At 64.6% G+C, this 55,342-nt stretch carries 54 protein-coding genes, 1 tRNA gene and 4 pseudogenes (1 of these 59 cut by a window edge); 23 read left to right on the forward strand and 36 right to left on the reverse strand.

Translation table 11 applies throughout. The features are described 5' to 3' along the window. Positions 1 to 310: 310 nt before the first annotated feature. The 4 genes and pseudogenes from HHL08_RS09690 to HHL08_RS09705 all read right to left on the reverse strand — a co-directional run bounded on the left by HHL08_RS09690 (position 311) and on the right by HHL08_RS09705 (position 3,177). On the reverse strand, positions 311 to 556 hold the full coding sequence (locus HHL08_RS09690) for a helix-turn-helix transcriptional regulator (RefSeq protein ID WP_169572680.1): 246 nt from the start codon (positions 554 to 556) through the stop codon (positions 311 to 313). 194 nt (positions 557 to 750) lie between these two features. Next, positions 751 to 1,442 (reverse strand): annotated as a pseudogene (locus tag HHL08_RS09695) (nucleotidyltransferase); the annotation flags it as partial. 352 nt (positions 1,443 to 1,794) lie between these two features. After that, on the reverse strand, positions 1,795 to 2,919 hold the full coding sequence (locus HHL08_RS09700; protein WP_328804632.1) for a tyrosine-type recombinase/integrase: 1,125 nt from the start codon (positions 2,917 to 2,919) through the stop codon (positions 1,795 to 1,797). A 166-nt stretch (positions 2,920 to 3,085) separates the two neighbouring features. Then, a tRNA-Ser gene (locus HHL08_RS09705) sits at positions 3,086 to 3,177 on the reverse strand. Between the two features lie 222 nt (positions 3,178 to 3,399). On the opposite strand from HHL08_RS09705, the gene HHL08_RS09710 reads away from it, so the two are divergent. Beyond that, positions 3,400 to 4,194, forward strand: a complete 795-nt coding sequence (locus HHL08_RS09710; protein WP_169572684.1) for a DUF1134 domain-containing protein — start codon at positions 3,400 to 3,402, stop codon at positions 4,192 to 4,194. Positions 4,195 to 4,245: 51 nt separating this feature from the next. Here HHL08_RS09710 and dinB read toward each other — a convergent pair whose 3' ends face one another. The 3 genes from dinB to HHL08_RS09725 are packed head-to-tail and all read right to left on the reverse strand — an operon-like array spanning position 4,246 to position 6,460. Beyond that, a complete protein-coding gene (gene dinB / locus HHL08_RS09715) occupies positions 4,246 to 5,343 on the reverse strand; it encodes a DNA polymerase IV (protein ID WP_169572686.1) in 1,098 nt (365 codons plus the stop codon). A 47-nt stretch (positions 5,344 to 5,390) separates the two neighbouring features. Next, entirely contained in the window at positions 5,391 to 5,939 is a 549-nt protein-coding gene (locus tag HHL08_RS09720) for a DUF177 domain-containing protein (RefSeq protein WP_169572687.1), read from the reverse strand. Further along, positions 5,936 to 6,460, reverse strand: a complete 525-nt coding sequence (locus HHL08_RS09725) for a ubiquinol-cytochrome C chaperone family protein (protein ID WP_169572689.1) — start codon at positions 6,458 to 6,460, stop codon at positions 5,936 to 5,938. The genes HHL08_RS09720 and HHL08_RS09725 overlap by 4 nt, the downstream gene beginning before the upstream one ends. Before the next feature lie 162 nt (positions 6,461 to 6,622). Here HHL08_RS09725 and HHL08_RS09730 point away from each other — a divergent pair, with 162 nt between their 5' ends. Next, complete coding sequence (locus HHL08_RS09730; protein WP_169572691.1) at positions 6,623 to 7,141, forward strand: outer membrane protein assembly factor BamE; 519 nt, start codon at positions 6,623 to 6,625, stop codon at positions 7,139 to 7,141. A gap of 279 nt (positions 7,142 to 7,420) precedes the next feature. On the opposite strand, the gene HHL08_RS09735 is transcribed toward HHL08_RS09730, so the two are convergent. From HHL08_RS09735 to HHL08_RS09765, 7 genes are all read right to left on the reverse strand, one after another. Then, the gene (locus HHL08_RS09735) at positions 7,421 to 8,809 is read right to left on the reverse strand and encodes an efflux transporter outer membrane subunit (RefSeq protein WP_169572693.1); all 1,389 of its coding nucleotides are present in this window, start codon (positions 8,807 to 8,809) and stop codon (positions 7,421 to 7,423) included. Between the two features lie 97 nt (positions 8,810 to 8,906). Next, positions 8,907 to 9,815, reverse strand: coding sequence for an efflux RND transporter periplasmic adaptor subunit (locus HHL08_RS09740; protein ID WP_169572695.1), 909 nt, complete (start codon positions 9,813 to 9,815; stop codon positions 8,907 to 8,909). Further along, on the reverse strand, positions 9,812 to 10,027 hold the full coding sequence (locus HHL08_RS09745) for a DUF1656 domain-containing protein (protein ID WP_066607122.1): 216 nt from the start codon (positions 10,025 to 10,027) through the stop codon (positions 9,812 to 9,814). Before HHL08_RS09745 ends, HHL08_RS09740 begins: the two co-directional genes overlap by 4 nt. Beyond that, positions 10,024 to 12,090 (reverse strand): FUSC family protein, encoded by a 2,067-nt coding sequence (locus HHL08_RS09750; RefSeq protein WP_169572697.1) that lies wholly within the window; start codon positions 12,088 to 12,090, stop codon positions 10,024 to 10,026. The genes HHL08_RS09745 and HHL08_RS09750 overlap by 4 nt, the downstream gene beginning before the upstream one ends. 10 nt (positions 12,091 to 12,100) lie before the next feature. Continuing rightward, positions 12,101 to 12,550 carry a MarR family winged helix-turn-helix transcriptional regulator gene (locus tag HHL08_RS09755; RefSeq protein ID WP_169572699.1) on the reverse strand — a complete coding sequence of 150 codons (450 nt, stop codon included), beginning with the start codon at positions 12,548 to 12,550 and terminating at the stop codon, positions 12,101 to 12,103. A gap of 180 nt (positions 12,551 to 12,730) precedes the next feature. Continuing rightward, a complete protein-coding gene (locus HHL08_RS09760) occupies positions 12,731 to 13,033 on the reverse strand; it encodes a hypothetical protein (RefSeq protein ID WP_169572701.1) in 303 nt (100 codons plus the stop codon). A 23-nt stretch (positions 13,034 to 13,056) separates the two neighbouring features. Further along, positions 13,057 to 15,915: a M16 family metallopeptidase gene (locus HHL08_RS09765; protein WP_169572703.1), complete on the reverse strand. Its 2,859-nt coding sequence runs from the start codon at positions 15,913 to 15,915 to the stop codon at positions 13,057 to 13,059. A gap of 180 nt (positions 15,916 to 16,095) precedes the next feature. Between HHL08_RS09765 and HHL08_RS09770 the strand changes: the two genes are divergently transcribed. Together HHL08_RS09770 and clpB are read left to right on the forward strand one after the other, a co-directional pair. Beyond that, entirely contained in the window at positions 16,096 to 17,757 is a 1,662-nt protein-coding gene (locus HHL08_RS09770; protein ID WP_169572705.1) for a M28 family metallopeptidase, read from the forward strand. Positions 17,758 to 17,832: 75 nt separating this feature from the next. Beyond that, positions 17,833 to 20,412, forward strand: coding sequence for an ATP-dependent chaperone ClpB (gene clpB / locus HHL08_RS09775; protein WP_169572707.1), 2,580 nt, complete (start codon positions 17,833 to 17,835; stop codon positions 20,410 to 20,412). Between the two features lie 67 nt (positions 20,413 to 20,479). Here the strand turns inward: clpB and HHL08_RS09780 are convergent, their stop codons facing one another. Beyond that, complete coding sequence (locus HHL08_RS09780; protein WP_169573192.1) at positions 20,480 to 20,731, reverse strand: hypothetical protein; 252 nt, start codon at positions 20,729 to 20,731, stop codon at positions 20,480 to 20,482. Positions 20,732 to 20,807: 76 nt separating this feature from the next. Beyond that, a complete protein-coding gene (locus tag HHL08_RS09785) occupies positions 20,808 to 22,115 on the reverse strand; it encodes an aspartyl/asparaginyl beta-hydroxylase domain-containing protein (RefSeq protein ID WP_206377810.1) in 1,308 nt (435 codons plus the stop codon). An 84-nt stretch (positions 22,116 to 22,199) separates the two neighbouring features. On the opposite strand from HHL08_RS09785, the gene HHL08_RS09790 reads away from it, so the two are divergent. Continuing rightward, complete coding sequence (locus HHL08_RS09790; protein ID WP_169572709.1) at positions 22,200 to 23,234, forward strand: hypothetical protein; 1,035 nt, start codon at positions 22,200 to 22,202, stop codon at positions 23,232 to 23,234. A gap of 94 nt (positions 23,235 to 23,328) precedes the next feature. Here the strand turns inward: HHL08_RS09790 and HHL08_RS09795 are convergent, their stop codons facing one another. Next, positions 23,329 to 26,319, reverse strand: coding sequence for a TonB-dependent receptor domain-containing protein (locus tag HHL08_RS09795; RefSeq protein ID WP_169572710.1), 2,991 nt, complete (start codon positions 26,317 to 26,319; stop codon positions 23,329 to 23,331). Positions 26,320 to 26,715: 396 nt separating this feature from the next. On the opposite strand from HHL08_RS09795, the gene HHL08_RS09800 reads away from it, so the two are divergent. After that, positions 26,716 to 27,276, forward strand: coding sequence for a hypothetical protein (locus HHL08_RS09800; RefSeq protein ID WP_169572712.1), 561 nt, complete (start codon positions 26,716 to 26,718; stop codon positions 27,274 to 27,276). A gap of 3 nt (positions 27,277 to 27,279) precedes the next feature. Here the strand turns inward: HHL08_RS09800 and HHL08_RS09805 are convergent, their stop codons facing one another. Genes HHL08_RS09805 through xseA form a run of 3 tightly spaced genes read right to left on the reverse strand, consistent with a single transcriptional unit; the run spans position 27,280 to position 29,857 of the window. Beyond that, positions 27,280 to 28,131 (reverse strand): M23 family metallopeptidase, encoded by an 852-nt coding sequence (locus HHL08_RS09805; RefSeq protein ID WP_169572722.1) that lies wholly within the window; start codon positions 28,129 to 28,131, stop codon positions 27,280 to 27,282. Beyond that, a complete protein-coding gene (locus tag HHL08_RS09810; RefSeq protein ID WP_169572724.1) occupies positions 28,128 to 28,340 on the reverse strand; it encodes a DUF2093 domain-containing protein in 213 nt (70 codons plus the stop codon). Before HHL08_RS09810 ends, HHL08_RS09805 begins: the two co-directional genes overlap by 4 nt. A gap of 23 nt (positions 28,341 to 28,363) precedes the next feature. Beyond that, the gene (gene xseA, locus HHL08_RS09815) at positions 28,364 to 29,857 is read right to left on the reverse strand and encodes an exodeoxyribonuclease VII large subunit (protein ID WP_169573196.1); all 1,494 of its coding nucleotides are present in this window, start codon (positions 29,855 to 29,857) and stop codon (positions 28,364 to 28,366) included. A gap of 7 nt (positions 29,858 to 29,864) precedes the next feature. Between xseA and purD the strand changes: the two genes are divergently transcribed. Continuing rightward, positions 29,865 to 31,142, forward strand: a complete 1,278-nt coding sequence (gene purD / locus HHL08_RS09820) for a phosphoribosylamine--glycine ligase (RefSeq protein WP_169572726.1) — start codon at positions 29,865 to 29,867, stop codon at positions 31,140 to 31,142. 71 nt (positions 31,143 to 31,213) lie between these two features. Then, positions 31,214 to 31,825 carry a hypothetical protein gene (locus HHL08_RS09825; protein ID WP_169572728.1) on the forward strand — a complete coding sequence of 204 codons (612 nt, stop codon included), beginning with the start codon at positions 31,214 to 31,216 and terminating at the stop codon, positions 31,823 to 31,825. 34 nt (positions 31,826 to 31,859) lie between these two features. Here the strand turns inward: HHL08_RS09825 and HHL08_RS09830 are convergent, their stop codons facing one another. Beyond that, the gene (locus HHL08_RS09830; protein ID WP_169572730.1) at positions 31,860 to 32,816 is read right to left on the reverse strand and encodes an acyltransferase family protein; all 957 of its coding nucleotides are present in this window, start codon (positions 32,814 to 32,816) and stop codon (positions 31,860 to 31,862) included. A 188-nt stretch (positions 32,817 to 33,004) separates the two neighbouring features. On the opposite strand from HHL08_RS09830, the gene HHL08_RS09835 reads away from it, so the two are divergent. After that, positions 33,005 to 33,667 carry a GDSL-type esterase/lipase family protein gene (locus HHL08_RS09835; protein ID WP_169572732.1) on the forward strand — a complete coding sequence of 221 codons (663 nt, stop codon included), beginning with the start codon at positions 33,005 to 33,007 and terminating at the stop codon, positions 33,665 to 33,667. Between the two features lie 25 nt (positions 33,668 to 33,692). On the opposite strand, the gene HHL08_RS09840 is transcribed toward HHL08_RS09835, so the two are convergent. From HHL08_RS09840 to HHL08_RS09865, 6 genes are all read right to left on the reverse strand, one after another. After that, positions 33,693 to 33,953 (reverse strand): hypothetical protein, encoded by a 261-nt coding sequence (locus HHL08_RS09840; protein ID WP_169572734.1) that lies wholly within the window; start codon positions 33,951 to 33,953, stop codon positions 33,693 to 33,695. A gap of 281 nt (positions 33,954 to 34,234) precedes the next feature. Further along, positions 34,235 to 34,843: a LutC/YkgG family protein gene (locus HHL08_RS09845; RefSeq protein ID WP_169572736.1), complete on the reverse strand. Its 609-nt coding sequence runs from the start codon at positions 34,841 to 34,843 to the stop codon at positions 34,235 to 34,237. After that, a complete protein-coding gene (locus HHL08_RS09850) occupies positions 34,840 to 36,234 on the reverse strand; it encodes a lactate utilization protein B (protein ID WP_169572738.1) in 1,395 nt (464 codons plus the stop codon). Before HHL08_RS09850 ends, HHL08_RS09845 begins: the two co-directional genes overlap by 4 nt. Then, entirely contained in the window at positions 36,231 to 36,986 is a 756-nt protein-coding gene (locus HHL08_RS09855; RefSeq protein WP_206377812.1) for a (Fe-S)-binding protein, read from the reverse strand. Before HHL08_RS09855 ends, HHL08_RS09850 begins: the two co-directional genes overlap by 4 nt. Then, positions 36,986 to 37,750 carry an SDR family NAD(P)-dependent oxidoreductase gene (locus tag HHL08_RS09860; protein ID WP_169572740.1) on the reverse strand — a complete coding sequence of 255 codons (765 nt, stop codon included), beginning with the start codon at positions 37,748 to 37,750 and terminating at the stop codon, positions 36,986 to 36,988. The genes HHL08_RS09855 and HHL08_RS09860 overlap by 1 nt, the downstream gene beginning before the upstream one ends. Positions 37,751 to 37,772: 22 nt before the next feature. Beyond that, positions 37,773 to 38,612: an IclR family transcriptional regulator gene (locus HHL08_RS09865; protein ID WP_169572742.1), complete on the reverse strand. Its 840-nt coding sequence runs from the start codon at positions 38,610 to 38,612 to the stop codon at positions 37,773 to 37,775. 194 nt (positions 38,613 to 38,806) lie between these two features. Here HHL08_RS09865 and rhmD point away from each other — a divergent pair. From rhmD to HHL08_RS09890, 5 genes and pseudogenes are all read left to right on the forward strand, one after another. Further along, positions 38,807 to 39,985 (forward strand): annotated as a pseudogene (gene rhmD, locus HHL08_RS09870) (L-rhamnonate dehydratase). Between the two features lie 23 nt (positions 39,986 to 40,008). Beyond that, positions 40,009 to 40,866: a fumarylacetoacetate hydrolase family protein gene (locus tag HHL08_RS09875; RefSeq protein WP_169572743.1), complete on the forward strand. Its 858-nt coding sequence runs from the start codon at positions 40,009 to 40,011 to the stop codon at positions 40,864 to 40,866. Further along, positions 40,863 to 41,612: pseudogene (locus HHL08_RS09880) on the forward strand (SDR family NAD(P)-dependent oxidoreductase). The gene HHL08_RS09875 and the pseudogene HHL08_RS09880 overlap by 4 nt, the downstream one beginning before the upstream one ends. A 188-nt stretch (positions 41,613 to 41,800) precedes the next feature. Then, complete coding sequence (locus tag HHL08_RS09885) at positions 41,801 to 42,703, forward strand: amidohydrolase family protein (protein WP_169572744.1); 903 nt, start codon at positions 41,801 to 41,803, stop codon at positions 42,701 to 42,703. Beyond that, positions 42,700 to 43,527, forward strand: a pseudogene (locus HHL08_RS09890) (L-rhamnose/proton symporter RhaT). The gene HHL08_RS09885 and the pseudogene HHL08_RS09890 overlap by 4 nt, the downstream one beginning before the upstream one ends. Positions 43,528 to 43,542: 15 nt before the next feature. On the opposite strand, the gene HHL08_RS09895 reads toward HHL08_RS09890, so the two are convergent. From HHL08_RS09895 to HHL08_RS09925, 7 genes are all read right to left on the reverse strand, one after another. Further along, entirely contained in the window at positions 43,543 to 44,592 is a 1,050-nt protein-coding gene (locus HHL08_RS09895) for a LacI family DNA-binding transcriptional regulator (RefSeq protein WP_169572745.1), read from the reverse strand. Between the two features lie 115 nt (positions 44,593 to 44,707). Next, positions 44,708 to 45,223, reverse strand: coding sequence for a peptidoglycan-associated lipoprotein Pal (gene pal / locus HHL08_RS09900; protein WP_169572746.1), 516 nt, complete (start codon positions 45,221 to 45,223; stop codon positions 44,708 to 44,710). A 119-nt stretch (positions 45,224 to 45,342) separates the two neighbouring features. Beyond that, complete coding sequence (tolB, locus tag HHL08_RS09905; RefSeq protein ID WP_169572747.1) at positions 45,343 to 46,677, reverse strand: Tol-Pal system beta propeller repeat protein TolB; 1,335 nt, start codon at positions 46,675 to 46,677, stop codon at positions 45,343 to 45,345. Then, a complete protein-coding gene (gene tolA / locus HHL08_RS09910; RefSeq protein WP_169572748.1) occupies positions 46,674 to 47,735 on the reverse strand; it encodes a cell envelope integrity protein TolA in 1,062 nt (353 codons plus the stop codon). The genes tolB and tolA overlap by 4 nt, the downstream gene beginning before the upstream one ends. 18 nt (positions 47,736 to 47,753) lie before the next feature. Further along, positions 47,754 to 48,218, reverse strand: coding sequence for an ExbD/TolR family protein (locus HHL08_RS09915; RefSeq protein ID WP_169572750.1), 465 nt, complete (start codon positions 48,216 to 48,218; stop codon positions 47,754 to 47,756). Positions 48,219 to 48,285: 67 nt separating this feature from the next. Next, positions 48,286 to 48,990 (reverse strand): protein TolQ, encoded by a 705-nt coding sequence (tolQ, locus tag HHL08_RS09920; protein WP_169572752.1) that lies wholly within the window; start codon positions 48,988 to 48,990, stop codon positions 48,286 to 48,288. Continuing rightward, positions 48,987 to 49,457, reverse strand: coding sequence for a YbgC/FadM family acyl-CoA thioesterase (locus HHL08_RS09925; protein ID WP_169572754.1), 471 nt, complete (start codon positions 49,455 to 49,457; stop codon positions 48,987 to 48,989). The genes tolQ and HHL08_RS09925 overlap by 4 nt, the downstream gene beginning before the upstream one ends. 176 nt (positions 49,458 to 49,633) lie before the next feature. Between HHL08_RS09925 and HHL08_RS09930 the strand changes: the two genes are divergently transcribed. After that, the gene (locus HHL08_RS09930; protein WP_169572756.1) at positions 49,634 to 50,512 is read left to right on the forward strand and encodes a 3-hydroxybutyryl-CoA dehydrogenase; all 879 of its coding nucleotides are present in this window, start codon (positions 49,634 to 49,636) and stop codon (positions 50,510 to 50,512) included. 159 nt (positions 50,513 to 50,671) lie between these two features. On the opposite strand, the gene pspF is transcribed toward HHL08_RS09930, so the two are convergent. Beyond that, positions 50,672 to 51,694, reverse strand: coding sequence for a phage shock protein operon transcriptional activator (pspF, locus tag HHL08_RS09935; protein ID WP_169572758.1), 1,023 nt, complete (start codon positions 51,692 to 51,694; stop codon positions 50,672 to 50,674). Between the two features lie 184 nt (positions 51,695 to 51,878). Here pspF and HHL08_RS09940 point away from each other — a divergent pair, with 184 nt between their 5' ends. From HHL08_RS09940 to HHL08_RS09975, 8 genes are read left to right on the forward strand one after another with little or no spacing between them, the layout of a single operon-like run. Then, positions 51,879 to 52,052, forward strand: a complete 174-nt coding sequence (locus tag HHL08_RS09940; RefSeq protein ID WP_169572760.1) for a hypothetical protein — start codon at positions 51,879 to 51,881, stop codon at positions 52,050 to 52,052. Between the two features lie 46 nt (positions 52,053 to 52,098). Continuing rightward, a complete protein-coding gene (gene pspA, locus HHL08_RS09945) occupies positions 52,099 to 52,779 on the forward strand; it encodes a phage shock protein PspA (protein WP_169572762.1) in 681 nt (226 codons plus the stop codon). 4 nt (positions 52,780 to 52,783) lie between these two features. After that, a complete protein-coding gene (pspB, locus tag HHL08_RS09950; protein WP_169572764.1) occupies positions 52,784 to 53,050 on the forward strand; it encodes an envelope stress response membrane protein PspB in 267 nt (88 codons plus the stop codon). Between the two features lies 1 nt (position 53,051). After that, on the forward strand, positions 53,052 to 53,432 hold the full coding sequence (gene pspC, locus HHL08_RS09955) for an envelope stress response membrane protein PspC (protein ID WP_169572766.1): 381 nt from the start codon (positions 53,052 to 53,054) through the stop codon (positions 53,430 to 53,432). Between the two features lie 37 nt (positions 53,433 to 53,469). Beyond that, positions 53,470 to 53,760, forward strand: coding sequence for a hypothetical protein (locus HHL08_RS09960; protein ID WP_169572768.1), 291 nt, complete (start codon positions 53,470 to 53,472; stop codon positions 53,758 to 53,760). Between the two features lie 27 nt (positions 53,761 to 53,787). Next, complete coding sequence (locus tag HHL08_RS09965) at positions 53,788 to 54,099, forward strand: hypothetical protein (protein ID WP_169572770.1); 312 nt, start codon at positions 53,788 to 53,790, stop codon at positions 54,097 to 54,099. A 36-nt stretch (positions 54,100 to 54,135) separates the two neighbouring features. Then, positions 54,136 to 54,387 (forward strand): hypothetical protein, encoded by a 252-nt coding sequence (locus HHL08_RS09970; RefSeq protein WP_169572772.1) that lies wholly within the window; start codon positions 54,136 to 54,138, stop codon positions 54,385 to 54,387. A gap of 30 nt (positions 54,388 to 54,417) precedes the next feature. Beyond that, positions 54,418 to 54,651, forward strand: a complete 234-nt coding sequence (locus tag HHL08_RS09975) for a hypothetical protein (RefSeq protein WP_169572774.1) — start codon at positions 54,418 to 54,420, stop codon at positions 54,649 to 54,651. Positions 54,652 to 54,955: 304 nt separating this feature from the next. Here HHL08_RS09975 and pheT read toward each other — a convergent pair whose 3' ends face one another. Then, positions 54,956 to 55,342: the final stretch of a phenylalanine--tRNA ligase subunit beta gene (gene pheT, locus HHL08_RS09980; protein ID WP_169572776.1), read on the reverse strand. It continues 2,031 nt past the right edge of the window; 387 of the gene's 2,418 nt are visible here — the last part of the coding sequence; the start codon falls outside the window, past its right edge — the gene reads right to left on this strand; the stop codon is at positions 54,956 to 54,958.

The raw sequence follows: 55,342 nt of genomic DNA on the forward strand, positions 1-55,342 counted from the left end.
CACGGCAAACATCCCCGGCCACCCCCCTTAAAAGGAGCAACCTATCCGATGGCTGGTTTTTAAACCGCCACGCTCAGCAAATCGCTGGCGTTCCATTGGCCTGGTTTGTCACCGCCCTCTACAGTTGATAGTGCGGCCCTGATCCGGGCTGCTACCGCATCTTCGGCTCTCTGTCGGAGACTGGCATCCGATGACGCCAGGTCCCGCCTTATCCACATGAGAATTCGAGCAACGGTCGAGGCGAGGAGCGTGCAAAGAATCTGGTCCGATTGCGCATGGCGCGCATCTTCGGAAGCACCGTTCGAACGGCTCAATTGATCGCCGCCGCCGACTGCGACCGGCGCGCTTCAATCAACCGGCGCAGGCTCTCGACCAGGACAAGCGTAGAGCTACCCAGCTTTACCACCTCAACCTCTCGATCTGCGATCAGCACATACAACGTGCTGCGACTGACGCCGATGAAACGGCAGGCGTCCGGCACACGTAGGCAGATCGGTTCAACCTTGCTGCCTGGATGCTCTACGTCCAAATTTTGGAAGGCTGTGCGCTGGGCCATGCGATGCTCCTTGGTGCTGGTGGTGACGAACCAGACCGCAGGGGAGAAACGGCCAGCCCGCCACCGTCGTCGATTATCGGTGACGCGAAAGGTGGGCGCTACATGACGTTTCTACGCCAGAGCCTGTCATTCTACGCTCATAGGCCAGCAGATTGGGTTCGCGTGGATTCCATCGGCTTTGCATGAGTGTTGCGCTGTTCCCTCAGGAAGCCGAGATTATGCACATGTGGCGTGTAGAATGTGCAGACCAGCAGCACGCAATGGTAGAGACTTTCGGCGGTTTGATGAAACTCGAAGGCCGCATGTTTGTAGAGGCCCTCTTGTACGGCGAACTTCGCCAACTTCTCCCGACCAACAGCGGCCTGCATCCACTCATCGAAATACTCCTGCGCTATCGCGAGCGCCTGGGCGGGCGTTTTGGGCTTGGGCTTGGGCTTGTGCAGTTCGTTGTCATCGCATTCGTAAAGCGCGATGCCGTCCTTGGCGACGTCCATGAAAAAGTACCGGCCATGGGCGAGGCCGTCATTCACCTCCTGAAGCGTGTGGACGATGAAATTGATCGGCGTCCGGATCGCCTTGGTGATCGTCTGTTCGGCATAGAGGCGTGCTTCCAGCTTCGCCCGATATGTCACCCGATCGGTAAGCCGCTTGTCGTTGACGATGATCAGGAGCTCTCCGACTGGTAGCCCTTTGCCGTATGCGGCTCATCCACCCAGCCACCGCGCGCTTAGGAGCCGTAGAGGATGACCTTCTGGATGCGGCCCTTCTTCTTCCACTCATGCCGTGCCAGCGACAGGCTGTCCTCGAATTCCTCAAAGATGATCTGCACCAGGCGCTCAAGCTCGCGCTGCTTGTTGGCTGGCAAATGATCGAGTTCGGTACGCATGGATAACCACCTAGCAAGTCGGATGCAGCCATGCACCCGCTTTAGAAAGGGCACCGGAATCGCGGGGGGGGGGGGGGCGCTGATCCAAAAAGCCGGATGCCGCCGCGATCCGGCCGCGCCGGTTAGCAAGAATCCGTAGGATTCTACTATTAGCATTGTTAAGGGCCGGATTCATGGTTCAATGTCATGATGTTAAGGCCATTTTCGGTTCCCGATAGGCCGAGTCCGCCCCCTGTCTGTTCTCCGTCTCTTACGGCATGAAAGGACATGAAAATGTGCCGATTGCGGGGCATAGGATTGGGCGGCGCAAATGCCTTCTACCTGCCTGATGGTGTCGCGCATCGCAGCGCCCTCACTTGATCGTGGAGCAGTAGATGGACCAATCGTCCATCCGCTTGCGGCGCTTCTCTAGCAGGCTGCCACGGCGATAGGCCGCTTCCGTCTTGTCCCTGACCATATGCGCCAGTGCCGCCTCGGCGACCTCGCCCTGTACGTCTGTTTCCTCGCTAGCCCAGTCGCGGAAGGCGGATCGGAATCCGTGGGCGGTGTAAGGCTGCTTCATTTCCCGCAGGAGCTTCGTCAGCGTCATGTCGGGCAGGGGTTTGTCCCCTTTCATGCCGGGAAAGATCAGGGGGCAATCGCGGGTCCGAAGTTCACGGCAACGCTCGATGATACGGATTGCCGGTTTCGACAGCGGGACGACATGCTCCCGCTGCGCCTTCATGCGCTCCTTGGGGATGGTCCACAGGGCGTTCTCGACGTCGATCTCGGTCCATGCCGCACCGCGCACCTCGCCGGAGCGTGCAGCGGTCAGGATGGCAAACTGCAAGGCAAGGCGACTGAACGACTCCCGTTCGCGCAGCCTGACCATGAAGCCTGCCACATCGGCATAGGGCATAGCCGCAAAATGCCCGTCCTTCTTGGGCTGGCGTGGAAGTCCCTTGGTGATGGATCGCATCGGTGCTTCGGTTTCACGGTAGCCCGACGCAAACGCCCAATCGAGGACCGCGCCGATGCGTTGGCGGACTCTGCGCGCCGTTTCCGGCTTGGTCAGCCAGATTTCGGCAAGCACGTTGCGGATCATCGGCCCGGTGATCTCGGACACCCGGATATCGCCAACGATAGGGAAGGCGAAGGCTTCCAGCGTTCGCAGCCATTGCCCCTCATGCTTTTCGTTGCGCCAGGTCTTGCGGTTGGCCGCATAGACCTTGGCCGTCGCTTCCCTGAATGTCGGTATTCCGCTGGCCTTGCGCTTCTCGAACACAGGGTCGAGGCCAAGCTCCATCCAGGTCCGCACCTCGCGTGCCCGATCGCGGGCGACAGCCAGCGTGACCTTCGACGCGCTGCGCAATCCGATGTCGCGCCTGCGCCCATGCTTCTGGACGCGGCGCACCCAGCTTTTGGAGCCGGTCGCGCCGACCACCAAAAACAGGCCATCACCGTCACCGAAACGGCCCGGTCGTTTTGCTGCCTTCACACCTGTTACGGAGGCTTTCCCATGCCGATATTCTCCCACGCTTTTTACCACACGCCAAATCGGTCACCGACAGATGCGAGGGGATGAGGTGGGACGCGAATCAACCCGAAAGGCCCAGAAACACTGGGCTTTTTCGGTTCGCTAGGAATGCAAGAAAACAAAGAATTGGCGGAGACGGAGGGATTCGAACCCTCGGTGGCCCCTTAAGGCCACGACGGTTTAGCAAACCGCTGGTTTCAGCCACTCACCCACGTCTCCGCACGAAATTTGCCCACCCAGACAGGAGAGCAATGGCTGGCAGGGGCTATAGCGAGGGCTTTGCAGCATGGCAACGGCCTGTTTGCGGAATTTTTCGCCGTCTCTCCTCTTTCGTTCCGGCGCGGAATCGACTCGGGTCGCCGTTCGTTCATTGTCGTTTCAGCTTGCTGGTCGCAATGCCATGATATGAGATTTAAGCGGGCTTTTCGGGGAGTATCGGGCATGATCGGCATCAATGGGCAGATAGGTGGCCGCATCGCGCGCGCCACGGCGCTGGTTGCGGCGCTCGCGGGCATGGCGCTGACGCCGCTCGCCGCCACAGCGCAGGTCAAGACGATCGATCCCAATACGGCGATCGATTCCGACCTCGCGCCGCCGCCGCCCGCCAACACGACCCCCACCGATCCCGGTGTCGACAGCAGCGTAAGACCCGGCGTCACCCCCTATGAAGCGCCAGCGGACAGCGCGACGGGCAACACCGCCACCGGCGCGCCGGTGACGACCAACTCGCCGCCCGCCGCCCTCCCGCCCGCCGAATCCTATCAGGAAGACGACCTGATCGGCGCGGCCGAAGGGGTGTTCGGCAAGGGCGCCGAAGGCCTCGCCGGTCTGATCGAAAAAGTGCTGAAGGATCAGGGCCGCCCCAACGCCTATATTTCCGGGCGCGAAGCGTCGGGTGCCTTCGTCGTGGGCCTGCGCTACGGGTCGGGCACGCTCAACCATAAGGTTGAGGGCAAGCGCGAAGTTTATTGGACCGGCCCGTCGATCGGCTTCGACGTCGGCGGCAATGCGGCCAACACCTTCGTCCTCGTCTATAATCTCTACGACAGCCAGGAACTCTACCACCGCTTCCCCGCGGCGGAGGGCACCGCCTATCTGGTCGGCGGCTTCACCGCCTCCTATCTGCGCTGGGGCAATGTCGTGCTGATCCCCATTCGCCTCGGCGTCGGTTACCGGCTGGGCATCAACGCGGGCTATATGAAGTTCAGCGAAAAGCGCACCTGGCTGCCTTTCTGATCCTCCCCGGAACGGGGAGGGCGGTGGAGGGGGTGCGCCACTGGCGCACCCCTACAACCCCAGCGCCAACTGCCCGCCCTGCGCCTCGCCGTCTTCCTCTTCCCCCTCCAGATTATGCACCCCCAGCCCCAGCAGCCGCGCGCCCATGCGCAGCGGCAGTTGCGCGACCAGCAATTCTCGCCCCGCCTGCGCCAGTAATTCGGGGGACCGAACCGGCGTCGAAAAACTGCGCGACCGGGTGATGATGCGGAAATCGGCAAATTTCACCTTCAACACCACGGTCCGGCCCCAGGCCTGCGCCTTCTCGATCCGGGTCCATAGCGACGCCGCGATCCGCTCGATCTCGGCCACCAACGCCGCCTCCTCGACCAGATCGTCGAAGAAGGTGTCCTCCACGCTCACCGACTTGCGCCCCTCGCGCTCGCGCACTGGCCGGTCATCCTGCCCCCGCGCCGCGCGATAATAATAGTCGGCGGAGCTTCCGAAATGCGTCTGGAGGAAGCGCATGTCCCGTTCCCGCAAATCCGCGCCTGTCTCGATCCCCAGCGCCTGCATCCGCCGCGCCGTCACCGGTCCCACGCCGTGGATGCGCCGCACCGGCATCGCCGCGATGAAGGCCGGCCCCTCGCTCGGCCGCACCACGCACACGCCGTCGGGCTTGTTCTGGTCCGACGCCAGCTTGGCGATCAGCTTGTTATAGGACACGCCGGCCGACGCGGTCAGGCCGGTTTCAGCCTGGATCATCCGCCTGATCTCTTCTGCGATCTGCGTCGCCGATGCGATCCCCGGCTTGTTCACCGTCACGTCCAGATAGGCTTCGTCGAGAGAGAGCGGCTGGATGATATCAGTGAAGCGGCCGAAAATCTCCCGCACCTGGCCCGACACCGCGCGATAGACGTCGAAACGGGGCGGCACGAAGATCAGGTCGGGGCAAAGCCGCCGCGCCCGCGCGCCCGGCATGGCGGACCGCACGCCGAATGTGCGCGCTTCATAACTGCATGTCGCCACCACGCCGCGCGGACCGGCCCCGCCCACCGCGATCGGCAATCCCCGCAGCGAAGGATCGTCGCGCTGCTCCACCGACGCATAAAAGGCGTCCATGTCGACATGGATGATCTTGCGTACCGCTGAATCCGTGGCCGAGTCCATGGTTCGCTCTATGCCACCGACAGGAACGAAAGAAAAACACCGGCCTCTTAATTCGCGTCCTTCTCCTTCAGGCCCAGCAACACGGCAAAGGGGCTGGCCTGCTCCTCGCTCAGGACGCCGGCCTCCTTCAGATAGGCTTCCGCGTCCGACGCGCGGGGAAAGGGGGTCATCGCCAGCGCCATCGTCTCGGCCACCGCTTCACCCATGTCGATGACATGGCCGTCATAGCCGATCGTGTCGCAATCTTCCGCGTCCAGCTCCAATTCGTCGGCCGCCTGCGCCTCCTCGCTCTCGACCACGAAGCGCAGCACGAAATCGCTGTCGATCATCTCTGGCACCGGCACCCCGGTCGCGACGCACGGTTGCGCCAGTTCCGCGCGCACCCGTCCGCGTGCGATGATTGCGCCATCCTCCATCGCCACGCCATAATCGGCCTCCAGCCGGTCGAGCGCCAGCAACCCGAATCGTAGCGCCAGCGCGTCGCGCTCCGGCTGCTTGGCTGCGATATGCAGCTTTCCCGCCAGCCGCGCGATCTGGTCGATTTTATGGGTGCGCGAAAATTCGGGTGCCAGATTGGGGGTGGGGTTGATGGTCATCCGATATCTCCCGTCAGCAGCGCGTCGCGCGATACGCAGCCCAGCCGTGTCCATCGCGCCCGCAACGCACCCTCGACATGGTTGACCGCGCCGTCGTCCACCGCCGCGCCGCGATACAGGTTGCGCCGCAGCGCGTCTGCCAGATCGGCCCCCCCGGTCAGCGCCGCGCGATAGGCGGTGATCCGCCCGCCCAGCGCGCTCATCATCCGCCCGACATGCTTGCCGACCACCACGTCGCCAATGCCCTCCTGCCGCAATTGCCCGTCCATATCATCGACGAACAATTCGGTCAGCCACACGCTGTCCTGCGCCCCATCCTGCTGCTCCAGCCGGATCAGCACCTGCGCCAGGATCGCGACGATCATGTCGAATCGCCCGTCCATCGTATCGGGCACCGCGCCCTCGACATACCAATGCGGCTGCCGCCCCTCGTGGATCACGGCGTTATAGAGCGGCCGCAGCCCTTCTTTGGGATCGGTTCGCCCAAACAGGCGCTGGAGGAAGGAGGGGGAAGCGGACATCGGACAACAGCTTTTCGTGACGGATCGGATGGCGACGCGCCGTCCGATGTTTTGCGCCCCTTGCCGGGGCTTGCGCATTTCCATATTGATCGCTGCGTCGCCCAATGCAATGGCGACATTGGTTTCTTGGGTTCGCGGGTCGGCCCCCCGCAGGAGAATTTCATGCGTCAGTTCAGCCGTCATTCGTCAAGCGGGCGCATCCTGCTCGCGATCGGCCTCAGCGCGCTGGTGCTGGGCGCGTCTGGCTGCACGCGAATCCGCACGCATCAGGGCTATTCGATCGACAAGCTGCTGGTCGATTCGGTTCAGCCCGGCATCGACAATCGCGCCTCGGTGGAAGGGACGCTGGGCCGCCCCAGCTTCATTTCGCAATTTGGCGAGCAGGACTGGTATTATGTCTCGCGTGAAATGCGCGCGCTGGCCTTCTCCAATCCCAAGCCGGTGGAACAGACGGTGCTGCGCGTCCGCTTCGATCCGGCGGGCAATGTCACGACGGTCGATCGCATGGGGCTGGACCAGGTCGCCCATATCTCGCCCATGGGGGACAAGACCCCGACGCTGGGCCGCAACCGCAGCCTGTTCAACGAGATTTTCGGCAATATCGGCGCGGTCGGTGCCGGCGGTATGGGCGGCGGTGGCGGCGGCAGCAACACCGGCGGCGGCGGCCCGAACGGCAGCTAATTCAACTGGATCCTAATATTTCCGTTCGTCCTGAGTAGCCCCTTCGACTGCCTGCCAAGGCAGGCGCTCAGGACAGGCATTGAGCGAAGTCGGAGTCGAAGACGACCGAAGGGCAAATGGCGTATCGAAGGATCATGCAAAGCGTATGATGCTTCGATACGGGTCTTCGACTTCACCTTTGGTGAAGTTTATCCTGAGCGCCTGCTGCAAGCAGGCAGTCGAAGGGCTCAGCCCCTACTCAGCACGAACGGAGTTGGTAGCGGTGTGGCCGTCCAACACTCACTCCCATCCGCCCCCCAGCGCCAGGAATATCGCAATCTGGTCCTGCACCATTTGCGCCCGCGCCGCAGCCGCTGTGACCTCTGCACTGGCCAGGCTGCGCTGCGCATCCAGCAACGACAGGAAATCGCCCCGGCCAAAGCGGAACAGCTTGGCCGCTTGATTGGCAGACAGCGCCGCGCTGTCCCGCGCCCGGTCCAGCGCCGCCGCCCGCTCGGCATCGCGGCGATAGCTTTCCAGCGCCGTCTCGGTCTGGCGCAAAGCCTCCAGCACGGTCCCGTCGAACCCGGCCAGGTCGCCCTGCACCGCCGCATCGGCTTGGGCGATCCGCGCCCGCACCACTGGCCGGTTGGGGAAGCTCCAACTGATCAGCGGCCCCAGGCTGAAGCCAAAGGCCGTTCCCGAACCCAGATCCTTGAGCGGCCCCGACAGGCCGACCGACCCGCCGATGCTGACCTGCGGATAGAGGTCGGCGGTCGCCACCCCCAGCCGCGCGGTATCCGCTGCGATCGCGCGTTCGGCCTGCCGGATGTCGGGCCGCCGTCGGATCAGCGCCGCGCCGTCGCCCACAGGCAGGGGCGCCCGCAACGCCGGTAGCGCCGCGCAACTCTCGACGTCGCGCGGATAATCGGCCGGCGACCGCCCCAGCAGTGTCGCCAGCAGATACAGCCCATTCTGCCGCTGCGCCTCGAACGCGGGCAGCGCCGCCGCGCTGCTGTCCACCGCCGCCTGCGCCCGGCTGACGTCGAACGCGGTGCCGCGCCCGCCTCTAGCCAGCCGCTGGGTCGCGTTCAGCGTATCGCGCTGCAACGCCACCACCTGCCGGTTTACGCCCAGGCTGTAATTGGCCGCGCACACCTGCGCATAGGCGCGCGCCGTCGCCGCCGCGACGCTGACCCGCACATAGTCGCGCGCCGCTGCGCTTGCCTCTACGTCCGCGCCGCTCGCCTCGATCGCGCGTTTGATCCGGCCATTAAGGTCCAGCGGATAGCTGGCGGACAGGCCCAGATCATAGCCGACCACGCCCGGCAGGCTGTATCCGGTGCTGGACGGGCGCGACAGCGTCGCCCCGCCGCTGATCCCGGTCGTGATCGCGCGCCCGGCCTCCGCTTCGCGCAGCACGGCCTGCACCTGGGCCAGATTGGCGTTAGCCTGGCGCAGGTCAGTATTGGCGGCCAGCGCCTGCTCGATCAGCGCGTCGAGCTGCGGATCGGCATAAAGCCGCCACCAATGGTCGGGCAGGTCGGCCTGGCTATAGGGTCCGCCCTGCGCGGAGTGAAACGCCCCGGTCGCGGCCGGCGCTGTGGCGGCGGACCGGGCGGGCGGGCGATAATCCGGCCCGGCGGTCGCACAGGCGGACAGCGCCAGCGCGAGGAGGGAAACGCCCATACCCTTTCGTGTTCCCGTAAAAACGGGAACCCAGTCCCACGCTTTGATCTGGGTTCCAGCCTGCGCGGGAACACGCTGCCGTTTGTTCCGGTAATCCTTACCCATGACGGCAAACCCCCGGCTTCCCCGCATCACCCTTCGCCGCTGGCTGCACCGTCACCGTCGCGGTCCGCCCCGAAATCAGCCGCAATCCCTCTGGCACCTTGTCCAGCTTCACCCGCACCGGAATCCGCTGCGCCAGCCGCACCCAGCTGAAGGTCGGCTCCACCGCAGGCAGCAAATTACCCGAATTGGTCCGGCTGTCGTCATCGATGCCAAAGGCGATGCTCTCCACCCGGCCATGCAGATCCTGCGACTCGCCCATCAGCCGCACCGTCACGGGTGCGCCGACGCAGATCAGCCCCAGCTTGGTTTCCTCGAAATAGCCCTCGACCCGCATCGAATCGCTGTCGATCAGCGCCAGCGCCTGGCTGCCCGCGCCGACATAGTCGCCCGGATGCAGGTCCAGGTTGGTAACCACCCCATTGACCGACGCCAAGACCTTTGTCCGTTGTAGGTTCAACGCCGCGCCCTCGCGCGCGCTCATCGCCTCGGTCAGCGCGGCCTGCGCCGTCTCGACCCGCGCGACATTCTGCTCATGCGTCTCCGCCGCCACCAGGTCGCCCAGCGCCAGGTCGCGCCGCGCCTCCCGCCGCGCTTGCGCCAGCGTGGCCTGCGCGCTGGCGATCTGCGACCGGGCCTGGTCCAGCGCCAGCGCGTAGCGCGGCGTGTCGATCACGAACAGCAGGTCGCCCGCCTTCACCCGCTGATTGTCCCGCACCGCGACCGACGTCACTAGCCCGCTGATATCGGGCGTCACTCGCACCACATCGGCGCGCACCCGCCCGTCGCGCGTCCAGGGGCTGCGCTCATAATGATTCCACATCCATATCGCGACCAGCGCCGCGGCGATGACGAGTAATAGAGTGGCGGCGCTGCGGATCAGCGTGGACGAGAGGCGGTTCATAGACGGATTCCAAAGGTGGGAACGAGCAGGGCGAGGGCGCCGAGCAACAGGATGAAGAGGCTGAGGTCCACCGCGGCGCGATAGGCCAGGAAGCGATAGAGGCCGAAGGCACCGATCAGCCGGGTCAGCGCCCAGCTCAGCACCAGCGCGACCAGCGCCAGCAGCAACAGGGTGGGGATATAGATGCCCCCCAGGGCGATTTCGCCGGTCATGCGATGGCCCTCCGATAGGCATGGGCGTCGGGGAACAGGTTGCGGCGCAGGCTCACCAGCCCCAGCACGCCCTCCCGCCGCACCGGCAGGCGCGGATGGGCGCTGATATCGCAAATGGCGCTGTCGATATCGTGCAGCAGCGCGGGATCGGCTTGCGCCGGCCCGTCCGGGTCCAGCCCGCGATAATGGCGGCTGACCCCGCCCAGCACGGCGGTCAGCGGCGCGCCTTCCTGAATCGGCAGGTCCAGCCGCAACTGGCGTAGCTCGCCGATCGCGACCCCGGTGCGCAGGTCGCGCAGCGCATCGTAGAGCGGCTTGCCGCTATCGGCGCGGGTCGCCGCCAGCCGGGGGGCGAGCAGGGCGATCCGGTCGAGCATCCGGTTGATCCAGCCGCGCAGGTCGGGCGGGCGCATCAATGTCGCGCGATTGGCGATGTCGGTCCAGCCCGCGCGCAATGTGCGGCGGATCGCGCCTTCGACCCCGGCCGACTGCAACAGCCCGGCCATGATGATCGCGAACCAGATGCCCACGATCTGTGCCACCGCGCCGTTGATATAGCTGCCAAATTCGCTGACATAGCGGCTCGACAACAGCACCGGGCTACCCAGCCCCAACAGGGTGGGCAGGGCAATCCCCGCCCAGCGCGGCGACGCCATCATCGCGCCGAGCAACAGCAAGGCGGGCGCATAGGCCAGCGCCAGCATCGCAAAACCGTCCAGCCGGGGCATGATCGCATAGCCGTACAGCGCGCCCAGCGCCGACGCGGCGATCGTGCCGATCATGAAGCCCTTCAAGGGCGCGAGCGGATTATCGACCGCCGCGAACAAGGCCAGGAATACGCCTGCCAGCATCACCGCCGTCCCGCCATCCTTCCACCCGCTCAATATCCAGATCGCGCAGCCCAGCGTCACGGTGATGAACGCGCTGAACGCGCCGCGCGCCGCGCTGGCATAATCGCGGTGCAGCTCGCGATTGCGGCGACCCTCCAGCAGCTGCGCGACCCTTGGCGTCACGGCGGCGCGGCTGTGCGTCGCCATCTGGTCGTGCAGATCGCGGCAGTCGCGATGCACCGCGATCAACGTGGCCAGCCGGGCATAGAGGCTCAGCCGCATCATGTCGGCCCAGCCCATGTCGGGCGTCGCCGCCGGCTCCATGGCGGCGCAGCGGTCGATCAGCGCCTGGGCCAACTGCGCCCGGCTGTCATTGTCCACCACCGGCGAATCCAGCCAGGCGCGCACATCGGCGATCAGCGTCTCGACCTGCGCTGGCACGGTCCCGCCATTGGCGGCCTTCAACTGCGCCAGCCGGTCCTCCACCGCCGCGCCCAGCGGGAGCAGCATCGACAACTGGTCCTGCAACGCGCGCACGGTGCGGACCCGCGGCGCCAGGCGGCTGATGTCGAAGGGCAGGTGGACCGACATCTGATGCAATTCGGTGACGTCCTGCGCCAGCCGGCGGCGCTCTGCGTCCAGCCCCGCCACCGGTTCCGTCGCGATCGCATCGCGGCTCCAGCGCTCGGCATCGCGCAGCATCGCCGCCACCCGCGCCAGCAGCGTGTTGGTGACCGATCCGGGCAACACAACGCTATGGACCAGGCTGCCGCAGGCGATACCGATCAAAATCTCCTGCACGCGCAGCGACGCCACGGTGAAGATGGTCTGCGGCGTATCGACGTCGGGGAAGACGATCAGGCAGGCGGTATAGCCCGCCAGCACGAACATATAGGATCGCGGCGTGCGATCCATCAGCGACACGAACACGCACAGCGCCAGCCATGACGCCATGGCCAGCACCAGCAATTCGGGCGCATTGACCAGCGGCGGCACGATGGCGACCGCGAACATCGCGCCGACCAATGTGCCGACGGCGCGGAACACCGCCTTGGAAATCACCGCCCCGGCCATCGGCTGGGCGACGATATAGCTGGTCAGGAACGCCCAATAGGGCCGCTCCAGCCCGATGCTGAACGCGACATAAAGCGCCAATACGGCCGCTACGAGGCATTTCACCGAAAAGAGCGCGGCCGGCACGCCGAAGCGCTCGCCAATGATCGTGCCGCTCATGGCCGAATGCTCACGCCGGGCTCTTATGCTCGGCGATGCGCAGGCTCAGCAGGTCGAGCAACCACACGGTCACCTCGATCGCGCCGTCCGGCACGTCCTTCAGCAATTCGACCCGCAGGGCGTCGAGTTTCGCTTCGATCCGGCCTACCAGATCGCGCCCAATGTCGGTCAGGATGATGACGTTGGATCGTTTATCATCCGGGTGCTGCGCGCGCTGCACCAGCCCCGCCGCCTGCACCTGGTCCAATGTACGAACCAAAGAGGGTTGGCTGATGTCCAGCGACTCGGCCAGCGCGCTCTGGCCCACCTCACCGCCCAGCCGGTCGATATGGATCAGGCACCATGCCGCGCTGTTGGACACGCCGAATTCCGCCAATGCGGTGTCGGCCAACTGCCGCCAGGCGCGGGCGACCGGGGCCATTTTATGCGCCAGGGCGCGCTTGGGTTCTGACTGAGGCATTTCCATTAGATAGCTAACTAATGAAAAATGTCAACGGCTTACAACTGTCTCGCTCGCTGTCGCACAACGGACAGTCGCCGTGCGATCAACCGGCAATGCGCCATACTCCCGCGCAGGCGGGAGTCCAGTCCTGCGGTCTGAACTGTACTCCCGCCTGCGCGGGAGTACAGTCAAAGCATCTTATCCCCGGCGCGTCCCGTTAAAGGCCGACGCCCCGAACGCGCCCAGCTGCATCGTCCCGGTGATGGCGTCGCCCGCCACCTGCGCCTCGCATTCCAGCGTCATCGGCATCGGCATGGTCATTTCCATCTTCCAGGTCAGCGTGTCGCCATCGACCTTGCCATCGACCACGTCCAGCGACCCCATCATCCCGGCAAAGGTGCCGTTGAAACGGTCGCCGCTGCTGACGACGGTGAACACGCCCTTCTGGTCGCCCATCGGCGTCTTGGCCACGCAATCATAAGCGCCATCGACACTTGCCATATCCAATCTCCTTTACGTTGGCGTCAATCAGCCAATGTGCCCATTTCCACTGGCAAGCCCACCGCGTCAAGCTGCGGTCGCACCAGCTTGGCGTCGCCGACCACGACCCAGATCAGCCGGTCGGGGTTGATCGCCTCGCGCGCGGCCTTGTCGAAATCGGCGGCGGTCATGGCGCGATAGGTTTTGGGGAGCGTCTCATAATAATCGTCCGGCCGGCCGATCAGGCTGTTGCGCATCATCGCGCTCAGCAGGTCCGAAGAGGTTTCGAAACTACCGGGCAGCGACAGGATCTGGCTGTTGATCGTCTGGTTGCGCTCAGCCTCCGTCGTGCCCTTGGTCGTCAGAAACTCGGTCATATCCTTTCGGATCGCCTGGATCGATTCGCCGGTCTTGTCGGTCTGCACCGGGGCATAGACCAGCAGGGGGATGGTTTCCTTGACCCCGGACAGCGCCGTGCCCACGCCATAGGCCCAGCCTTTCGTTTCGCGCAGATCCATCCACAACCGCGAGGATGTCGCGCCGCCCAGCACTTCGTTGGCCGTCTGCAACGTCACCGGGTTGTCGGTCCCAGACTTGTTGGTCAACAGCCCCGCCAAGATCATCGACTGGGGGCTTTGCGGCTTGTCGATCAGCACGATCTTGGCCGGGCGCATCATCCGGTCCATGCGGAACGTCTTGACGCCCTTCGCCGTCCTGGGTGCCTTCCACTCGCCGAACCGCTTTTCCAGCAGCGGCATGAGTTCGGCCAGGGTCGTATCGCCCGCGACGAAGATCGTCGCATTGTCGGGCCGCAGCCAGGCATCGTGAAACGCCGTCAGGTCCGCCCGCGTCACCGCCTTGACGCCAGTCTCGGTGCCGGACCCGGTGAAGGGGATGCCATATGGGTGCGCCTGCCCGTACAGGAGCGGCGGCAGCATCCGTTGCGCAATCGACATCGGCGACGTCTTTTCCGCCTGGATGCCGGTCAGCACCTGTCCGCGCAGCCGCTCCACTTCGGCCGGCGCGAAGGCCGGGTTGCGGATCACATCGGCCAACAAGCCCAGCGAGGCGTCCAGATTGGGTTTCAGCGCGAACAGGCCGACATTGGTCCGATCCATGCTGTTACCCGCGCTGATCGACGCGCCCAGCCTTTCCTGCTCCTCGGCGATCTGCACCGACGACCGGGTCGTCGTGCCCTCGTCCAGCAGCGCAGCGGTCAGCCCCGCCGTGCCCAGCTTGGCGCGGTCGTCGGCGGCATTGCCCGCGTCGAAGGCGACCGACACCCGCACCGTCGGCACGGTCGCGCGATGCGCCAGGACCACCGGGATGCCGTTCTTCAGCGTCGCATGTTCGACATCGGGGAAGTCCAGATCCTTGACCGGCTCGATCGGCGGCTCAGCGATCTTGGTCGGGGGCGTGGCCGCGACGGGTGCGGCAGCATCGGGATTGCGGAAGAAGGCGGGCCTATGCGTCGCATTCCCCGCCAGCGCATTATCCGCGGCCGACCGCTCGCCCGGCGCGACGGTCAGGCGCAGCACCGGCCGCCCCAGCCATTTGCGCGCGGCGGCGCTTACCGTTGCCGGCGTCGCCCCGGCATAGACGGCCAGATCCTTCTTATATTTGGCCGGATCGTTGGAATAGACTGCGCCCTCGGCCAGCGTCACCGCCTTGCCGCTAAAGCCGCCAACCTTCTCCAGCCCGGAAATGGTCCCGGCCGCCTGGGTGGTTGCCGCGCGCAGCACCTCGTCGGCGCTCGGCCCCTTGGCCAGATAGTCGGCCAGCAACTGGTCCAGCCGCTTGCCCACAGCCACCGCGTCCGTGCCCGGCTTCACATCGACCGTGATCTCCGCGATGCTCAATTTCTCGAACGGCTGGATGCTGGCCTTCACGCTGACCGCGACCTTCTCGTCCCGCACCAGCGCATTGTCGAGCCGCGAGGAACCCAGCCCGCCGAATACCGTCATCGCCAGGTCCAGTTGCTGCAACTCGTCGGAATTGACCCCCGGCACGATCCAGTTGCGATAGAGCCGCGTCGCCGCGACATTGTCGTTCATTAGCTTCTCGACATCCTTGTCGAGCGTCGGCACGGCCGCGTCCACATCCTTGGGCACCGGGCCAGCGGCGATATTGCCGAACCATTTTTCGACCTTGGTCTTCGCGGTCGCTACGTCGATATCGCCCGCCAGCACCAGCACGGCGTTGTTCGGCCCATAATGGGTCTTGAACCAGCTCTGCACGTCGGCCATGCTGGCCGCATTCAGGTCCGCCATCGACCCGATGGTCGAGTGGCGATACGGGTGGCCGGCGGGCAGCATCGCATCAAGCTGCGCATATTCGACCAGGCCATAGGGCTCATTCTCCCCCATCCGCTTTTCATTCTGGACGACGCCGCGCTGCGTATCCAGCTTGGCCTGCGTCACTGCGCCCAGCAAATGGCCCATACGGTCGGATTCCAGGAACAACGCCCGGTCCAGCGCGCCGGTCGGCACCGTCTCGAAATAATTGGTGCGGTCGAACCAGGTCGTCCCGTTCCAATCGGTCGCCCCGATATCCTCCAGCCGCCCGAAGAAAGGCCCATCGGCATTTTCCGACCCATAGAACATCAGATGCTCGAACAGATGGGCGAAACCGGTCTTCCCTGCCGGTTCGTAGCGCGACCCGACATGATACCAGATCGACACCGCCACCACCGGCGCCTTGCGGTCGGTATGAACGATGACCCGCAGCCCGTTCTTCAGCGTAAATTCCTCATAGGGAATGTCGACCTGCGACACGAGGCTGGCGACCGGGGCAGGGGCCGCCGCCGCCACTACGGGCTTGGCGGCCTGCGCCATGGGCGAAAGCGCCAATACGGACAGGCCCATCATCAGGGACAGGCGGCGCGACATCGGGGAAAGGGCCATGAGAACCTCATGAAAAGGGGGACTTTGCAGCAGCGGAACTTGGGGCAGAACGCAGCCGCTGCACATATGGGCGCAGCATAGCGGGCCGTTTTAGACGCGCAATACGCTTATTGCTGGACAGGGTCGCAGCACGGCGGCAATCCTCGGCGCAACCCGCCACCCAGTGGAAAGCGCTCCGCCATGAAAACCGCCCTCGCCCTTGCTGCCATGACGGCGTTGTTGCTGCCAGCCGCTCTTCCGGCCCAGAACGCCGCCGAACCGGTCTTCACCCCCGCCGCCATGCGCGCCCATGTCGAATTTCTCGCCGACGATCTGTTGAAAGGCCGCGACACCGGCAGCGAAGGGCATGAGATCGCCGCCCGCTACGTCGCCAGCCAGTTTGATGGCCTCGGCCTGAAACCCGCCGGCGACAACAATGCAAATGGGGTCAGTTGGCTCCAGCGCATCACCTTCCAGAAAACCGAATTTGGCAAGACCCCCGCCACCCTGACCGTCACCAGCCCCGCCGGTGCAAAAAGCTTCACCCATGCCGGCGACGTGATCCTCGGCATCAACGCCGACCAACCACATCTTGACGTCACCGCGCCGCTGGTCTTCGTCGGCTATGGCCTTGAAAATGCGCGACTTGGCCTCAACGACTATGCCGGCCTCGACGTGAAGGGGAAAATTGTCGTCACCCTGCGCGGCTATCCCAAAGGGCTGCCGAGCGAGGAGGGCGCACACCTCTCCGCCACCAAGGGGAAGATCGCCGAATCCCATGGCGCGATCGGCATGATCGCGCTGAACACGCTCCAGTCGGCCAAGGCGCGTCCCTGGGCGCGAATGGTGCAATTCGCCGACGAACCCGACTTCACCTGGGTTTCGCCCGATGGCGTGCCCTTCAACGCCGCGCCGGGCCTGCGCGCCTCCGCCATGCTCAATGATCCGGCGGCGCAGGCCGTGTTCGCCGGTGCGCCCGCGACCATCGCCGCGATCCGCAAGACCGCCGACAAGGCGGGCGGCAAGCCGAAGGGTTTTGCGCTCAAGACCAGCGTGACGATCAAGGCCGACACGGTCAGCGAGCGTGTCACCAGCCCCAATGTCGTTGCAATCCTACCCGGTAGCGACCCCAAGCTTAAAGACGAATATGTCGTCCTGTCCGCCCATCTCGACCATATCGGTGTCAGTGCCGCCAAGCCCGGCGACGCAGCCGATAAGGATCGGATCAACAATGGCGCGCTGGACAATGGCGCTGGCATCGCGACCATGTTGGAGGTCGCGCGCGCCATGGCGCAGGCACCGGACAAACCGCGCCGCTCAATCATCTTCCTCGCCTCCACGGCGGAAGAAAAGGGGCTGCTCGGTGCCGACTATTATGCCCGCCATCCCAGCGTCCCGGTCAAACAGATCGTCGGCAATGTCGATCTCGACATGCCCTTGCTGCTCTATCCCTTCACCGACCTCATCGCCTTCGGCGCGGATCATTCCACCCTGGGGCCGATCGTGGCCAAGGCGGTCGCGCCCATGGGTGTGAAGCTCTCCCCCGATCCGATGCCGCAAGAAACGATCTTCGTGCGCTCGGACCATTATATGTTCGTGAAACAAGGCGTGCCCGCCGTCTTCCTCGCGACCGGCTATGCCAATGGCGGCGAAAAGGCGTGGGGCGACTTTCTGGGCGGTGCCTATCACCATCCTGGCGACGACATGCGCCAAAAGATCGACTGGACCGCCGGCGCGCGCTTTGCGGAGGCCAATTACCGCATCACCCGCGCCATGGCGGACGGCGACGCGCCGCCGCGCTGGTTCGCCAAGGATTTCTTCGGTGACCTGTTCGCCCCACAGGCGGAGAAGGCCCCCCACTAAGGAGAATCACGCATCGCCCCTTGTGTGCTTTTTGAGCAACACTACATCAGCAGCATCTGATGTGAGTGGGATAACATGAACCTCGAAAAATTCACCGACCGCGCCAAGGGCTTCCTGCAATCGGCGCAGACCGTGGCGATCCGCATGAGCCATCAGCGCATCGGCGCGGAACATCTGTTGAAAGCCCTGCTGGAAGACAGCGAAGGCATGGCGTCCGGCCTCATCAAGGCGGCGGGCGGCACAGCGCAAGTCGCGCTGCGCGACATCGACGCAGCGTTGGCCAAGGTGCCATCCGTGTCCGGTTCCGGCGCGCAGCAGACGCCTGGCCTCGACAATGACGCCGTGCGCGTCCTCGACAGCGCAGAGCAGGTCGCAGCGAAAGCGGGCGACAGCTTCGTCACCGTCGAACGCCTGCTGCTCGCGCTTACTCTCGCCACCACCACGACGGCGGGCAAGGCGCTCGCCGCTGCCGGGGTGAAGGCCGAAGCGCTCAACGCCGCGATCAACAGCCTGCGCCAGGGCCGCAGCGCCGACACGGCGGGCGCGGAAGATCGCTATGACGCGCTCAAGAAGTTCGCCCGCGACCTGACCGAAGCGGCGCGCGCGGGCAAGCTCGACCCGGTCATCGGCCGGGACGAGGAAATCCGCCGCACCATCCAGATCCTCGCGCGGCGGACCAAGAACAACCCGGTCCTGATCGGCGACCCCGGCGTCGGCAAGACTGCGATCGCCGAGGGCCTTGCGCTGCGCATCGCCAATGGCGACGTGCCCGATACGCTGAAAGATCGCACCCTGATGGCGCTCGACATGGGGTCGCTGATCGCGGGTGCCAAATATCGCGGCGAGTTTGAGGAGCGTCTGAAAGGCGTGCTGGACGAGGTGAAAGCCGCCGAAGGCCATGTCGTTCTGTTCATCGACGAAATGCACACACTAATCGGCGCGGGCAAGTCCGAAGGCGCGATGGATGCGGGTAATCTGCTCAAGCCTGCGCTCGCCCGCGGCGAATTGCATTGCATCGGCGCGACGACGCTCGACGAATATCGCAAATATGTCGAAAAAGACCCCGCGCTCCAGCGGCGCTTCCAGCCCGTGTTCGTTGGCGAACCCACGGTCGAGGACACGATCAGCATCCTGCGCGGGCTGAAAGAGAAATATGAGTTGCACCACGGCGTGCGCATCACCGACGGCGCGCTGGTCAGCGCGGCGACGCTCAGCAACCGCTATATCACTGACCGCTTCCTGCCCGACAAGGCGATCGACCTGATGGACGAGGCCGCATCGCGCCTGCGCATGGAGGTGGAATCCAAGCCCGAAGAGATCGAAAATCTCGACCGCCGCATCATCCAGCTCAAGATCGAGCGGGAGGCGCTGAAGAAGGAAACGGACAAGGCGTCGGCCGATCGTCTGACTACGCTGGAAGAAGATCTCGCCAATCTGGAGGAACAATCCGCTGCGCTGACCCAGCGCTGGCAGGCGGAAAAGGACAAGATCGCCGGCGAAGCCAAGATCAAGGAACAGCTCGACGCCGCGCGCCTGGAACTGGAGCAGGCCCAGCGCGCGGGCGATCTCGCGAAGATGAGCGAGCTATCCTACGGCACCATCCCCGCACTCGAAAAGCGTCTGGCCGAAGCGGAAACGGCGTCCGAAGGCGCAATGCTGCGCGAGGAAGTGACGGCGGAGGACATTGCGGGCGTCGTCGCCCGCTGGACCGGCATCCCGGTCGAACGGATGCTGACCGGCGAGCGCGAAAAGCTGCTGGCTATGGAAGACACCATCGGCAAGCGCGTTATCGGGCAAGCCGAAGCGGTGAAGGCCGTGGCGACCGCCGTGCGCCGGTCGCGCGCGGGTCTGCAAGATCCCAACCGCCCGCTCGGCTCCTTCCTGTTCCTCGGCCCCACCGGCGTCGGCAAGACCGAACTGACCAAGGCGCTCGCCGGCTTCCTGTTCGATGATGACAGCGCGATGGTGCGCATCGACATGAGCGAATTCATGGAGAAGCACAGCGTCGCCCGGCTGATCGGCGCACCTCCGGGCTACGTCGGCTATGAGGAGGGCGGCGTCCTGACCGAAGCCGTCCGCCGTCGTCCCTATCAGGTCGTCCTGTTCGACGAGGTGGAGAAAGCGCATGGCGACGTGTTCAACATCCTGCTCCAGGTGCTGGACGACGGCCGCCTGACTGACGGGCAGGGGCGCACGGTCGATTTCACCAACACGATCATCGTCCTGACGTCGAACCTGGGCAGCCAGTATCTCACGGGCCTCGCCGATGACGAGCCGGTGGAGAAGGTTGAGCCGCAGGTGATGGAGATCGTGCGCGGTCACTTCCGTCCGGAATTTCTCAACCGGCTGGACGAGGTGATCCTGTTCCACCGTCTGGGCGCTGCCCATATGGCACCGATCGTGGACATCCAGGTCGCGCGCATCGGCAAGCTGCTCAAGGATCGCAAGATCGTGCTCGACTTGACCGGGGAGGCGCGGGCCTGGCTCGGCCGGGTCGGCTATGACCCGGTCTATGGCGCGCGGCCGCTCAAGCGCGCGGTGCAGCGTTACCTGCAAGACCCGCTGGCCGATCTCATCCTGCGCGGCGAAGTGCCTGACGGATCGACGGTGCGGGTGGAGGATGGCGACGGCGCGCTCAAGCTGACGGTCGCATAAGGAAGAAAGGCCCGCCGATCGATTCGGCGGGCCTTTTCCCGAATGGCGTATCGAAAAGCGAAAGCAATCAGCCGCTGGGGTTCATGCCCGCGCGGCTGCGGGTAATCAAATCGTCGGCGTCACGATTCTGCTGCTCGCTCATCGCCCGCCATTCTGCATTGGTCTTGCAGATGCGCTCCTTGCGCACCAGCGATCCGGTGACGGCGATTCGCTTGCAACGGGTCGCGCTGGGATCGTTGCGATCCAGCGCTGGCTTGTCCTGCGCCAGGGCGGGCATCGCCATGGCGAACAGGCTGGCGGCAATCATGCTTTTCAAAATAGGCACCTATTATCTCCCAGGAAAGGCGGCCTGGCCGGTCCCGCCTCTCCGCATGAACCCCGCTGCCTGCCGTCGATCAGATGGTCGAGCGGACGTCGTTCGTCTTACTCGCATCGGCTGTGGCATAGAATTGCTTCAATAATTGCTGTTCTTCAAGCGACAAATGCGGGTTCCACACGTCGAATATCAACACAGCGCGCACATGTTCGCTCTCGTTCCACGCTTCATGCTCGATCGTGTCGTCGAAAGCGAAGGCGACGCCTTCTTCCCAGGCCCGCGTTTCGAAGCCGACCCGAAAGAAACAGCCCGGCGGCACGACCAGTGGCAGATGGACGATGGCGCGGCTGTTGGTGACGCCGGTATGGGCGGGAATCCGGCTTTTGGGCTTGAGCAGCGAAAAGAAGGCCGACGGCGCGCGCCCCGGAATGTCGGCGCGGGGCAATGCCTCCAGCGCCGCGACCGTTTGCGGACAGGCGGCGCAGACCGCTTCGTTGCGCACGCCATATTCCCACAGGAAGGACGCGCCCCAGTCGAGCGATCCGTCGAGCGCCGTCCACTTATTCTCCGGCGTCCCGGCCTCCTGCCGCACATAGGGTCGGACCGTGCCGCCATCTTTGGCGATCATCGCCAGAAACTCGGCGCGAATCGCATCGGTCTGCGCCTCCAGTTGCGCTATCCACGGGAAATGTCCGCGATCGAAAAATTCGTCGGCGGGCAGGAAGGGGTAATGCAGGCCGGAACACTGGTTCTGATAGAGGGTGCGGCGGCCGAACTCTCTGTCGAGGCAGGCCTGGAACCGGCGTTGCGTCACCGCGTCGGCTTGGCCCAACCGATCGCCCAGCCCGGCTTCGACGAAGGCGGCGAAGCGGGCATGATGGTCGCTGACGAAATGGCGCGCCTGCGCCAATGTCTCGCCCAACTGGGGCGGAATGTCGGTCATGCCGCTCGTCAGCGCCAGCACCTTGTTCCAACTGTCGGCCGCGCCCTGCGCCTCGTCCAGCCGTTGCTGCAATTGCGCCATGCGGATCTGCGCCATCAGGTTGCGCTGGTCGATGGTGATCGCCCGGTTCAGCGCCGCCCGTTCAGCCTCCACCGCGCCCAGGCCCCGTTCGGCCGACGCCACGTTCATCCAGAGCGCCGCTTCGCCCGGATCGGCCTGCGCCGCGGCCTGGAACTGGGTGCGTGCGCCAGCAAAATCGCCGCGATCCAGCGCGATCAGTCCCAGCAGGTTCAGCAACTGTGGCTCACCCGGCTGGCGCGCCAGTGCCTCCCCCAATATACGCTCCGCCTCCGCCGCCCGGCCCTGCCGCCGCGCTTCGATGGCTTGTTGCAACAAGCGTCCGATCGTCACATCCATAAAGCCCCCCAGCTTCTTGCCCATCATCGCTATCACAAGCGGATGCGCTGGCAAGTGGGCTAAAGTCCCCACGCCTTGTTCGCCGCCCAAACCCGTGCGAAAGCTGGAGCCATGACCTTCACCCCTCTGCCGATCCGCGACGTTATGGGCAGTGCCGAATGGCTCGCCCACCGCTATGATCCGGGCCATGATGCTTTTCACATGCGCCGCGTCGCGCGGGCGCGCCACGCCGCGCTGCCCTTCCTGACCGACCAGCATCTGGGCGAGGCGGATGCCCCGCTGGTGCTGCGCCGCGCCGATGCGATGGCGCAGGCGCCGGCCCCTGCGCCCATCCATTTCATTTTTCATTCGGCCTATTGTTGCTCGACCCTGCTCGCCGCCGCCTTCGACCATCCGGGTGTCGCGATGGGGCTGAAGGAGCCGGTGCTGCTCAACGACCTGATTGGCTGGCGGCACCGCGGCGCGAAAGGGCCGGACGTCGCGCGGGTTCTGGACGAGGGGCTGCGCCTGCTCGCGCGGCCCTTCGCGCCGGACGAGGCGGTGGTGGTGAAGCCCTCCAACATCGTCAATCCGCTGATCCCGGCGATCCTGGCGCTACGGCCCCAGGCGTGCGCGCTGCTGCTCCATGCCCCGCTCGACGCCTATCTCGCCTCGATCGCGCGCAAGGGCATGTGGGGACGGCTGTGGGTGCGCGACCTGTTTGGCAAGCTGCTGCGTGAAGGGATGCTGGCCCCGTTGGGGATCGCGCCCGACGAGTATCTGGGCCTCACCGACATCCAGGTCGCGGCCGCCGGCTGGCTGGCGCAGCAACGGCAGTTTCAGGATATCGCCCTGAAGCTGGGCGATCGGGTGGCAACGCTCGACAGCGACATGCTGGTCGCCCGCCCGGCGGACAGTCTTGCGGCGCTCGCCCGGCTGTTCGGCCTGGCGCTGGACGCCAGCGCGATCGCGGGCATCGTCAACGGACCGATCTTCGCCCGCAACGCCAAGGATGGCGGCGATTTCGCGCCCGGCCAGCGCGCGCAGGACGCACGGCGCGGCCTGGAACTCCATGGCGAGGAGGTGGAGAAGGTCGCACACTGGGCGCGGGCGCTGGCGGACAAGGGCGGTATTGCGATGACCTTGCCCAATCCGTTGCTGGGCTGATCATCCGCTTCGGCGGTCTTGCTGCTCGCTCTGGCATAAAGAAAGGGGCCGGTGTCGCCACCGGCCCCTCCTTTTTCATGCCTGATCGAAAGGATCAGAAGCGGAACTTCACCGAAGCGGCATAGCGGCGGCCCAGCGCGTCGTAGGTCGACGGATAGACGTTGCCGCTGTTGTAGGAGGTCGAACCGATGGTCGAACCCACAACCTTGGGCTTGTTGTTCAGCGCGTTCTGCATCGTCAGGGTCAACGTCAGGTTGTCCGTGATGTGGAACCGGCCGGTCAGGTCGAAATAATGTTCGGCCGGAATCTTGCGGAATTCCGGGTCGATCATGCAGCCGTCTGGATCAGCACCTTCTGGATCGGTGCAGCCTGCGCCAACCGCAGCGGCCAGATCGTCGTCATAGGCGGCGGGCTCATAGCTTACGCCGTCGATGTAGCGCCACAGCAGCGACACGTCGAAGTCCTTGAATGCCAGCGTGCTGCGCTGCGAGAACTGCCATTCGGGCTGAATGGAGGCGCAGTTGACCGAGTAGAAGCCGGTGCATTCGCGGTTCAGCGACGATGGCGACGCCTGGAACTTCGAGCTGCCCGTCCAGTTGCCGTTCAGGCTGAGCGACAGCTTGGCGAAGCCGATGTCACGATCATAGTTGAGCGTGAGGTCGACGCCGTCGGTCTTGAGCGTGCCAAGGTTCGACAGGCCCAGGAACAGGCCCCCCGTGGTGGTCGATTCGCCGAACAGGTTACCCGACGCAGGGTTGCGGCGGATGATCGTGCAAGCCGGATCGCTGGCGCTGGCGGCCGACAGATTGTCGAAGCAGGCGCTGATCGCGTCGCCAGGGGTCGGCGTGGTGATCGCCCCGGTGACCTTGATGTTGTAATAATCGACGGTCGCCGAGAAGCCGGGGATGAAGTCGGGCTGGAACACAGCACCGATCTTCCAGCTGTTCGACTTTTCTGGACCAACCGACAGGTTGCCGCCCGACGTGGCGTTGATCTGGCCGGCCGGATCATTCTCGATCAGGCCCAGATAATCGCCGCCGCCCTGCGCGGTGCAGACTGCGGCCAGATTGGCGTTGGTCAGCGGTGCCGATCCGGCGCACGGATCGATCGACAGGTTGGTCAGGCCGGTATTGTTGGGCGCGAACAGTTCGGCGATGTTGGGCGCACGCACGGCGCGTGCATAGTTACCGCGGATCTTGATCGCATCCACCGGGGTCCAGCTGCCGCCGACATTCCAGGTCCAGGTTTCGTAGCCCGGCGAACCGGCAGCATCGATGCTGTACTTGGAATAGCGTGCGCCACCCTGGACGGTCAGGTCCTGGAAGAATGGCTTGTCCTGCACCAGCGGCACAACGAGTTCGCCATAGGCTTCATAGACGTCATAGCCGCCTGCAATGTTCGGCGCAGCGCCGCCGGCGCCGCCCAGATCACCCGACTGCGACAGCAAATCGGATTCCTGCGAGGCCTGGTACTTGCGATATTCGCCACCGATGGCGAAGCCGACGGCGTCGCCCGCCCAGGGAGCGGTCAAGCCGAAGTCGCCGCTGATCAAGCCCTTGACCTGTGCCAGCGAGGTCTTGGTCGCGATCTGGCTGTTGGCCGTCAGATAGCTGTTCATCGAGTCGGTGATCGAACCGTCCGCGCCAAAGGCGTTGAGCGGGACGCAGCCATTGGTGTCGGTCAGGCAGGCATCGGTGCTGGTCGCCAGCAGAGCCTGGCGGACGCGGCTGTTCAGCCAGTAACCCGTCTGGGTCTGGATATTTTCCGATTCGCCATAGGCGCCCGAAACATCCCAGCTGATCGAATCGGTGATGCCGCCACGCGCGCCGAGCTTATAGTCGAAGAAGGTGGTGGTGAATTCCGAAACGCGCGGCCCCAATTCGGTCGCACGACGCGAGAAGGTCGTGGTGAACTGGCGATAGTTCGGGTCCGACGTGCTGGTGGCGGCGGCGGCCGCGCTGCACTGGGCAACGGTCAGCGACTGGATGCCGGCGAGGCCTGCATTGAAGTCGTTGTTGGCGCAGAAAGCGGTGCGCTGGGCGGCGGTCAGATAGGGATTGCTGACCGGAACCTGGACGCTGAGGCCGAAAGAGCCCGACGGCGCGATGATCGTGTTGACCGTGTTCTTCGAGAAGATGCCACGGCTGTAGACTTCGACCGCGTCGCTGATCTCATATTTGGCCGAACCGAACATGTTGAACCGTTCGAACGGCGTCTGGAAGATGTTGTACGGGTTGAAGTTGAAGGCGTCGAACGCGCTGGTCGGGCGGAAGGCGGTGCCGTCTGCGGTGACCTGGCGGGTGCCGAGCGCGCCCAGCGAGAAGCGCGACGGGGTCGCCGTGCCCGAACCGCCGATTGCGCCGCTGTAGGAATCGATATTGTCGACCGAGAAGTCGCGGCCGCCCTGATAGACCGGGTCCGACTGCTGGTAGCCGATCGCGAACACCACGTTGCCGCGGCCGTCGTCGAAATTGGCACCCATGGTCACGTCGGCGCGGACGTAGTTGCCGTCGCCTTCATCGGTGATCTGGTTCGAGAAATTCGCTTCCAGGCCCGAGAAGTCGGACTTGGTCACGAAGTTGACGACGCCCGAAATCGCGTCCGCACCATAGGTGGTCGATGCGCCGCCGGTCAGCACGTCGACGCGCTCGACCAGAGCGACGGGGACGTTGTTAAGGTCGAAACGGCCGTTCAGTTCGGCGGGGACCATACGGTCGCCGTCGAGCAGGACGAGGTTGCGGTTGGAACCCAGGCCGCGCAGGTTGACGAACGAAGCGCCGCCATTGCCGTTGTTGACGGCCGAACCGATGCTGGGGACGATGCCCGGAATTTCACGCAGAATATCTTCTGCGGTGTTGTTCTGCTTCAGTTCGATCTGGTCTGCGGTCGTCGTCAGCACAGGGTTCGACTGCGCCAGGTTCGGATTCTTGATCAGCGATCCGGTGACGATGATGGTGTCACCCGCTTCGGCTTCCGCCGCCTGCGGTGCGTCCTGTGCGAACGCAGCCGTCGCGATCAGCGACGCGCCCAGAATCGCCGGTGCGGCGCTGGCACGCAATAGTGCCCTCTTCGAAAATGTTTTCACGGTCCAGTCCCTTGCTCTGGAGTTTGGCAGATAGCCTGCCACAGATGTGGCCCGTACAGAGGGATATGGTGCCCGACAGCGATCCCCCCATATGGATGGCCGCGAAACTGCGCGGGGTTCAGGGCGCTGTAAAGCGGTGGAAAAGGGCGATGACCGCTTTTGGAGGCGGCTGTATCATAAATGCAACAAGCATCCACACGCTCTGTTTTACGCCTGTATTGCAAGATAATTACGCGAAGTTACAACAGGATGTAGCAATCATGCATCATGGTGCAGTGCAACCTACCGATTGTGGCGCTGTCCGGTGCGCGGATCTGGCGGGACTGTCATATTGACGACATCTTTTACGGGTGCATGCTAATGGGCATCAGACGGTTCGGACAAGGAAGAGCGGATATGAATGGCAAGCGCGACGGGATTCTGGTGCTATCCCTATGCCTTCTGGCCGGGCCGCTCGTCATCGGTCAGGCGCAGGCCGCGCCCAAGCAGCAGCCCCGGCCGGAAATCTTCACCAACCTGCTCCAATGCCGCACCCTAACGGATAATGCCGCGCGCCTGGCCTGTTTCGACCAGCAGGTCGGCGCGATGGACGCGGCCGCCCAGCGTGACGAGGTGGTGGTGCTCGACAAGAGCGAACTCAACAAAACGCGCAAGACGCTGTTCGGCTTCTCCTTCCCCAAACTGCCTTTCCTGGGCGGTGGTGACGATGAGGCCGGCGACAAGCCGCAGGCAGAAGGCGTCACCCATATCGACGCCACGATCGCGTCGGTCCGCAGCCTGGGCTATGGCAAGTGGCAGATCGGCCTGGAGGACGGCGCCCAATGGATGACGACCGAGGCGATGACCGCGCGCGATCCCAAGCCGGGCCAGAAGATCGAGTTGAAGCGGGCCGCCATGGGCAGCTTCATGGGTAAGGTGGAGGGCGGCCGGGCCGTGCGAATGAAGCGGGTGAGCTGACCCTTACAGCCCGTTCGGCATAGGCCCGGCGACCAGCATCGGGTCGATCCGCGCCTCATTCCATTTCATCCCCCAATGGAGATGCGGCCCCGTCGCGCGCCCGGTTGCGCCGACCGCGCCGATGCGTTGCCCTTGTGCCACAGGGTCGCCAACCTTCACGTCGATTCGCGACAGATGCAGGAAGGCGCTGTTGAGGCCATGGCCATGGTCGATCATCAGCAAATGCCCCTCCAGCGTGAAGGACTTGTCCGCGGCGGCCAGGATCACCACGCCATCGGCCGGCGCCACCACCGGCACGCCGGTCGCACCCGCCACATCGACGCCGCCATGATAGGCGCCGGGCGTCCCCTGATAGACGCGCTGCGACCCGAACAGCCCCGATATCCGCCCGATCCGCGGCCAGATGAAGCGCTGCCGCCACCCTTGCGCGTCCGTCACCGTCTCGCGGGCAGCGGCGATCGCCTCCAGTTCCGGCTTGCGCAGCGCCAGAAAGGCTTCGGTGCTCTTGGTCGGCCGCATGGGCGCGTCGATCCGCTCGATCCGCCAGGCGCGGGGGGCGACGGTCAGCGTGCGTTCGATCGTGCGCGCACTGGGCAACCGGGCAACCAGGCGCGCGGTCGGCGCGGCATCGCGGTCGAACGCGATCAGGAAACGCCCGTCGGCGTCCACTGGCACGAGTTGCGCGTCCAGCTTGAGCGCCACCGTCCCGGCGGGCGCCGTGCCGACCAGTGTGCCACCCTGCGTCGCTGCGCCGGTCAGCTGAAAATCGGTCCGCGTCTCCAGGGGACGAGCGCCGGGCTGCGCGACCGCCGCGCCGGCGCAGGCCAGCAGCAGCGTTAGGCCGATCCGCCTCATCGCGGCCCAAGCGCCTTCAATTCCGCCTGCACCGACGCCTCGGCGTTGGCATAGGGTTCCTGCCGCGCGATGCTCCAATAGCGCAGATCCTCCAGCGCGATCTTCCGCCCGGTCACAGCGCACAGGACATGGTCGCCTGCCTGCAACACGCGGAAACTATAGGGCATATAATGGAGCCGGGCGATCCGGTCGCGGTTGGACATCAACATGGGTCAGGCCTTTCTTCGCCGCTTCAGGAAAACAGATCCTGCTGCGGCGTGTCGTCCGCCTCGCGCGTCTTGCGCACCGGCCGCGATGACGAAGATATAGCGTCCGGCGGGCGCTTCTCAAGCGGGGGCGCATCGCCAATGGCGGCGTCTACCGTGCCATCCTTGAAATGCAGTGTCACCCGGCCCGCCGCCTGCGCCGCCGCCACCGATTGCACCAGCCGCCCCTGCGCCATCACCCGCGCATAGCCTTTTTGCAGCGGCCGATCGGGATCGAGCGAGGCGAAATGGCGCGATACCCGGTCGAAGGCGATGGCGCGATCGGACAAGGCGCGTTGCAGATAGTCGGGGCGCAGCTTCAGCCGGTCGAGCCGTTCGCCCGCACGCTGGACATGCTGACGCAGCAGGGCGGGTCGCAACGCGCCGCCTGCTTCGTTCAAGTGCGCGCGCGCCACCACGAGCCGGTGGCTCAAACCGCGATTGAGCCGCGCGCTGGCGTCATCCAGCCGCTGCCGCTGGGGGCTGAGCAGCATGTCGGGCGTCGGCATCAGCCGCGCCTGCATCTCCAGCCTTTCTCTTGCCTGCGCCGCACCGCGCCGGACCGCGCGCCCGGCGCGCAGGCCCATCTCGGTCAATCCCGCCAGCAATTCTGCCCGCACCGGCACCGCCATTTCGGCGGCAGCGGTGGGCGTGGGCGCGCGCCGGTCGGCGGCATAGTCGCACAGCGTCGTATCCGTTTCATGCCCCACCGCCGATATGATCGGGATGGTGCAGTCGGCCACCGCCCGCACCACGATCTCCTCGTTGAAGCTCCACAGATCCTCGATCGACCCGCCGCCGCGCGCGACGATCACCAAATCCGGGCGCGGCACCGGCCCGCTGCCGTCCATCGCCGAAAAGCCCCGCACGGCGCGCGCCACCTGCTCGGCCGCGCCCTGCCCCTGCACCAGCACCGGCCAGACCAGCACATTGGTCGGGCAACGATCGGCCAGCCGATGCAATATGTCGCGGATCACCGCCCCGGTCGGCGACGTCACGACGCCGATGGTGCGCGGCAGGAAGGGCAGGGGCTTCTTGCGTTCGACCGCAAACAGCCCTTCGCCCGCCAGTTTCGCCTTCAGCTTCTCCAGCAGCGCCATCAGCGCGCCTTCGCCCGCCAACTCCATCCGCTCGATCACGATCTGATATTTCGACCGCCCCGGATAAGTGGTCAGCTTGCCTGTCGCGATCACCTCGACGCCATCCTGCGGCGAAAAGGCCAGCCGCTGCGCGCCACCCTTCCACATCACCCCGTCCAGCACGGCGCTCTCATCCTTCAGCGCCAGATAGAGGTGCCCCGACGCCGCTCGCTTGAAACCGGAAATCTCGCCGCGCAGGCGGACATGGCCGAACCGGTCCTCGACCGTGCGCTTGAGCATCCCCGACAATTCGCTGACGCTGAGCGGCGGTGCGTTGTCCCCTGCGCGTTCCTCCGCTAACAGGCGGCCCGAACTGTCATAGGCATCGAAATCCGGGGACATGGGCGACATGAACATCCTTTTGCTTGGCGGCGGCGGCCGCGAACATGCGCTGGCGTGGAAGCTGGCGCAATCGCCCCGGCTCGATACGCTCTACGCCGCGCCGGGCAATCCGGGCATAGCCGAGCATGCCACTTTGGTCGACCTCGACGCGACGGATCATCGCACCGTCCTCGATTTCTGCACCCGCCATTCGATCGGTCTGGTGGTGATCGGGCCGGAAGCGCCGCTGGTCGATGGCCTGGCCGACAATCTGCGCACTATGGGCGTGCCGGTATTTGGTCCCAACAAGAAGGCCGCGCAACTGGAAGGGTCGAAGGGCTTTACCAAGGATCTGTGCCAGCGCGCGAACATCCCTACCGCCGCCTATGTCCGCGTCACGAGCAAGGACGGCGCGGTCGCCGCGCTGGACGATTTCACTTTGCCGGTGGTCATCAAGGCCGACGGGCTGGCCGCGGGCAAGGGCGTCATCATCGCGGAAACGCGCGACGAGGCGATCGACGCGCTCGACACCATGTTCTCCGGCGCGTTTGGCGCAGCGGGCGAAGAAGTGGTGCTGGAAGAATTTATGACCGGCGAAGAAGCCAGCTTCTTTGCGCTCACCGATGGCGTCGCGATCCTGCCCTTCGGCTCGGCCCAGGACCATAAGCGCGTCGGCGACGGCGATACCGGCCCCAATACCGGCGGCATGGGTGCCTACAGCCCGGCCCGCGTGCTGACGTCGGAACTGGAGGCTCAGGTGATGGAAACCATCATCCGCCCGACCGTCGAGACGATGGCGGCCGAAGCCATGCCGTATTCGGGCGTCCTCTATGCCGGGCTGATGCTGACGGCGGACGGCCCCAAGCTGATCGAATATAATGCCCGCTTCGGCGACCCCGAATGTCAGGTGCTGATGACCCGTTTCGACGGCGATCTTATCGACCTGCTGCTCGCCGTGGCGCAAGGGACGCTGGCCGATCAGGGGCCGGTCCAACTGGCGGATCGCACCGCGCTCACGATCGTCATTGCGGCCAACGGCTATCCCGGCACGCCCGACAAGGGCGGCGCGATCGGTGGGATCGTGGCCGCGGAGCAGGGCGGGGCGAAGATTTTCCATGCCGGCACCGCCGAAAAAAATGGCGCGCTGGTCGCCAATGGCGGGCGCGTCCTCAACGTCACGGCAACTGCGGATACGGTCGGCGCGGCGCAGGCTGCGGCTTATGCTGCGGTGGACGCGCTCGATTTCCCGACCGGCTTCTGCCGTCGTGACATCGGCTGGCGAGAAGTCGCGCGCGAAGCGCAATAGGCCATGCTCTTGCGGCGGGTGGCAAAGCGTCCTTAAATAGCGTCAGGATTTGGCAGGGGAGACGGAGCGCGATGCAGGAATTCTTCATGGACTATGGACTGTGGCTGCTAGTCGCATTGCTGGTCGTCATCGCGCTGGTCTTCCTGCTGTCGGGCAAGCGCAAGGCGGAAGAACCGGTCGAACCGTCCGTTCCGGTCGCCGCGCCACCCTCGGTGCCGACGCCCACGGCACCTACCCCATTTGTCGATCCGATCATCGCGGCGCCAGTTGCTGTGGCGCCGGTCGTGGTGGAGCCTGTTGCGCCGGTGGAGCCGATCGCGCCCGTCGAACCCGTCGCCCCGGTCGTGCCCATCGAACCGATGCCCGCGCCGGAACCCATGCCGGAACCCGCCCCCGCGCGCGAGCCGATCCCCGCCTCGCCGGCCATTGCGGCGATCGCGGATGAGGATGACGACCTGCTGCGCCTCAAGGGCGTCGGTCCCAAACTCAAGAGTTTGCTAATCGAACTCGGCGTCACCCGCTATGCCCAGATCGCCGCCTGGGGTGATGTGGACATCGCCGCGATCGACGCGAAGCTCGGTAATTTCAAAGGCCGCCCGGTGCGCGACCATTGGGTCGACCAGGCGAAATATCTCGCCGCCGGCGATATTGCCGGCTTCGAAGCGAAATATGGCAAGCTCTGACCTCATCTGAAATGGGCAGCCCGCCCTGATTCCATCAGGCCGGCTGTGGTGCCGCGCCCGGCGCAACGCCGACCGGTCGCGGCGACGGCGCGCTGCCAAGCAAGCGGCGGATCAGCGCGCCGGGCGCGAGCATGCGGCTGACGAGCAGCAGGATCAGGATCGAGAGCGCCAGCGTCGCCGTCGCGCTCGCGCCGCTTGCCAGCGCCGCCCCCATCACCAGCGGGTGCCAGAGGTAGAAGAACAGGCTGTCCCGGCCGACGCGATTGAGCGGGGCGAAGGACAGGCGCAGTGCCGACAATCTGGGCAGCAGCGCTATCAGGCCCAGGCACATCATCAGCCGCGCCGGAACATAGGCCAGCCCGTTTCCGCTGCCCTGCAGGCCCGCCCACCAGGTCAGGCCCAATGCCATGATCAGCAACGCGACGCCCAGATAGCGGGTCGGCAACCCCTTTTCCGCCATCAGCATGCCAAAGAAGAAATAGACCGGAAAGCGCAAGAAACGGCTGTCGGGCGACAGCAGGCTGATCCCGACCGGCCCATGATCCAGGCCAAAGCCATACATGGTCGCCAAGCTGATCGGCGCACCGATCGCCAGCAGCAACAGCGGCGGCAAGGGAAGGAGGCGGGTCATCAGGATCAGGAAGAAGAGGACCGGCACATACCAGAGATGGAAGGGCGGACGTAGCACCAGGTCCAGCGGGGCGGTCCACGACACGGGCCAGCCGCTCACCAGCAGATAGATGATCAACGCGACCAGCCAGGGCAGCAACATACGTTCGCCATAGCGGCCCAGCAGAACGCCAGTCTGTTCGGTGCGGGTGCGGGTGACGTTCAGCAGATAGCCCGATATGCCGATCATCAACGGCATGCGGAACCCTGCGCCGATCCACAGCACCGGATGTTGCTGATGGGCAAGCTCCATGGCATGCCCGGCCATCACCAAAAGGATCAAGACCCCCTTGAGAAGGTCGATCGACGGATTTTTGCCCACGCTGATAAACCCCCGGCCCCGCGCGATTCTGCATCCTGTGTGCTTGCAAACGCTTTAAAATATGTGGTGAACGGATATTGTACGGGATCATTGCGGATGTTTTCGTCCCGAAAAACCGCCATCATGCTCGCCATCTGAAGGTCGTTCTATTGCAAAGCATCGATTCCTCGCCTCTCGCCAAGCTGCTCATGGCGCTGCTCGTCTTCGCCATGATCATCGTGGGATGGCGGCTTTATGGGCGCTATCGCGAATCCACGGCCAGCCTTCCCGACAGCATGTCCGTCGCTGGCAATTGCACGCTATGGTTCGTGGGCAGTTCGTCGATCCATCGCTGGACCAGCCTTGATCGGGACATGACGCCTTGGGCGGTGGAAAATCGCGGCATCAATGGCGCCATGTTGACCGATATCCTGCCGCGCTTCACCAATATCAAGGCCAAGGAGGGGCGCCCACGCGCGCTGATTCTCTACGTCGGCGAAAATGACATCGCCAATGATGTGCCGGTACGCACGGTGATGCGCCAACTCGCCAGCCTGTTCGATCTGCGCGACCGGCTCTTGCCCGATGTCCCCGTATTGCTGCTGTCGGCGAAACCCAGTCCGGGGCGCTTGGGGTTTTTGGGCGAACAAAGGATATTCAACGCTGCGGCGCAGCAATTCCTGCTCCACATGCGCGCGGCCCATTATGCCGATATCACAACCCCACTTTTCGTCGGTGGCGCAATGGGCGACAATTATCAGCCCGATGGGGTGCATATGAATGCGCGTGGCTATCGCATCTGGGCCGAAGTGGTGCGTAAGCGGCTGCGCGATATCCTGCCCCCCGACGTGACGCGCGCTTGCGCGCCATGACGCCGGGGACAGGACAAGTGGTGCATCAGCGCTGGGCCAGCTGCACCGATGCCTTGCGGGTGATGGTCAGGCCGGCCTGCGCCCATTGCGCCTTCGAGCGGCAGCGAATCGTGGGAGCCAGCGATCCGCTCAGCGTTTCGCGGAAGCAATAGCGGTCGTTCTTCTGGTCATAGGTCACCTTGGCCTTGCCGAAGCTGCCCTGCGACTGGGCGAAGGCGGGGGTGCTGGCGGCCGAAACGGCAATGGCGGCGACGACGATAGCGGCGGTGAAAGCGATGGTCTTCATGAGGATTGTCCTTCCCTGAACATGTGGTTGGCGATCCTTGCTGGATCATGCCAACGACATTGCAGGGGGCGTGCCAATTTCCAAAAATGGCAGGGAAACGCCGGTTTTTTCACCAATTCTAGAAATCACCTAATGGATTTTCACCAGTAATTGGCATTCTGTCCAACTTGTAAGGAAATTTTCCGGCAGCATCGAGATTCCCTGGCAAGGATTGTACCTTTTATCGCCGCCGCCGCTTCAAGACAGGCCATCCTCCTGCGGCATGATGATCCGACATGTGGTCAATTCCGCAAGAGGATGACGTGCAGGAATCGCGGACCATGCGCGCCGCGGACATAGGTGCCTTCGATATCGGTGGTGCCCGACACGCCGGTGACCCAATAATGGGCGCGGGGTTGCGGGCCGGTCAGCGGGGCATCCTCCAGATAGGGCGCGATGTCGCGGACGGCCAGCAGCACGATATGATGCAGCGCCAGGAAATTGGGTAGCATCGGGGCGGCCGGGCTGGTTTCGAAGATCAGCGACCCGGTTTCCGCGATCCCCCTGCGCGCGATAGCGAGGGCGGCCGCTTCGTCGGGCGCGGCGATGTCGTGCAGGGTGAAGCCGCCCCAGTCGCAGGCCGTCAGGCGCGGATCGGGGGGCAGGCAGAGCGTGCGCGCTTCACCCTGCCCCGCAAGATAGCGGGCGACGGCGGCAGGCAGGTCCGCCATGGACCCGATCACGTCATGGCTGGCATTGACGCTCGGCAAAGCGAGCCGGGCGAGAAATTCGGCTTCCAGCGCCGCCTCGTCCACCGCCGGACGCTCCGGCGCGACCAACAGCGCGTCGGCTTCCGCCTGGTCGGGCGACGGTCCCTTCAACCGGGCGAGGATGGCGTCGCGCGCGCTCATGGTCGGCGCGCCTTCTTATATTGCGCCATGAAGGTCTGCGCTGCGGGCTTGGGCATGTCGCGATGGCGGGTCCAGCCGCCCGCCAGCGGCAGTTTCGCGATCCAGCCTTTCGTCCCTAAAAGCCGCAGAACCCGCACGGCGATGGTGGTGCCCAGCCGATAGAGACGCGGCCGCGTCGCGACCCAGGCCCACAGGCCCAGCCCCGCGCGCATCGACGTCGGCTCCAGCCCCTCGCGCCAGCTTTTCTCGCGCCAGCCCTTGAGCAACGTGGGCAGCGGGATGCGCACCGGGCACACCTCCTGGCACTTGCCGTTGAGGGTGCAGGCGTGGATCAGGTCGCGATTGGGTGCCAGCCCGTCGAGCACCGGCGTCAACACCGCGCCCATCGGCCCTGGATAAGTGCCGCCATAGGCATGGCCGCCGATCTGACGGAACACGACGCAATGGTTCATGCACGCGCCGCAACGGATGCAGCGCAGCATCTCGGCCAGCCCCTCGTCGCGCATCTTCGTGCGGCCATTATCGACCAGCACGATATGCATTTCCTCCGGCCCGTCGCGATCGCCAGCGCGTTTCGGCCCGGTATAGAAGGTCGTATATTGGGTCAGCGCCGCGCCGGTGGCCGATCGCGCCAGCATCCGCAGCATATGGATGGCGTGCGGCATCGACGGCACGATCTTCTCGATCCCCGCCGTCACGATATGGACGCGCGGCGGCACCAGAGACAATTCGGCATTGCCTTCATTGGTGACGGTGCAGACCGCGCCGCTATCCGCGATCAGGAAATTCGCGCCCGAAATGCCGACATCCGCGCTCAGCATCTGCGTGCGCAGTTCCCGCCGCGCGCTTTGCGCCATGGCGGCGATCGTCTCTTCCACATGGGGTGAGCGATGTTTCGCCTTGAACAGCGCCGACACCTGCTCGCGCGTCTTGTGCATGGCGGGCCAGATGATGTGCGACGGGCGTTCGTCGGCCAGCTGGATAATATGCTCGGCCAGGTCCGTCTCGACCCGGCCGATCCCGGCTTCGGCAAGCGCATGGGGCAGGCCGATCTCCTCGCCCAGCATCGACTTTGACCGCGCGACGCTCTTTGCGCCCGCTGCTTGGCAGATGTCGATGACGATCTTGCAGGCTTCGTCGGCCGTACTGGCCCAATGCACCTTTGCCCCTGCCGCGACGGCATTGGCTTCGAACTGCTCCAGATAAGGGCCGAGATGCGCGATCACATGATCCTTGATCGCGGCGGCGCGGGTGCGGGCGGCCTCGAAATCGGGGAAGGCGTCGATGGCGATGGTCCGCTTGGCCTCTGCTGTCCCCGCGGTGCGCTCGACCGCGATCTTCAGGATCGGGTCGGCCAGCGCCGCGTCGGCGCGGTCAGTGAAAGCGCTCATGCCTCTTCCCCGATCGCCGGCCCATCGCCCATGCCGGCGATCAGTTCGATCGCATGAAAGGCGCGTATCTTGCTCCCCTGGCGATGCAGCTTGCCCGCCATGTTCATCAGGCAGCCCAGGTCGCCCGCCAGCAGCAGGTCGGCTCCGGTCGCATCTATCGCGTACGCCTTCTCGCCAACGATGGCGTTGGAAATGGCGGGATATTTGACGCAGAAGGTGCCGCCAAAGCCACAACATGTCTCTTCGCCCTGCAAAGGCGCGATACGCAAGCCGTCGATAGCCTTCAGTAACCGACGCGGCTGCGCCTTGATCCCCAGTTCGCGCAGGCCCGAACAGCTGTCATGATAGGTGGCCATGGCGTCCATCGACACGCCTTCCGGCCGCCAGCCGCATATCTCATCGAGATAGGCCATGACCTCCCACGTCTTCCTCGCCACCGCCTGTGCCCGCGGCAACCATTCGGGGTCATGCGCGAATATTTCGGGATAATGGCAGCGGATCGTCCCCGCACAGGAGCCGGACGGCACCACCACCGCCTCATAAGGCTCCAGCGCCACGATCGTCTGCTTCGCCAGTGCGGCGGCATGATCCCGGTCGCCGCTGTTGAGCGCGGGCTGGCCGCAACAGGTCTGCCCTTCCGGTACGACCACGTCGCACCCGGCCGCCTCCAGCGCGCGGATTGCGGCAAAGCCGATGCGGGGACGCATCATGTCGACCAGGCAGGTGACGAATAGGGCGACATTTCGGGGCATTATTGCAGATTCACATACATGCCGCCATCGACCCGCAGCGCCGCGCCGGTGACATAGGCGGCCATGTCCGACGCCAGGAAGACGATCGGCCCGGCCAGATCTTCCGACGCGCCGAGACGCCCCAGCGGCACGCGCTTTTCCATATATTCGCGCTTTTCGACATCGGCCAGATCATCCTTGTTGATCTCGGTCAGGATCGTGCCGGGCAGCACGCTGTTGCAGCGTATGCCATGTTTGCCCAGCGCGATCGCGGTAGACTGCATCAGCGAATGGACCCCTGCTTTCGTAAGCGTGTAATGCGTCTGATACTCGCCGCCGACCAGCGCCGAAATGGAGGAGACGGCGACGATCGATCCGCCATGGCCTTGTTTCACCATCTGCTGCGCGGCGCCCTGCACCATGAAATAGGCACCATGCAGGTTCACCTTGAAGGTGCGCTCGACCACATCGGCCGGCATGTCCAGAAAGGCGTGGAAGGGGCAGATCCCCGCATTGCTCACCTTGACGTCGACCTTGCCGAACGCTTCGACCGCCCTGGCCACGAAATCCTGCGCGGTCTGCGGGTCGGCGACATCGCCCTTCACCGTTATGGCGCGCTGGCCCAGCGCCTCGATCTCCGCCACGCAGCTTGCGGCCGACCTGTCGCTGTTGGCGTAGTTGATCGCGACATCCGCGCCATGCTGCGCCGCGCCGATGGCGGCGGCGCGGCCGATGCCGGTCGATGCGCCGGTGACAAGGACGGTATTGCCTTCAAGCAACTTCATGGGGCGGATTTTCCTTCGATGATTATCGCCGCACCGGGCGGCGGGGGGATTTGACGCCGGGGGCCCAGCCCAGGTCGGCGCTGACCTTGTGCGCGGCGGCGCGAACATCGTCGCTCAGCGCCGCCATGCGACCGTCATCCATATATTGGGCGGCGCTCGACAGGCTGATGGCGGCGACGATCGCGCCAGATGCGTCGCGGATCGGCGCGGCGACGCAGCGTATCTGGTCTTCATTTTCTTCCAGATCGAACGCCCGGCCGGTGACCGCATAGTCGCGCATCCGTTCAAGCCAGCTTTCATAGGCGATTGGATGGGTGCCCGCCGCCTGGTCCGCGTCGAACAGCCGACGCCAATTGCCCTCCGGATCATCCATCAGCAGCGCCTTGCCAAGCCCTGTCGAGGTCAAGGGATGCCGATCGCCGATCCGGCTGCTGATCTCCACCCGGCGGCGGCCGGGAATCTTGTCGAGATAGAGCGCCTGGTCGCCGTCGAGCCGGCCGAGATGCACGACATCTTCGCTGGCGGCGGCCAGCGCCTCCAGATGCGGCCGGGCGATCTGCACCAGGTCGGCCTGCGATTGGGCGAGGAAGCCCAACTGGAGCAGCTTTGGCCCCAACTGATAGCCCTCGCGCGGCAGGAAAGTCAGGAAGCCGCGCTCCACCATGGCGTTGGCGAGGCGGTGGGTGGTCGAGCGGGTGAGGCCCATCCGTTCCGACAGGTCGGCCAGCTTGATCGGGCCGGCGATCACCTGGTCGAGCAGGTCCAGTCCGCGCTGCAAAGTCTGCGACCCGCCCGCCTTCTTCTCCTCCCGCCCCAAATTTTCAGATGCATCCGATTCTGAGTTTGACGTTTTCTGTCTCATCCAATAAAATTCTATCCCACAAAATGAGAAAAACAAGGGTGAAGGAGAGGCAGGACGTGATTGTGCCAGTCACGCCACCTCCTCCAATAGCCAGCCCTTATGGATGTTTTGCTCACATATTGGAAGTTTCTGCCGATCCGTCCCACATATTGGGCATTGGTAGGTTCAGGGAGTGTGTGCGTGCCGATCGTGACTTGCCGAAGATCAAACATGTCCGGGCCTTCACCGTGCGCGGTGGCGGGGCAGACTATCATGACCAGGGCGAAGGCCACTGGATCGACGATCACATCGCGACGCCCATGTCGCGCTAACCAGAATATCGCCAGTCGCGCCAGAGCTTCGGCATCAACGTGCTGGGCACGCTGGTCGTGGAGATCGAGGCGGAGGACGGAACTGTCGGTTTCGCCGTCACAACGGGCGGCGAACCGGCCGCCTATATCGTGGAAAAGCATCTCGCCCGCTTCCTCGAAGGCCGCTCGCCCACGGATTATGAGAAAATCTGGGACCAGATGTATTTCTCGACCCAATATTATGGCCGCAAAGGGTTGGTCGTGAACGCGATTTCCGGCGTCGACCTGGCGTTATGGGATTTGCTGGGCAAGCTGCGGCAGGAACCGGTCTATCATCTGCTCGGCGGCGCGGTGCGCGACGAACTGCTATTCTACGCCACCGGCGCGCGGCCCGACAAGGCCAAGGAATTCGGCTTCATCGGCGGCAAGATGGCGCTGCACCACGGCCCGGCGGAGGGTGTTGAGGGCCTGACAAAGAACATCGCCGAACTGGCGGATATGCGGTCCAAGGTCGGCGACGATTTCTGGCTGATGTGGGACTGCTGGATGGCGCTGGACGTCGATTATGCCACCCGCCTCGCCATCGCCGCCCATGACCTTGGCCTGAAATGGATCGAGGAGGCGATCAGCCCCGACGATTATTGGGGCTATCAGCAGCTCAAGCGCAACGTGCCCAAGGGTATGCTGGTCACCACCGGCGAGCATGAGGCGACCCGATGGGGCTTTCGCATGTTGCTGGAAATGGATTGCTGCGACATCATCCAGCCCGATGTCGGCTGGTGCGGGGGCGTGACCGAACTGCTCAAAATCAGTGCGCTGGCCGACGCTCATGGCAAGATGGTCGTGCCGCATGGCTCGTCCGTCTACAGCTACCATTTCGTCATCACCCGCCACAATTCGCCCTTCGCCGAATTTCTGATGATGCATCCGGAGCCGACCGAAGTGGTGCCGATGTTCCATCCGCAGCTTCTCGGCGAACCGGTGCCGGAAAATGGCCGCATGAAGGTGACCGCGCTCGACAAGCCCGGCTTTGGCGTTGACCTCAATCCCGACATCGCCATGCACCGCCCTTATACCCATTGATCGTCAGAAGAGAGAAACGTCCCATGAAATTCGTTCGTTACGGCCAGCCTGGCCAGGAAAAGCCCGGTGTCATCGATGCTGATGGCCAGATTCGCGACCTGTCGAGCGTCGTCCCCGAACTGACTATCGCAACGCTGGCCGCCGCCCAGGCCGCCGACATCGCCTCGCTCCCGATCGTGGAAGGCGCGCCGCGCTATGGCGTGCCGGTCAAGGGCATCGGCAAGATCGTCGCCATCGGCCTCAATTATGAGGATCATGCGATCGAATCGAACCTGCCGATCCCGACCGAACCGATGATGTTCATGAAGGCGCTGTCGTCGCTCAACGGCCCGAACGACGAAGTCATGCTGCCCAAAAACGCCACTCATGGCGACTGGGAAGTCGAACTGGGCGTGGTGATTGGCGAAACCTGCCGCTTCGTCAGCGAAGACGAAGCGCTGTCCAAGGTCGCTGGCTATACCCTGGTCAACGATGTGTCGGAACGCTTCAACCAGAAGCAGCGCGGCAGCCAGTGGAGCAAGGGCAAGGGCCATGACACGTTCTGCCCGGTCGGCCCCTGGCTGGTGACCCCGGACGAGGTCGGCGACCCGCAGGATCTGGACATGTATCTCGACCTCAATGGCGAGCGGATGCAGACCGGCAACACGAAGACGATGATCTTCACCGTCGCCCAGCTGATTGCCTATGTCAGCGAATATATCACCCTCTATCCGGGCGACCTGATGATCACCGGCACCCCGCCGGGCGTGGGTGAGGGCAAGAAGCCCGACGCCATTTACCTAAAGGCCGGCGACGTCATGGAACTGGGCATCGCCAAGCTGGGCACGCAGACACAGCAGGTGTCGGAATGGCGTCACCTGGGCGACGTGGTGCTCGGATGAGCGTCTATGCCGGCCGTTTCGCAGGTCGCAACGCGATTGTCACCGGCGGCGCCTCTGGCCTGGGCAAGCAGGTCGCCGCCCGCATCGTCGCGGAAGGCGGCCAGGTAGCGCTATAGGATCTCAATCCCGAAGCGCTCGCGGCCACCAGCGCTGAGATCGGCGCGGCTCATATGGTTGCGCTGGACGTGTCCGATTACGCCGCCGTCGTCGCCGCCGCGAAGGACACCGCCGCCGTGCTGGGCAAGGTCGATATCCTCATCTGCTCAGCCGGCATCACCGGCGCGACCGCGACCGTCTGGGACTATCCGGTCGACAGTTTTCAGCGGGTGATCGACATCAATTTGAACGGCCTCTTCTACTGCAACCGGGAGGTTGCGCCCTTGCTCCTCGACAATGGCTATGGCCGGATCGTCAACCTGGCGTCCGTCGCGGGTAAAGAAGGCAATCCCAACGCCAGCGCCTATTCGGCCAGCAAGGCGGGCGTGATCGGTTTCACCAAGCCGCTCGGCAAGGAACTGGCGGGCAAGGGTGTCATCGCAAACGCACTGACCCCCGCGACCTTTGAAAGCCCGATCCTGGCGCAACTTCCCCAGAGCCAGGTCGATTATATGCGCTCGAAAATCCCCATGGGTCGCCTGGGCTTGATCGAGGAATCGGCCGCCATGGTCTGTTTCATGGCCAGTGAGGAATGCAGCTTCACCACCGCATCGACCTTCGACATGTCGGGCGGCCGCACCACCTTCTAAAATGCAAAGTTGCGCGGCGCGACTGGCCATCAAGAGCCGGCGCGCCGCAATCTGTCCTACCCCGTTCGGGCTAAGCGAAGTCGAATCCCCCGCCTGAGCGCAGCGAAGGCTTCGACTTCGCTCCGGGCGAACGGGGGTTGGTTGAACCGGACGACTTGCCTGATCACAATGCCTTGGAGAGGATAGCCATGATCCCCTTTGTCGACGCCCATATCCATTTATGGGACTTGCAGCATATCCGATACGACTGGCTGAGCGCGCCCTTCTCCGACGAAGGGCCGAACGGCAGCGTCGAATTGATCGCGCATGACTATGGCGTCGCCGACTATCGCGCCGACCTGGCCCGGTGGAATGTCGTGGGCACCGTCCATGTCGATGCCGGCGCGGCGGCCGCCAGCGCCCTGCGCGAAACCCAGTGGCTCGACGGGATGGCGCAGATCGAAGGGCTTCCCACCGGCTTCGTCGCCTTCGCTGCCCTGCATGATCCCGATGTCGATGCCCTGCTCGCCGCGCAAGCCGCGGACCCCCGCGTCAAGGGCATCCGCCATATCGTCAACTGGCACCGCGATCCCAAGCGCACCTATGGCCCGGTCGACCTTACCGTCGATCCCCAATGGCAGGCGGGCTATGCCCTGCTGGCCAAGCACGGTCTGTCCTTCGACCTGCAATGCTATCCGGGGCAGATGCCGGGCCTCGCCCCGCTGATCGCACGCCATCCGGACATTCCCGTCATCATCAACCATATGGGGATGCCGGTGCTGACCGACCCCGATGGCCTAGATGATTGGCGCGCAGGCATGAAGGCGCTCGCCGCGCTGCCTCATGTCGCGGTGAAGTTGTCGGGCGTGGGCTTCATCTGCCGCGACTGGACCCGCGAATCGATCGAACCGCTGATGCGCGAAACGATCGACCTGTTCGGCACCGACCGCTGCGCCTTCGCCAGCGACACGCCGACCGACACGCTATTCGCCCCTATCGACCGCACCATGGAGGCCTATCACGCCATCGTGGCGGACTATCCCGAAACCGACCGCCGCGCGCTCTTCGCTGGCAACGCCAACCGCCTCTATCGCCTGGGACTGGACCTATGATCGCAAATCCTCTGCTCGGCGTGCTGTTCCATTGGCTTGGCGGCCTGGCCTCCGCTTCTACGTCCCCTATCGCGGGGTGAAGCGCTGGAACTGGGAGATATTCTGGCTCACCGGCGGCATCTTCTCCTGGGTAATCGCGCCCTGGTTCTTCGCCGCGATCCAGACCAACGACCTGATGAGTGTGATGCGACAGGTGCCCTCCTCGGTCGTCGGCTGGTGCGTGTTCTTCGGCTTTCTCTGGGGCTTTGGCGGCCTGACATACGGCCTCACCATGCGCTATCTCGGCCTCTCGCTCGGCATGGCGGTGGTGCTGGGCCTGTGCACCGTCTTCGGCACACTGATCCCGCCGATCGTCGATGGCAGCTTCATGACGGAGATCGCCGGAACGCTCCATGGCCGGATCGTCCTGTTGGGCCTGGCCGTCACGGTGCTGGGCATCATCGTCGTTGCGATGGCCGGCGCACGCAAGGATGCGGCATTGTCCACCGAGCAAAAGGCCGCCGCCGTCGCCGAATTTGATTTCAAAAAGGGCAGCGGCCAGCGCCCAAATTTCTCCCCAATTTCCTGCTCTGCGCGCTGGCGGGCACGGCCTAGTATTTCCAGTTCTTCTTCTACACCATGGGCGAAAGCCAGATGGGTCGCTTCGGCTTCTCAAGCTGGACGCTGCACATGGCGTCGATCATCATCTTCGGCACCTGCTGGGGCTTCGCCTTCAGAGAGTGGAAGGACGCCGCCCCGCCGTCCGCCGCATGGTATGGACCGGGGTTGGCCTGCTGATCTTCGCCACCCTGATCATCGGCTATGGCAACCGCCTGGCCGTGTGACGGCCCGGCCCGGCGTCAATGCCGGGCGGGCACCGCATCCGACTGGCGACGGATCAGCTGATAATCCAGCTTCACCTTGCCGATAATTCCCTCAGCGCCCTCGTCCTGGCTGCGGAAACGCATCGCCAGCAGGCCGATCGCTTCGCGGCTCATGTCGCGGATCGGCTGGCGGATGGTGGTCAGCGCCGGCCAGATCGCGCTCGCCAGTGGCGTATCGTCAAAGCCGCAGATGCTGATCTCAGCCGGCACGTTGATGCGTCGCTGGTGCGCGACCGTGATCGCCGCGGCGGCCATATCGTCGTTGCAGGCGAAGATCGCGGTCGGCCGCGGCTCCAGGCTCATCAGCCGCTCGGCCGCGTCCAGCCCCGACCGATAGCTATAGTCGCCCGGCACGATCAACTGGTCGTCATGGTCCAGCCCATGATGGAGCAGCGCATCGCGAAACCCCTGCAAGCGCCGCGCGCTCGACCGGTGGCGCACATTGCCTTCGATGAAGCCGATCCGCCGATGCCCCAGTTCGATCAGGTGCCGGGTCAGGTCATAGGCGGCATGGCGATCGTCGGTGCCCACCACCAGCATGTCCGGCCCATCCTGGTCCGGCGCGATCGCGACGATGGCGATGTCGCGCGCACTCAGCCCGGCGATCAGTTCCGGCCAATCGCACAGCGGCGGCGGCAGGATCACGCCGGCGACATTGGCATGGGCCACCTGTTCGACGATTTCCTCGGCAAAGGCGCCGGGCGCGCATTGCTCGACCACGAGATGCAGGTGCCGCTGCGGCGCTTCGCCCAGCGCCCCCAGCAGCAGTTCGCCCAGATAGGCCGACGTGGTGGAGTTGCTGTGCAGCAACGCGACGCGCCGGTCGGCGCTCCCGGCCAACGCGCGGGCCGACGCATTGGGGATATAGCCCAGCTCCTTGACCGCCAGTTCGACCGCCCGCCGCGCCTTGGCGCTGACCAACGCTTTGCCGTTGACCGCGCGCGACGCGGTCATGACCGACACGCCCGCGCAGGCGGCGACTTCCTTGATCGTGGGCGGTTTTTTCTTGGGGTCGCTTTTCTGCATCCCCTCTTCCCTAGCCGCTTTTACGGCCAAGGAAAATCATGGGGTTCCAAGGCCTGAAAAGCCCGCCGGTCATATGCGACCGGCGGGCTTTTCAGGCATCTACAGGGCAGGCGGATCAATATTGGATGGTGACGGTCACCGCGCGGCGGTTCTGCGCCCAGCTTGCCTCGTCCGATCCCAGCGCCGCTGGCCGTTCCTTGCCATAGCTGACGGTGGTGATGCGGCCCGGCGCGATGCCCAGCGAGGCGAGATAGTTTTTCGCCGCATTGGCGCGGCGTTCGCCCAGCGCGATATTATAGTCGCGGGTGCCGCGTTCGTCGGCATGGCCCTCCACCGTCACGCGCACCGACGGGTTCTGCTGCAACCAGGCGGCCTGGCTCTGCAACGTCGCCTGATCTTCCGCATCGACATCATATTGGTCGAGGCCAAAGAAGATGCGGTCGGACGATACCGACGCGACGAAATCCTCCTGGCTGCCTTTGACCGGAGCGCCGGAACCCACCGGGCCGCTGGGTGCAGTCGTGCCGCCGGTGCCGCCAGGGGCAGGGGGCAGCTCAGCCGGCGGCTTCTTCGAACAGGCGGCCAGCGCGATGATGGCGGTCGCCATCAACAGAGTCCGGGACAGTTTCATGGGGATCTCCTTAGGTATATTCTATGCTGCCCGCTAAGACAGTCATCAGGGTCCGTGATGTTCGTTACGCTGTCAAGACGACTAGGTTCCCCAATGGGCGAAGGTGCCTGAACCTAAGCTTAGGGCAGCAACGGTCCCCAGGCCGGATCGGAGCCGCTCAGCGGCGTCGGAATCCGCCGTTCATTCACCCCGGTCAGGTCGACCTGCCACACCTGGCTGCTGCCCTGCTTGCCCGGCGTCGTGCGGAAAAATTGCAGCACGCGGCCATTGGGCGACCAAGTCGGCTGCTCGTCCTGCCAGCCATTGGTCAATATGCGCTCATTGTCGCCGCTGGGCGTCATCACGGCGACCTTGAAGTCGCCCGACAATTTGGTGAAGGCGATCAGGTCGCCGCGCGGCGACCATTCGGGCGTCGCATAACGGCCGCCGCCATGGCTGATGCGCCGCGGATTGGAGCCGTCGGCGTTCATGACATAGAGCTGCTGCCCACCCGACCGGTCGCTTTCGAACACGATCTGGCTGCCATCGGGCGAATAGCTGCCGCCCACGTCGATGCCCGGCGAATTGGTCAGCCGCACCGGCGTCCCGCCATTGGTCGACACGCGGTAAATGTCGGTATTGCCGGCCACCGCCATGGAAAACAGGATGTTGCGCCCGTCGGGCGACCAGCGCGGCGCGAAGGTCGCATTGGTGCTTTCGGTCACCAGCTTCTGCTGCCCCGCGCCGATGTCGTAGATATAGAGGCGCACCCGGCTGCCCAGATAGCTGACATAGAGGATCGACTTGTAATCGGGCGAAAAGCGCGGCGTCAGCGCCATCGATTGACCGTTGGTGATGAAGCGGTGGTTCGCTCCGTCGGAGTCCATGATGGCGAGGCGCTTGACGCGTGCACCCTTGGGACCACTTTCGGCGATATAGGCGATGCGGCTGTCGAAGAAGGGGCTTTCGCCCGACAGGCGCGCATAGATGGCGTCGGCGCATTTATGCGCGGCCCGCCGCCAGTCGCGCGGCGCGACGACATAGCCCTGCCGCGTCAACTCCTGTTTCAGCGCCACGTCATAAAGGTAACAGCCCACGGTGATGTCGGCTTCACCCCCAGTCGTGCGCACGAACCCCTGGACCAGCGCCTGATAGGCGTTCCATTTGTCATAGACCGGGTTGGTGACTTCGGCAAAGGCGACCGGCGGCATCCCGCCAGGTCCCGACGGATCGAACAGGCCGGAGCCTTTGAGGTCGGACGCGATCACCTCGGCCACCTTGCGGCCCAGTTCGCTGGCGGTGCCGGCGGGGGTCGCCACATCCTGCTGCGCGGGCAGGGTGGGGACGGCGACCTTGACGTTGCTGTCGACCTCCCCGGTCACATCGACCGATAATTGCGCCATGGCGGGCGTGGACAGGATGGCGGCAAGCGCGACGGTCGCCAGAGAGATGCGGCGAAGGAAGTTGGTCTTCATCGGTTCAGCCTCGCGTCAAAGCGGAGTGGCCGGAGCCATTTCCATTGGTCATAAAATTCAGGCGGTAAATTCCGAAAGGGGGCGGCGAGTTTCACCGCCTGGATCGCGCGCTCCGCATGCAGCTTCGCCTGGGGGCGGTTGCTGGCGGTGACGCCGGTCTGATCGATCACTTCGGGCGCACCGATCAGCGCGCCGCTCTTGTCGAGCCGCACTTCCAACAAGGTCACCAGCTGATCCGCGTCCGCGCCCGATGGCGGCCGCCAGTGCGGCTTCAACTGGCGACGGATTTCCGTGTCCAGCGCGGCCTTTTGCTGCGGCCCCATGGCGGCGGCCGGCGGCGGTGCCGCTTTACGCGGCGCGTCGTCCTTGGTGTCGATCCCTTTCAGGAAATCCTTGCCCAGCAGCGACCCCTTGGGCTTGTCCGCCTTGCCTGCGCCGGACGCACGCGCAGCGGCATCGGCCTTGGCCTTCGCATCACTCTTGGCCTTGGCATCACTCTTTGCTTTCGCGTCGGCTTTGGCCTTCGCATCGGCCTTCGCTTTTGCGTCGCTCTTCGCCTTGGCGTCGCTCTTGGACGGCACGGCTGCAGCAGCCTCTGGCTTTTCAGGCGCGGGCTTGGCCTTGGGCGTCGGCTTTTCGGGCGCCGCCTTGGGTTTCGGCGCGGCCTTGGCCACCTCTTTCTTCGGCGGCACAGGCTTGGGCTTGGCCGGGGCTTCCTTCACGACCGGCTTTGGCGGCGACGGCTTGGGCACCGCCTTCGGCTCCGCCTTGGGTGGTGGCGGCGCAGGCGTCGGCTCCGGGGCCGGTGCAGGCTCCGGCGCAGGCTTGGCATCTTCGGTCGGCCCTTCCTCCGGCGCGACGCTGGGCGGCGGCGGCTGGGTCGACACCTGCGGCGCGGTCGATTGCAGCGCCACCTCGTCCACCAGGCTCACGTCCATCGGCGGCGACTTCAGCTTCAACGGATTGGGGGTGGCCAGGAATCCGGCCGACAGCAATCCGAACAGCAGGACATGTCCTGCCGTCGCGACGCCCAGGCCGATCTTTTCCGCACGCTCCATATGGCTGACCTATGGCCCCTATTCTGAACCGTCGCTGACATCACCGGCGTCCGACCCGGTGCTGACCAGCGAGACTTTATTCAGGCCAGCGCGATTGAGTTCGCCCATCACCCGCATCACCCGGCCATAGTCGAGCGCGGTGTCGGCGCGCAGGAAGATTTGCGGCGGCTCGGGCTGGCCTGCATTGGCGGCGGCGATTTCCGCCAGCCGGTCGGGCAGGTCCGCGTCGCTGATCTGCGCATCGTCGATGAACAGCCCGCCGTCGCGGTCGATCGACAGGATAGTCGGCTTCGCGTCCGCGTCCAGCCCCTTGGCGCGGGTTTCGGGCAGGTTCACCGGCACCCCGGTCACCAGCAGCGGCGCGGTGACCATGAAGATGATGAGCAGCACCAGCATGACGTCGACCAGCGGCGTCACATTGATGTCGGCCATCGGCGCGCGCCCGCGCCCGCGGCGACTGGATGGTGGGCCGGACATCGCCATTATCGCGCGCCCTTCTTTGCAGCGATGCGCAAGATCATCGCTTTTTTGACTACAGCGATGCCCAAGATCATCGCTGGGACTCCAGTTCCCGGCTCAGCGTGGAATAGAAACTGTCGGCAAAGCGGGTCAGCCCTGCTTCCAGCCGGTTGATGCCATGACTGAACCGGTTGTAGGCGATCAGCGCCGGGATCGCCGCGAACAGGCCGATGGCGGTGGCGAACAGCGCCTCGGCAATGCCCGGCGCGACGACCGCGAGTGAGCTGTTCTGCTCGGCCGCGATCGAGGTAAAGGCGCGCATAATCCCCCACACCGTGCCGAACAGGCCGATGAAGGGCGCGGCCGACGCGACCGTCGCCAATATGTTGAGGCGATCGGACAGGCGATCGATCTCGGACGCGATCACGCTCGACATCGACGTCCCCAGCCGGTCGCGCGTGCCGTCGCGGTCGATCACCTTTTGCGCAGTCGATCGCCGCCATTCGGTGACGCCCGCCGCCATCACCTTGGCCGCCGGGAAATCGGTCTTGCCGCGCGCTTCGTAAAAGCGGTCGATATCCTCCGCCTTCCAGAAATCGGCCTCGAACTTGCGGCTTTCCTTGCTCGCCTTGCGCAGGCTGACGCTGAAGCTGATGATGATCGCCCAGGTCCAGATGCTGGCCAGCAACAGGCCCAGCATCACGCCCTTCACGACGATGTCGGCCTGCAAGAACAGGGCGAGCGGGGATATGGTCGCGGCGTCGGTGATGGCGCCGGCAGGCAGATTGAGGGTCATGGGTGAATGTCTTCCCCTTGGCAAAGGCGGGTGAAAATGGCGGTCCAGGCTTTAGGTTGCCGCTGCGGGCGACCCTGCGGCGTCAGCCAGGCGACGGTGATGGTGGCGTCCGTCAACTCTTCTTGTCCGCGCATGACTCTCTGGTGAATGGCGCAACTTGCCGCGCGCACATCGGCTACGCGGCTCACCACCATCAGGTCGTCGTCCAGGCGGGCGGGGCGGCGGTATCGGATCTGGAGGTCGGTGACGGCATAGACGCCCGTGCCCCCTTCATGGTTGGCGCGCTGGTCGATGCCCGCGATGCGCAGCATGTCGGACCGGGCGCGTTCCATATAGCGCAGATAATTGGCGTGATAGACCAGCCCCGACAGGTCGGTATCCTCGAAATAGACGCGCAGCGGGAAATGATGCACGGCGGCAAGGAAGCGTCCGGTCGCCGGCGCGGGCATCAGGTCTGAAACGGACATCGCGCGCTTTTAACCATGGCGCAGCGCCCACGCAAAGCCGGAAATGGCTGGGGCGCCCGCAATCGGTCGTCGCCACGATGCGATCCAGCCTGTGTGATTGCATAGGCGCGCGATACTGGCCGCCGGACGCCTGCGTCGCTAAGGGAGAGGCGACGATTCATGAGGGAGAGCAAGGCATGACGGATATTCGCACAGTGGGCGTGATCGGCGCAGGACAGATGGGCGCGGGCATCGCCCAGGTCGCGGCGCAGGCGGGCTATGACGTCATATTGTCGGATATCGACCTGCCCCGCGCGGAAAAGGGGCTGGCCGGCATCGCCAAGCTGCTGGCCAAGGCGGTGGACAAAGAAAAGATCACACAGGCTGACGCTGACGCCGCGCTCGCCCGGATCATGCCCGTTGGCGACATCGCCCCGCTCGCCGACGCGCAACTGGTGATCGAGGCCGCGACCGAGCGCGAGGAGGTGAAGCGCGCCATCTTCGCCAATGTCGGCAAGATATTGGCCGCCGACGCGATCCTGGCCACCAACACATCCTCCATCCCCATCACCCGTCTGGCCCAGGCCGCGCCTGATGCGGGCCGCTTCGTCGGCGTCCATTTCTTCAATCCCGTGCCGGTGATGGTGCTGGTGGAGGTTATTCGCGGCCTCGCCACCACGCCCGAGACGGTCGCCGCGGTGGAGGGGTTCGCCTCGCGCATCGGCAAGACCACGGTCCATGCTTTCGACGCGCCGGGTTTCGTCGTGAACCGCATCCTGCTGCCGATGCTGAACGAGGCGGTGTTCGTGCTGGGCGAGGGCGTGGGCAGCGTGGTGGACATCGATCAGGGCTGCAAGCTTGGCCTCAACCATCCGATGGGGCCGCTGACCTTGCTGGACTTCGTCGGCCTGGATACCGCGCTGGAAATTCTCAACGTCTTCCTCAGCACCACCGGCGACCCCAAATATCGCCCTGCGCCTTTGCTGGTCAAATATGTTGAAGCGGGTTGGTACGGCCGCAAGACCGGCAAGGGCTTCTACGACTATAGCGGCGCGGAACCCGTGCCGACGCGCTGAACTAATCCTCCCCGCTCGCGGGGAGGTGGCACCCCGCAGGGGTGACGGAGGGGGCTCACCGCTTCAGGCCGCACTGGCCAAACGCCCCCTCCACCACTGGCTTCGCCAGCGGCCCCTTCGGCAGAGCCACGTGACTCTCTCGAACCGTGCTGGGGAGGATTACCCTGCGCTCAACCCATGTTTCTTCATGCAATGGCGCAACTGGTCGTAGGTCAGGCCCAGCCCCTTGGCGGTCGCGCGCTGATTGTAGCGGAATCGGTCCAGCGCCGCGCGGATGATCGCCGCTTCATGCCCGTCCACGGCGGCGCGCAGGTCGCTAATCTCTTCATAGCTCATGCCGGGCGCTGATTGCGCGGCGGGGGCATCGCATGGTGCCGCCTCCGCCCGCTTCATCATCGACTTGGGCTTCCAGGGCGACGCGAACGGGTCGAAGGTGATCCGGCTGATCGGCCGCCCCGGCTCGTTCCAGCGATACACCGCTCGCTCCACCACATTGCGCAACTCGCGCACATTGCCCGGCCAGCCATGGCCTTCCAGTTCCGCCGCGCAGGCCGCCGTGAAGCCGGGCCATTGCGGCCAGTCGCGCTCGGCCGCCATACGCCGCCCGAAATGATCAGCCAGCACGGTGATGTCGCCTTCGCGCGCGCGCAGCGGGGGCAGGGTGATGACCTCGAAACTCAACCGGTCGAGCAGGTCGGGGCGAAACCGTCCGGCGTCGGCCGCGGCGGGCAGATCCTCGTTGGTCGCAGCGACGATGCGGACGTCCACGGTCAGTGGTTTCGACGCGCCGATCCGCGTGACCTCGCCATATTCGACCACGCGCAGCAACCGCTCCTGCGCCGCCATCGACAGCGTGCCCAGTTCGTCCAGAAACAGCGTGCCGCCATCGGCATCTTCGAACCGCCCCGGCCGCGCCTTGGTCGCGCCCGTAAAAGCGCCTTGTTCATGTCCGAACAATTCCGCCTCGATCAGCGTTTCGGGCAGTGCCGCGCAATTCATTGTGATTAGCGGTTCACCCCAGCGTGGCGACAGGTGATGCAGCCGTTCGGCGATCAACTCCTTGCCGGTGCCGCGTTCGCCGATCACCAGCACCGGCCGGTTCAACTCGGCCGCCCGGCCGGCCTGCTCCACCGCGTCGAGAAAGACCGAGGACTGGCCGATAAATTGCGTATTTTTCTCCATACGCCAACTTATGGTGAAATTTCCCACTCCTTGGCAAGGGACATATTGGCACATCCCCCTGCGATGGCCCAAAAAATGGCAGAAAATCGGGTATTTTTCGAAACTGGCACGGCTTCTGCAAAGCTCAGGGCAATCCGCAACCAATCGCGGAACCTATGAAGGCCAAGGTTCAGGGAGTATGACGATGACCAACCAGAGCAACAGCGTTCGCGAAATCAGCCAGCTGATGTCGGCCGCCATCGCCGCCCTGCTGTTCGGATCGACCATGATCCTTTCGGCGGTCGGCCCGGCCCGCGCCAGCGAAGCACCGATCCTCGCGGCGCAGCAAAGCACCGCCCCCTTGCGCTATCTGGCGTAAGCGGCACCAGTCTTCCCAAGACAATAAGACCAGGAGTGACGTTAAAATGGGTATTTTCTCCCGCACCCGCGACATCATCGCCGCCAATGTGACCGACCTGCTCGACAAGGCGGAAGACCCCGCGAAGATGATCCGCATGATCATCCTCGAAATGGAGGAAACGCTGGTCGAAGTCCGCGCGTCCGCCGCCCGCACCATCGCCGACCAGAAGGAAATGCGCCGCCACATCGCCAAGCTGACCGCCTTGCAGGACAGCTGGACCGAAAAGGCGCAGCTGGCTCTGTCCAAGGACCGTGAGGATCTGGCCAAGGCCGCGCTGGTCGAGCGCCAGAAGGCGACCGACATGGCGGATCATTTGAGCCATGAGATCGCGACGCTCGACGAAGCGCTGCGCGCCTCGGAAGAGGATATCGCCAAGTTGCAGGGCAAGCTGCGCGAAGCCCGCGCCCGCCAGAACAGCCTGGTGACCCGGATGCAGAGCGCGGAAAACCGCCTGCGCGTGCGTGAAGCCTATGCCGGTGAGAAGGTCAACGACGCCTTCGCCCGCTTCGACATGCTCGAACGCCGCGTGGACATGGCCGAAGGCCGCGCCGACGCCGTGACGCTGGGCGGCCAACCCAAGACGCTGGAGGAGGAGATTGCGGAATTGAAGTCGGCCGACAAGGTCGATGCCGATCTCGCCGCGCTCAAGGCCTCTATGAACGCCGACAAGACCGGGGGAGCCTGACGCCATGGAGGACATATTCCTGCCCATCATGATCTGCGGCATGTTGTTCATCGGCATGCCCTGGCTGATCTTCCACTATGTCACCAAATGGAAGCAGGCGCCCAAGATCACCGATGAGGACGAGAAGCTGCTGGATGACCTTCACCTTCTCGCCCGCCGTCTGGAGGAAAGGCTCCAGACGGTCGAACGGATCGTCGCCGCCGACAATCCCGATTTCCGCCCCTCTCGCCCGTCGGCCGACGACGGCTACGAACTCGACCGGAGGAACTGACATGACCGCCCGCCGTACCAAATTCTACCTCGACAAGAAAAATGGCAAATGGTCGGGCGTGTGCGCCGGCATCGCCGACTATAGCGGGATCGACGTGACCTGGGTTCGGGTCGGCGCGGTGCTGATCACGCTGATGGGGGCCTTCCCCTGGACGCTGATCGCTTATGCCTGCGCCGTCTATTTCGCCGACAACAAACCCGTGGGCCTCTATTCGGACCGTGACGACGAAAAATTCTGGCAGGGCGTGCGCACCAACCCGACCCGCTCGGCCCGCGACGTCCGGTCCAAGTTCCGCGATATCGATCGCCGCCTGGCCGACATCGAAATCTATTATACCAGCCGCAACACCCGCCTCGCCGACGAGATCGACAGCCTGCGCTGAGCGCCGCGTCGGGGCTTCATAACAGGGGAGAATGTTCATGAGCTTTAGTGGACCCTATTTTGTCCTCGCCATCATCGCCATGTCGACGCTGGGCTGGATGTTCACCACCTGGGTCCGTGCCCGTCACGGCTATCCGGTGGAAAATGAATGGACCGGCACCGTTCATCGAACGGACCCCGACGCCGGTCGAAAAATCGACCTTCTTTCCAACGAAAACGAAAAGCTGGTGGGCCGCATCAGTCGCCTCGAAGACCGCATCGCCGTGCTGGAAAGGATCGCCACCGATCCCGCCGCCCGCACCGCGCGCGAAATCGACGCGCTGCGCTGACACCGGCGAGCCAAGGGGAGTATCATCATGTTTCCATTCGAAGCCTTCGCCCCGGTGGCGGTCATTGTCGGATCGCTGGCGGTCGGCGGCTGGATCTTCACCACCTGGCTCCGCGTCAAGAATGGCTATCCGCTGGAAAACAGCTGGGGAAAGCCGGTCTATCCGCAGAAGAACGACGAAATGGTCGAGCGCATCAAGCTGCTGAGCCAGGAAAACGCTCAGCTGCGCGCCGAGATCGGATCGATGAAGGACCGGCTCGCCGTGGTGGAGCGGATCGTCACCGACGGCAGCCATCAACTGGCCCGTGAGATCGAACAACTGCGCAGCCCGGCCAACTAAGGCCAGAGAGCATAGCGCCATCAGGGAGTGATCGACATGAATCCGTTTGAAATGGTCGTTGCCATCATCGCCATCACCGCCATCGCCAGCGTTCTGCGCGCCAAATATGGCGTCGTGCGCCGGGACAAGGGCGAAGACTTTATCCAGCGCGGCCCCGACCCCGAAGCCGAACGGCTCCGTGCCGAAGTGAAAGGGCTTAAGGATCGTGTCGCCGTGCTGGAACGGCTGGCGACGGACGGCTCCAGCGCGCTGGAGCGGGAATTTGAAAAACTGCGGGACCGCGACTGAACATAGTCCGCGCCGGACAGGGAGGCTTAGATGCAAGACCCCTATCTCTACATCACCTTGGCGACGACCAGCCTGCTCGGCCTCGCCATCATCGCGGCCGCTGGGTTGCGCGGCTGGAACGGCTGGCTGGAGTTGAAGCGCGCCGAACTGGGTCGCCGCTTCGAGGAAGCCGCGCCGCCAAGCGCGTCGGCCCGGATCGAGGTCGCCGACCTCAAGGAACGCATCCGCAAGCTGGAAGCGATCGCCGCAGGCGTGGATCTTTAGGTCATACCAGATTGCGATGATCGCGACTCATGGGAACGGTCATAGCGTTCCCCGGCGAAGGCCGGGGTCCAGTTCCACGCTGCGGACTGGACCCCGGCCTTCGCCGGGGAACAGCATGTCGTAGGTTCCGATCAATGCATATTGGTATCAGTCGAATCCCACACCAATTCCGTTCGCTTTGAGCGAAGTCGAGAAGCGTGAAACGCTGCGCCAGCCGTTTCTCGACTACGCTCGAAACGAACGGCTGATGGGTAAATGGTCCGCGGCACCTTTGCATCGCGGCCCTTCATCCCGAAGCCAATCATCAACCCCGCAGCGACCCGCCCAGCTTCTGCGCGGCCTTCACCACCGCGGCGCTGATCGCTTCCAGCTCTTCCTGGCTGAAACTTTTCTCGCCCGGTTGCAACGTCACCTCGATCGCCAGCGACTTGAAGCCATCCTCCACGCCCGGCCCGACGAAGACGTCGAACAGGCGCACATCGACGATGGACTTCTTGTCCGCGCCCTTCACGCCCCGCACCAGCGCATCGGCCTCCAGCTGTTCCGGCACGACGAAGGCAAAGTCGCGCTTCACCGCCTGCAAGGCGGGCGGCGCATAGGGCGCGCGCATGAAGCCGCTCTTGCGCTTGCCCGGAATCGCATCGAGGAAAATTTCGCCCGCAACCACCGTGCCCGACAAGCCGAATTGCTT

It is taken from the genome of Sphingobium psychrophilum, from assembly GCF_012927105.1.
GTDB classification, from domain to species: Bacteria; Pseudomonadota; Alphaproteobacteria; order Sphingomonadales; family Sphingomonadaceae; genus Sphingobium; species Sphingobium psychrophilum.

What these genes read in the sequence shown, in the direction of transcription:
- HHL08_RS09690 (WP_169572680.1), bottom strand. Translation starts at nt 556, where the DNA reads ATGGCCCAGCGCACAGCCTTCCAAAATTTGGACGTAGAGCATCCAGGC.
- HHL08_RS09710 (WP_169572684.1), top strand. Translation starts at nt 3,400, where the DNA reads ATGATCGGCATCAATGGGCAGATAGGTGGCCGCATCGCGCGCGCCACG.
- dinB (WP_169572686.1), bottom strand. Translation starts at nt 5,343, where the DNA reads ATGGACTCGGCCACGGATTCAGCGGTACGCAAGATCATCCATGTCGAC.
- HHL08_RS09720 (WP_169572687.1), bottom strand. Translation starts at nt 5,939, where the DNA reads ATGACCATCAACCCCACCCCCAATCTGGCACCCGAATTTTCGCGCACC.
- HHL08_RS09725 (WP_169572689.1), bottom strand. Translation starts at nt 6,460, where the DNA reads ATGTCCGCTTCCCCCTCCTTCCTCCAGCGCCTGTTTGGGCGAACCGAT.
- HHL08_RS09730 (WP_169572691.1), top strand. Translation starts at nt 6,623, where the DNA reads ATGCGTCAGTTCAGCCGTCATTCGTCAAGCGGGCGCATCCTGCTCGCG.
- HHL08_RS09735 (WP_169572693.1), bottom strand. Translation starts at nt 8,809, where the DNA reads ATGGGCGTTTCCCTCCTCGCGCTGGCGCTGTCCGCCTGTGCGACCGCC.
- HHL08_RS09740 (WP_169572695.1), bottom strand. Translation starts at nt 9,815, where the DNA reads ATGAACCGCCTCTCGTCCACGCTGATCCGCAGCGCCGCCACTCTATTA.
- HHL08_RS09745 (WP_066607122.1), bottom strand. Translation starts at nt 10,027, where the DNA reads ATGACCGGCGAAATCGCCCTGGGGGGCATCTATATCCCCACCCTGTTG.
- HHL08_RS09750 (WP_169572697.1), bottom strand. Translation starts at nt 12,090, where the DNA reads ATGAGCGGCACGATCATTGGCGAGCGCTTCGGCGTGCCGGCCGCGCTC.
- HHL08_RS09755 (WP_169572699.1), bottom strand. Translation starts at nt 12,550, where the DNA reads ATGCCTCAGTCAGAACCCAAGCGCGCCCTGGCGCATAAAATGGCCCCG.
- HHL08_RS09760 (WP_169572701.1), bottom strand. Translation starts at nt 13,033, where the DNA reads ATGGCAAGTGTCGATGGCGCTTATGATTGCGTGGCCAAGACGCCGATG.
- HHL08_RS09765 (WP_169572703.1), bottom strand. Translation starts at nt 15,915, where the DNA reads ATGGCCCTTTCCCCGATGTCGCGCCGCCTGTCCCTGATGATGGGCCTG.
- HHL08_RS09770 (WP_169572705.1), top strand. Translation starts at nt 16,096, where the DNA reads ATGAAAACCGCCCTCGCCCTTGCTGCCATGACGGCGTTGTTGCTGCCA.
- clpB (WP_169572707.1), top strand. Translation starts at nt 17,833, where the DNA reads ATGAACCTCGAAAAATTCACCGACCGCGCCAAGGGCTTCCTGCAATCG.
- HHL08_RS09785 (WP_206377810.1), bottom strand. Translation starts at nt 22,115, where the DNA reads ATGATGGGCAAGAAGCTGGGGGGCTTTATGGATGTGACGATCGGACGC.
- HHL08_RS09790 (WP_169572709.1), top strand. Translation starts at nt 22,200, where the DNA reads ATGACCTTCACCCCTCTGCCGATCCGCGACGTTATGGGCAGTGCCGAA.
- HHL08_RS09800 (WP_169572712.1), top strand. Translation starts at nt 26,716, where the DNA reads ATGAATGGCAAGCGCGACGGGATTCTGGTGCTATCCCTATGCCTTCTG.
- HHL08_RS09805 (WP_169572722.1), bottom strand. Translation starts at nt 28,131, where the DNA reads ATGAGGCGGATCGGCCTAACGCTGCTGCTGGCCTGCGCCGGCGCGGCG.
- HHL08_RS09810 (WP_169572724.1), bottom strand. Translation starts at nt 28,340, where the DNA reads ATGTTGATGTCCAACCGCGACCGGATCGCCCGGCTCCATTATATGCCC.
- xseA (WP_169573196.1), bottom strand. Translation starts at nt 29,857, where the DNA reads ATGTCCCCGGATTTCGATGCCTATGACAGTTCGGGCCGCCTGTTAGCG.
- purD (WP_169572726.1), top strand. Translation starts at nt 29,865, where the DNA reads ATGAACATCCTTTTGCTTGGCGGCGGCGGCCGCGAACATGCGCTGGCG.
- HHL08_RS09825 (WP_169572728.1), top strand. Translation starts at nt 31,214, where the DNA reads ATGCAGGAATTCTTCATGGACTATGGACTGTGGCTGCTAGTCGCATTG.
- HHL08_RS09835 (WP_169572732.1), top strand. Translation starts at nt 33,005, where the DNA reads ATGGCGCTGCTCGTCTTCGCCATGATCATCGTGGGATGGCGGCTTTAT.
- HHL08_RS09840 (WP_169572734.1), bottom strand. Translation starts at nt 33,953, where the DNA reads ATGAAGACCATCGCTTTCACCGCCGCTATCGTCGTCGCCGCCATTGCC.
- HHL08_RS09845 (WP_169572736.1), bottom strand. Translation starts at nt 34,843, where the DNA reads ATGAGCGCGCGCGACGCCATCCTCGCCCGGTTGAAGGGACCGTCGCCC.
- HHL08_RS09850 (WP_169572738.1), bottom strand. Translation starts at nt 36,234, where the DNA reads ATGAGCGCTTTCACTGACCGCGCCGACGCGGCGCTGGCCGACCCGATC.
- HHL08_RS09855 (WP_206377812.1), bottom strand. Translation starts at nt 36,986, where the DNA reads ATGCCCCGAAATGTCGCCCTATTCGTCACCTGCCTGGTCGACATGATG.
- HHL08_RS09860 (WP_169572740.1), bottom strand. Translation starts at nt 37,750, where the DNA reads ATGAAGTTGCTTGAAGGCAATACCGTCCTTGTCACCGGCGCATCGACC.
- HHL08_RS09865 (WP_169572742.1), bottom strand. Translation starts at nt 38,612, where the DNA reads ATGAGACAGAAAACGTCAAACTCAGAATCGGATGCATCTGAAAATTTG.
- HHL08_RS09875 (WP_169572743.1), top strand. Translation starts at nt 40,009, where the DNA reads ATGAAATTCGTTCGTTACGGCCAGCCTGGCCAGGAAAAGCCCGGTGTC.
- HHL08_RS09885 (WP_169572744.1), top strand. Translation starts at nt 41,801, where the DNA reads ATGATCCCCTTTGTCGACGCCCATATCCATTTATGGGACTTGCAGCAT.
- HHL08_RS09895 (WP_169572745.1), bottom strand. Translation starts at nt 44,592, where the DNA reads ATGCAGAAAAGCGACCCCAAGAAAAAACCGCCCACGATCAAGGAAGTC.
- pal (WP_169572746.1), bottom strand. Translation starts at nt 45,223, where the DNA reads ATGAAACTGTCCCGGACTCTGTTGATGGCGACCGCCATCATCGCGCTG.
- tolB (WP_169572747.1), bottom strand. Translation starts at nt 46,677, where the DNA reads ATGAAGACCAACTTCCTTCGCCGCATCTCTCTGGCGACCGTCGCGCTT.
- tolA (WP_169572748.1), bottom strand. Translation starts at nt 47,735, where the DNA reads ATGGAGCGTGCGGAAAAGATCGGCCTGGGCGTCGCGACGGCAGGACAT.
- HHL08_RS09915 (WP_169572750.1), bottom strand. Translation starts at nt 48,218, where the DNA reads ATGGCGATGTCCGGCCCACCATCCAGTCGCCGCGGGCGCGGGCGCGCG.
- tolQ (WP_169572752.1), bottom strand. Translation starts at nt 48,990, where the DNA reads ATGACCCTCAATCTGCCTGCCGGCGCCATCACCGACGCCGCGACCATA.
- HHL08_RS09925 (WP_169572754.1), bottom strand. Translation starts at nt 49,457, where the DNA reads ATGTCCGTTTCAGACCTGATGCCCGCGCCGGCGACCGGACGCTTCCTT.
- HHL08_RS09930 (WP_169572756.1), top strand. Translation starts at nt 49,634, where the DNA reads ATGACGGATATTCGCACAGTGGGCGTGATCGGCGCAGGACAGATGGGC.
- pspF (WP_169572758.1), bottom strand. Translation starts at nt 51,694, where the DNA reads ATGGAGAAAAATACGCAATTTATCGGCCAGTCCTCGGTCTTTCTCGAC.
- HHL08_RS09940 (WP_169572760.1), top strand. Translation starts at nt 51,879, where the DNA reads ATGACCAACCAGAGCAACAGCGTTCGCGAAATCAGCCAGCTGATGTCG.
- pspA (WP_169572762.1), top strand. Translation starts at nt 52,099, where the DNA reads ATGGGTATTTTCTCCCGCACCCGCGACATCATCGCCGCCAATGTGACC.
- pspB (WP_169572764.1), top strand. Translation starts at nt 52,784, where the DNA reads ATGGAGGACATATTCCTGCCCATCATGATCTGCGGCATGTTGTTCATC.
- pspC (WP_169572766.1), top strand. Translation starts at nt 53,052, where the DNA reads ATGACCGCCCGCCGTACCAAATTCTACCTCGACAAGAAAAATGGCAAA.
- HHL08_RS09960 (WP_169572768.1), top strand. Translation starts at nt 53,470, where the DNA reads ATGAGCTTTAGTGGACCCTATTTTGTCCTCGCCATCATCGCCATGTCG.
- HHL08_RS09965 (WP_169572770.1), top strand. Translation starts at nt 53,788, where the DNA reads ATGTTTCCATTCGAAGCCTTCGCCCCGGTGGCGGTCATTGTCGGATCG.
- HHL08_RS09970 (WP_169572772.1), top strand. Translation starts at nt 54,136, where the DNA reads ATGAATCCGTTTGAAATGGTCGTTGCCATCATCGCCATCACCGCCATC.
- HHL08_RS09975 (WP_169572774.1), top strand. Translation starts at nt 54,418, where the DNA reads ATGCAAGACCCCTATCTCTACATCACCTTGGCGACGACCAGCCTGCTC.